Origin of the sequence: Pseudalkalibacillus decolorationis, from assembly GCF_024609785.1 — a bacterium.
Classification (GTDB): Bacteria; Bacillota; Bacilli; order Bacillales; family Fictibacillaceae; genus Pseudalkalibacillus; species Pseudalkalibacillus decolorationis.
The window spans coordinates 115,343-173,013 of sequence record NZ_JANHJQ010000006.1; the positions used below are offsets into that span (position 1 = coordinate 115,343).

The 57,671-nt window shown below is 39.1% G+C and carries 49 protein-coding genes, 1 pseudogene and 1 riboswitch (2 of these 51 running past the window's edge); of the genes and pseudogenes, 40 read left to right on the top strand and 10 right to left on the bottom strand.

The features are described 5' to 3' along the window. The 5 genes from NON16_RS07515 to NON16_RS07535 form a co-directional block, all read left to right on the top strand. Positions 1-831, top strand: partial view of an ABC transporter ATP-binding protein gene (locus tag NON16_RS07515; RefSeq protein ID WP_257348197.1) — the 3' portion only. It extends 141 nt beyond the left edge of the window; 831 of the gene's 972 nt are visible here — the last part of the coding sequence; the start codon falls outside the window, past its left edge; it ends in the stop codon at positions 829-831. A gap of 20 nt (positions 832-851) precedes the next feature. Beyond that, the gene (locus NON16_RS07520; protein ID WP_257348199.1) at positions 852-1,802 is read left to right on the top strand and encodes a DUF1177 domain-containing protein; all 951 of its coding nucleotides are present in this window, start codon (positions 852-854) and stop codon (positions 1,800-1,802) included. Beyond that, a complete protein-coding gene (locus tag NON16_RS07525; protein ID WP_257348200.1) occupies positions 1,799-3,067 on the top strand; it encodes a M20 family metallopeptidase in 1,269 nt (422 codons plus the stop codon). The genes NON16_RS07520 and NON16_RS07525 overlap by 4 nt, the downstream gene beginning before the upstream one ends. Before the next feature lie 376 nt (positions 3,068-3,443). Further along, positions 3,444-4,205, top strand: a complete 762-nt coding sequence (locus tag NON16_RS07530) for an IclR family transcriptional regulator (protein WP_257348201.1) — start codon at positions 3,444-3,446, stop codon at positions 4,203-4,205. A gap of 18 nt (positions 4,206-4,223) precedes the next feature. Then, complete coding sequence (locus tag NON16_RS07535) at positions 4,224-5,153, top strand: aminopeptidase (RefSeq protein ID WP_257348202.1); 930 nt, start codon at positions 4,224-4,226, stop codon at positions 5,151-5,153. Between the two features lie 168 nt (positions 5,154-5,321). Here NON16_RS07535 and NON16_RS07540 read toward each other — a convergent pair whose 3' ends face one another. The 3 genes from NON16_RS07540 to NON16_RS07550 all read right to left on the bottom strand — a co-directional run bounded on the left by NON16_RS07540 (position 5,322) and on the right by NON16_RS07550 (position 8,004). After that, on the bottom strand, positions 5,322-5,753 hold the full coding sequence (locus NON16_RS07540) for a peroxiredoxin-like family protein (protein ID WP_257348301.1): 432 nt from the start codon (positions 5,751-5,753) through the stop codon (positions 5,322-5,324). 293 nt (positions 5,754-6,046) lie between these two features. Continuing rightward, the gene (locus NON16_RS07545; protein WP_257348203.1) at positions 6,047-7,174 is read right to left on the bottom strand and encodes a M20 peptidase aminoacylase family protein; all 1,128 of its coding nucleotides are present in this window, start codon (positions 7,172-7,174) and stop codon (positions 6,047-6,049) included. Beyond that, positions 7,174-8,004, bottom strand: a complete 831-nt coding sequence (locus tag NON16_RS07550) for a MurR/RpiR family transcriptional regulator (RefSeq protein WP_257348205.1) — start codon at positions 8,002-8,004, stop codon at positions 7,174-7,176. Before NON16_RS07550 ends, NON16_RS07545 begins: the two co-directional genes overlap by 1 nt. A gap of 119 nt (positions 8,005-8,123) precedes the next feature. On the opposite strand from NON16_RS07550, the gene menC reads away from it, so the two are divergent. Then, a complete protein-coding gene (gene menC / locus NON16_RS07555) occupies positions 8,124-9,230 on the top strand; it encodes an o-succinylbenzoate synthase (RefSeq protein WP_257348206.1) in 1,107 nt (368 codons plus the stop codon). Positions 9,231-10,052: 822 nt separating this feature from the next. Here menC and NON16_RS07560 read toward each other — a convergent pair. Next, positions 10,053-10,346, bottom strand: a complete 294-nt coding sequence (locus NON16_RS07560; protein WP_372508760.1) for a CD3324 family protein — start codon at positions 10,344-10,346, stop codon at positions 10,053-10,055. Positions 10,347-11,625: 1,279 nt separating this feature from the next. Here NON16_RS07560 and NON16_RS07565 point away from each other — a divergent pair. From NON16_RS07565 to NON16_RS07595, 7 genes are all read left to right on the top strand, one after another. Beyond that, positions 11,626-12,534 (top strand): hypothetical protein, encoded by a 909-nt coding sequence (locus NON16_RS07565; protein ID WP_257348208.1) that lies wholly within the window; start codon positions 11,626-11,628, stop codon positions 12,532-12,534. 487 nt (positions 12,535-13,021) lie between these two features. After that, positions 13,022-13,125, top strand: a riboswitch (purine riboswitch). A gap of 168 nt (positions 13,126-13,293) precedes the next feature. Next, complete coding sequence (locus NON16_RS07570; protein WP_257348211.1) at positions 13,294-14,205, top strand: 5'-methylthioadenosine/S-adenosylhomocysteine nucleosidase; 912 nt, start codon at positions 13,294-13,296, stop codon at positions 14,203-14,205. 369 nt (positions 14,206-14,574) lie between these two features. Continuing rightward, on the top strand, positions 14,575-14,946 hold the full coding sequence (locus tag NON16_RS07575; RefSeq protein WP_257348213.1) for a MarR family winged helix-turn-helix transcriptional regulator: 372 nt from the start codon (positions 14,575-14,577) through the stop codon (positions 14,944-14,946). Positions 14,947-15,017: 71 nt separating this feature from the next. Next, a complete protein-coding gene (locus NON16_RS07580; protein ID WP_257348303.1) occupies positions 15,018-15,407 on the top strand; it encodes a PaaI family thioesterase in 390 nt (129 codons plus the stop codon). Positions 15,408-15,445: 38 nt separating this feature from the next. Beyond that, on the top strand, positions 15,446-16,264 hold the full coding sequence (locus NON16_RS07585; protein WP_257348215.1) for an MBL fold metallo-hydrolase: 819 nt from the start codon (positions 15,446-15,448) through the stop codon (positions 16,262-16,264). Positions 16,265-16,269: 5 nt separating this feature from the next. Further along, positions 16,270-17,526, top strand: a complete 1,257-nt coding sequence (locus NON16_RS07590) for an MFS transporter (protein ID WP_257348216.1) — start codon at positions 16,270-16,272, stop codon at positions 17,524-17,526. Between the two features lie 426 nt (positions 17,527-17,952). Beyond that, on the top strand, positions 17,953-19,143 hold the full coding sequence (locus NON16_RS07595; protein WP_257348217.1) for an aminotransferase-like domain-containing protein: 1,191 nt from the start codon (positions 17,953-17,955) through the stop codon (positions 19,141-19,143). A 338-nt stretch (positions 19,144-19,481) separates the two neighbouring features. On the opposite strand, the gene NON16_RS07600 is transcribed toward NON16_RS07595, so the two are convergent. Further along, positions 19,482-20,396 (bottom strand): iron-hydroxamate ABC transporter substrate-binding protein, encoded by a 915-nt coding sequence (locus NON16_RS07600; protein WP_257348304.1) that lies wholly within the window; start codon positions 20,394-20,396, stop codon positions 19,482-19,484. Positions 20,397-20,780: 384 nt separating this feature from the next. On the opposite strand from NON16_RS07600, the gene NON16_RS07605 reads away from it, so the two are divergent. Both NON16_RS07605 and NON16_RS07610 read left to right on the top strand, forming a co-directional pair. Further along, entirely contained in the window at positions 20,781-21,272 is a 492-nt protein-coding gene (locus tag NON16_RS07605) for a GNAT family N-acetyltransferase, cg3035/Rv0428c family (RefSeq protein ID WP_257348218.1), read from the top strand. Further along, positions 21,212-21,523, top strand: coding sequence for a GNAT family N-acetyltransferase (locus NON16_RS07610; RefSeq protein WP_257348220.1), 312 nt, complete (start codon positions 21,212-21,214; stop codon positions 21,521-21,523). Before NON16_RS07605 ends, NON16_RS07610 begins: the two co-directional genes overlap by 61 nt. Before the next feature lie 314 nt (positions 21,524-21,837). Here the strand turns inward: NON16_RS07610 and NON16_RS07615 are convergent, their stop codons facing one another. Further along, the gene (locus NON16_RS07615) at positions 21,838-22,707 is read right to left on the bottom strand and encodes a LysR family transcriptional regulator (RefSeq protein WP_257348221.1); all 870 of its coding nucleotides are present in this window, start codon (positions 22,705-22,707) and stop codon (positions 21,838-21,840) included. Positions 22,708-22,947: 240 nt separating this feature from the next. On the opposite strand from NON16_RS07615, the gene NON16_RS25835 reads away from it, so the two are divergent. The 5 genes from NON16_RS25835 to NON16_RS07640 all read left to right on the top strand — a co-directional run bounded on the left by NON16_RS25835 (position 22,948) and on the right by NON16_RS07640 (position 27,308). Next, positions 22,948-23,847, top strand: coding sequence for a DMT family transporter (locus tag NON16_RS25835; protein WP_257348223.1), 900 nt, complete (start codon positions 22,948-22,950; stop codon positions 23,845-23,847). A 450-nt stretch (positions 23,848-24,297) separates the two neighbouring features. Continuing rightward, entirely contained in the window at positions 24,298-25,308 is a 1,011-nt protein-coding gene (locus tag NON16_RS07625) for an ABC transporter substrate-binding protein (protein ID WP_257348224.1), read from the top strand. Between the two features lie 18 nt (positions 25,309-25,326). Then, positions 25,327-26,145, top strand: coding sequence for an ABC transporter permease (locus tag NON16_RS07630; protein ID WP_257348225.1), 819 nt, complete (start codon positions 25,327-25,329; stop codon positions 26,143-26,145). Further along, positions 26,145-26,879 carry an ABC transporter ATP-binding protein gene (locus NON16_RS07635; protein ID WP_257348226.1) on the top strand — a complete coding sequence of 245 codons (735 nt, stop codon included), beginning with the start codon at positions 26,145-26,147 and terminating at the stop codon, positions 26,877-26,879. The genes NON16_RS07630 and NON16_RS07635 overlap by 1 nt, the downstream gene beginning before the upstream one ends. Positions 26,880-27,113: 234 nt before the next feature. Next, positions 27,114-27,308: an alpha/beta-type small acid-soluble spore protein gene (locus NON16_RS07640; protein ID WP_257348227.1), complete on the top strand. Its 195-nt coding sequence runs from the start codon at positions 27,114-27,116 to the stop codon at positions 27,306-27,308. A 74-nt stretch (positions 27,309-27,382) separates the two neighbouring features. Here NON16_RS07640 and NON16_RS07645 read toward each other — a convergent pair whose 3' ends face one another. Then, positions 27,383-28,441, bottom strand: a complete 1,059-nt coding sequence (locus tag NON16_RS07645) for a LacI family DNA-binding transcriptional regulator (protein WP_257348229.1) — start codon at positions 28,439-28,441, stop codon at positions 27,383-27,385. A gap of 263 nt (positions 28,442-28,704) precedes the next feature. Between NON16_RS07645 and NON16_RS07650 the strand changes: the two genes are divergently transcribed. The 6 genes from NON16_RS07650 (at position 28,705) to NON16_RS07675 (ending at position 36,767) form a co-directional block, all read left to right on the top strand. After that, positions 28,705-29,715 (top strand): TRAP transporter substrate-binding protein, encoded by a 1,011-nt coding sequence (locus tag NON16_RS07650; protein ID WP_257348231.1) that lies wholly within the window; start codon positions 28,705-28,707, stop codon positions 29,713-29,715. Positions 29,716-29,769: 54 nt separating this feature from the next. After that, entirely contained in the window at positions 29,770-30,273 is a 504-nt protein-coding gene (locus NON16_RS07655) for a TRAP transporter small permease (RefSeq protein WP_257348232.1), read from the top strand. A 29-nt stretch (positions 30,274-30,302) separates the two neighbouring features. After that, positions 30,303-31,598 carry a TRAP transporter large permease gene (locus tag NON16_RS07660; protein WP_257348233.1) on the top strand — a complete coding sequence of 432 codons (1,296 nt, stop codon included), beginning with the start codon at positions 30,303-30,305 and terminating at the stop codon, positions 31,596-31,598. A 22-nt stretch (positions 31,599-31,620) separates the two neighbouring features. Then, the gene (locus NON16_RS07665; RefSeq protein ID WP_257348234.1) at positions 31,621-34,029 is read left to right on the top strand and encodes a glycoside hydrolase family 31 protein; all 2,409 of its coding nucleotides are present in this window, start codon (positions 31,621-31,623) and stop codon (positions 34,027-34,029) included. Between the two features lie 29 nt (positions 34,030-34,058). After that, positions 34,059-35,459: a glucuronate isomerase gene (uxaC, locus tag NON16_RS07670; RefSeq protein WP_257348235.1), complete on the top strand. Its 1,401-nt coding sequence runs from the start codon at positions 34,059-34,061 to the stop codon at positions 35,457-35,459. A 450-nt stretch (positions 35,460-35,909) separates the two neighbouring features. Continuing rightward, entirely contained in the window at positions 35,910-36,767 is an 858-nt protein-coding gene (locus tag NON16_RS07675) for a GNAT family N-acetyltransferase (RefSeq protein ID WP_257348237.1), read from the top strand. Between the two features lie 230 nt (positions 36,768-36,997). Here NON16_RS07675 and NON16_RS07680 read toward each other — a convergent pair whose 3' ends face one another. Beyond that, positions 36,998-37,204: a hypothetical protein gene (locus tag NON16_RS07680; RefSeq protein WP_257348239.1), complete on the bottom strand. Its 207-nt coding sequence runs from the start codon at positions 37,202-37,204 to the stop codon at positions 36,998-37,000. Between the two features lie 360 nt (positions 37,205-37,564). Between NON16_RS07680 and NON16_RS07685 the strand changes: the two genes are divergently transcribed. The 12 genes from NON16_RS07685 to NON16_RS07740 all read left to right on the top strand — a co-directional run bounded on the left by NON16_RS07685 (position 37,565) and on the right by NON16_RS07740 (position 52,774). Further along, positions 37,565-38,941: a sigma-54 interaction domain-containing protein gene (locus NON16_RS07685; protein WP_257348240.1), complete on the top strand. Its 1,377-nt coding sequence runs from the start codon at positions 37,565-37,567 to the stop codon at positions 38,939-38,941. A gap of 84 nt (positions 38,942-39,025) precedes the next feature. Further along, positions 39,026-40,345: an aspartate aminotransferase family protein gene (locus tag NON16_RS07690; protein WP_372508761.1), complete on the top strand. Its 1,320-nt coding sequence runs from the start codon at positions 39,026-39,028 to the stop codon at positions 40,343-40,345. A 173-nt stretch (positions 40,346-40,518) separates the two neighbouring features. Further along, on the top strand, positions 40,519-41,940 hold the full coding sequence (locus tag NON16_RS07695) for a YfcC family protein (RefSeq protein ID WP_257348242.1): 1,422 nt from the start codon (positions 40,519-40,521) through the stop codon (positions 41,938-41,940). Between the two features lie 22 nt (positions 41,941-41,962). Further along, a complete protein-coding gene (locus tag NON16_RS07700; protein WP_257348244.1) occupies positions 41,963-43,120 on the top strand; it encodes a M20 metallopeptidase family protein in 1,158 nt (385 codons plus the stop codon). 39 nt (positions 43,121-43,159) lie between these two features. Continuing rightward, positions 43,160-44,131, top strand: a complete 972-nt coding sequence (locus tag NON16_RS07705; RefSeq protein WP_257348247.1) for a threonine ammonia-lyase — start codon at positions 43,160-43,162, stop codon at positions 44,129-44,131. A gap of 104 nt (positions 44,132-44,235) precedes the next feature. Beyond that, positions 44,236-45,348: a mandelate racemase/muconate lactonizing enzyme family protein gene (locus NON16_RS07710; RefSeq protein WP_257348249.1), complete on the top strand. Its 1,113-nt coding sequence runs from the start codon at positions 44,236-44,238 to the stop codon at positions 45,346-45,348. Between the two features lie 14 nt (positions 45,349-45,362). Then, positions 45,363-46,508: an aminotransferase gene (locus NON16_RS07715; RefSeq protein WP_257348250.1), complete on the top strand. Its 1,146-nt coding sequence runs from the start codon at positions 45,363-45,365 to the stop codon at positions 46,506-46,508. 470 nt (positions 46,509-46,978) lie between these two features. Further along, positions 46,979-47,950, top strand: coding sequence for a LacI family DNA-binding transcriptional regulator (locus NON16_RS07720; protein WP_257348251.1), 972 nt, complete (start codon positions 46,979-46,981; stop codon positions 47,948-47,950). A gap of 229 nt (positions 47,951-48,179) precedes the next feature. Then, entirely contained in the window at positions 48,180-49,463 is a 1,284-nt protein-coding gene (locus NON16_RS07725; protein ID WP_257348252.1) for an ABC transporter substrate-binding protein, read from the top strand. Positions 49,464-49,525: 62 nt separating this feature from the next. Continuing rightward, on the top strand, positions 49,526-50,404 hold the full coding sequence (locus NON16_RS07730) for a carbohydrate ABC transporter permease (protein WP_257348253.1): 879 nt from the start codon (positions 49,526-49,528) through the stop codon (positions 50,402-50,404). Next, positions 50,404-51,246: a carbohydrate ABC transporter permease gene (locus tag NON16_RS07735; RefSeq protein WP_257348255.1), complete on the top strand. Its 843-nt coding sequence runs from the start codon at positions 50,404-50,406 to the stop codon at positions 51,244-51,246. Before NON16_RS07730 ends, NON16_RS07735 begins: the two co-directional genes overlap by 1 nt. Before the next feature lie 73 nt (positions 51,247-51,319). After that, positions 51,320-52,774, top strand: a complete 1,455-nt coding sequence (locus tag NON16_RS07740) for a glycoside hydrolase family 32 protein (RefSeq protein WP_257348256.1) — start codon at positions 51,320-51,322, stop codon at positions 52,772-52,774. 386 nt (positions 52,775-53,160) lie between these two features. Here NON16_RS07740 and NON16_RS07745 read toward each other — a convergent pair whose 3' ends face one another. Further along, positions 53,161-53,475 (bottom strand): hypothetical protein, encoded by a 315-nt coding sequence (locus tag NON16_RS07745; protein WP_257348258.1) that lies wholly within the window; start codon positions 53,473-53,475, stop codon positions 53,161-53,163. 509 nt (positions 53,476-53,984) lie between these two features. Continuing rightward, positions 53,985-55,412 (bottom strand): aldehyde dehydrogenase family protein, encoded by a 1,428-nt coding sequence (locus NON16_RS07750; RefSeq protein WP_257348259.1) that lies wholly within the window; start codon positions 55,410-55,412, stop codon positions 53,985-53,987. A 1,189-nt stretch (positions 55,413-56,601) separates the two neighbouring features. Here NON16_RS07750 and NON16_RS07755 point away from each other — a divergent pair. Both NON16_RS07755 and NON16_RS07760 read left to right on the top strand, forming a co-directional pair. Next, positions 56,602-57,000, top strand: a pseudogene (locus NON16_RS07755) (GNAT family N-acetyltransferase). A 58-nt stretch (positions 57,001-57,058) separates the two neighbouring features. Next, positions 57,059-57,671: the 5' portion of a LysR family transcriptional regulator gene (locus NON16_RS07760; RefSeq protein ID WP_257348260.1), read on the top strand. It continues 269 nt past the right edge of the window; the window shows 613 of its 882 coding nt (coding positions 1-613); the start codon lies at positions 57,059-57,061; its stop codon lies beyond the right edge, outside the window.

Consider the following 57,671-nt stretch of genomic DNA (forward strand, 5'->3'; position numbering starts at 1 on the left):
GTTGTTGGGGAATCCGGCTGCGGCAAATCGACCATGGCAAGATTAATCAATCAATTAATCCTGCCGACAGAAGGAAGGGTTGAATTTAAGGGAAAGGATTTAGCTTCACTCGGAACCAAAGAAATCCGTTCCGCTAGAAAGTCAATCCAAATGGTTTTTCAAAACCCATATGCCTCATTGGATCCGAGAAAAACTATTGAGCAATTAATCATAGAGCCTCTGGTGATTCATAATATCGGTGATAAATCATTGCGCAAAAATCGTGTCCAGGAATTGCTTGATGTGGTCGGCTTAAGCAGTTATCACGGGGAAAGATACCCTCACGAATTTTCTGGAGGACAGCGTCAACGGATCAATATTGCCCGTGCACTGGCGCTTAATCCTGATGTCATCATTTGTGATGAACCCGTTTCCGCGTTGGATGTATCGGTTCAGGCCCAGGTTATTAATTTGTTAAAAGACCTGCAAAAAAAATTTGATTTAACGTACTTGTTTATTTCACACGATTTAAACGTTGTGAGGTATATGTGTGATCGTATTGCTGTTATGTATCTCGGAAAAATTGTTGAAATGGGGACATACAATGAAATCTATCAAAACCCCAGCCATCCTTACACAAAAGCATTGCTTTCCGCTATTCCAAAAGAAGGACCATTTGAAAAGAAAGAACGAATTCTTTTAAAAGGGGATGTGCCAAGTCCGGTCAACCCGCCGTCAGGATGCCATTTTCATCAAAGATGCCCTTATGCAATAGAGATTTGCAAAACTCAGGCTCCTGAATTGAAAAAAACGGCAACAAGGCATCAAGTAGCCTGTCATATTGTTGAATAAAACAGAGGAGGAATTTTACTATGTCTTTAAAATATGTTATGGATGTGTATGAGCTTTTAGATAATATAGATGTATCGGGAAAGGATGTTAAAGGTTACTTAGATTCCATTTCTAGTCTGGGGGATATTACGGTCCAGACTGTTGAAGGAAATGAAGGCTATACAGATTTTATTAAAGTGACTATACCGGGAGAAAAAGGAAAGGCAAACGGCGGAGAGGCCCCTACTTTAGGGATTATCGGACGTTTAGGCGGAATTGGCGCGCGTCCGCAGGTAAAAGGATTTGTTTCAGATGGCGATGGCGCTCTATCATGTATTGCCTCAGCTGCAAAATTGCTTGATATGACTGGAAAGGGAGATTGTCTTCAGGGTGATGTAATTCTGACAACGCATATTTGTCCGACAGCTCCAACACTGCCGCATGATCCTGTTCCTTTTATGAACTCTCCGGTTGATATTTTAACCATGAATATGCATGAAGTGACAGAAGAGATGGATGCGATTTTGTCTATTGATACGACAAAAGGAAACATGATTACAAATCATCGGGGATTTGCTATCACTCCAACGGTAAAAGAAGGGTACATTTTAAAAGTAAGTAATGACTTACTGCATGTTTATACCCAATCTGCCGGAAGGCTCCCTGTAACTCTACCTATTACAACACAGGATATCACACCTTACGGAAACGGAGTGTACCATGTTAACAGTATCCTCCAGCCTGCTGTGGCAACAAAAAGCCCAGTAGTAGGTGTAGCAATTACAACTGAAACAGCGGTTGCCGGCTGCGGAACAGGAGCTACCCATCCAGCGGATGTTGAACAAGTAGTGCGTTATGTCATTGAAGTTGCCAAGCTTTTTGGAGAAAATAAATGTGCTTTCTTCGATCCAAGTGAATTTGACCGCCTTGAAGAACTATATGGAAAAATGACGCATTTCCAAACACAAGGAAATCAGGTGACTGCAGGATGAAAGATTTAACAGCTCTCAAGCAAACATTAATAGATGAAGTTGAATCCCGCAAGGACGAATTAATTGAACTCTGCAGCTCCCTAATCAGGATTCCCAGTGAAAACCCACCGGGAGACTCAACCGAGGTTAGTCAGTTCATTGCAAATTACCTTAACCAATATGGTCTTGAGGCTGATTGGCATGAGCCAGCTGATAAAATGTATAATCTGGTATCGAACATTGGGCAAGAAGATGGAAAGCATTTGATTTATTGCGGGCACACAGATGTAGTACCGGCCGGAGATTTATCAAAATGGGATTTTGATCCCTTCTCCGGGGAAGTAAAGGACGGCTGGATTCTTGGCAGAGGAGCCAGTGATATGAAAGCTGGCCTTGCCGGTATAATGTTTGCCTTTGCTTTACTTAAAGAGTTAAAAGTAGATTTACCGGGAAAATTGACGCTGGCGATTGTTCCTGACGAAGAGACGGGTGGGGAGTACGGTGTCCCATGGCTGTTGGAAAATGGTATTATTACTGGAAACGGATGCTTGATTGCCGAACCTTCCTCACCATTAAATCCAACACTTGGCCAAAAAGGATCATATTGGTTCGAACTTGAGGTATTTGGGGAACCGGGACATGGCAGCCTTTCGCCTATTGCTGGCAATAACGCAATTACGGATGCTCTTGCCGCGATTGAAAAAATAAGAAAGCTATGGGATCTTCAAATTTCCATTCCTGAAGAGGTACAGCCGCTTATTGAAGTTTCAAAGCGTTATATGCGGGAAGTGGAGAAGGACAGAGAGAAATTTCAACCGGTATTGGAACGAGTCACTGTTAATATCGGAACGATTCACGGAGGAACGAAGTCTAATATCATTCCTGAAAGCTGCAAAGTGCAAATCGACTGTCGCCTTCCTTTTGGTATTACCCGGGATGAAATAAGTGCCTATTTACAGAAGGAATTGGATGAATTGGGAATCCGCTATGAAATCCGTCCGTTCGGTTTTAGAAGCCACGCTAATTACACAGCTGCAGAAGATCCTGTCTGTAAGGCGATTGTAGATAATGTTTCCCTTGTCACTGGAAAGGAATCATATGGAGTTATGCAATGGGCAAGCAGCGACGCGCGCCACTTCAGGGATCATCAAATCCCGGTTCTTCAGTACGGACCTGCATACTTACCAAGTATTCATGGATACAATGAAAAGGTTCAGGTTGATGATGTGGTAAGGTGTGCTAAAGTGTACGTAGCAGCAGTGGTTGATTTTCTGAATTCAAAATAATTGAATTATTTTTGGGATTTTCCTTCCTTTGCAGGTCAATAGGAAACATAAACGAAATAGACGCTTTTAAGCAAGTCTGACGCTTACACGTTAAGAAAGTATAAAAATACTTTCTTATAGTATAAAGCAAGGGCCTTTAGGTCATCCCTTTAGGGACTAAGGCAATCGACAACGCTAAGGATTGGCGCTAGCCAAGTTTTCTTTATTGGCCTGTGAAAATGGGGATTTACGAGCAGTCATTCCCTTTAAGGTTTTAACCCCGTATACTTAAAGGGATAACTGCCGATTTTTGCGGAATAGCCCATTATAAGCATTCGATTTTACATAATAGCAGATGATCAATTATAACTATTAGCCATTGGAGAAGGGGTTTATTATGTTAAAAACGTTAGATTCAGCACTAAAGGTTCTTAAAATGTTTACAAGGGAAAAGCCGGTATGGGGTGGAAGGGAACTGGCAAATGAACTTGGGATGAATCATACAAATATATACCGGATTCTTGAAACATTTGAGAAAAATAGATTTATAACAAAAGACGAGGTTACAAAGAAATATTCACTTGGTTATGCTACATGGGAACTGGGGATTATCATGTATGAAAGCCTAAATATTCAAAAATTGATTCGACCGATCCTTGAACAGTTAATGGAAAAAACGGGAGAGTCGATTTTCCTTACCATTTTAGACCGCGACGAAGCGGTAACGCTCGAAGTGCTTGAACCAGAAAATAAAGTGAAATTTTCGGTGTCAGCCGGAAGCAGAGCGCCTCTATATGTCGGTGCTTCCTATCGTTCTATACTCGCCTTCCTGCCCGAAGAATTTGTGGAATCAGTTATTGAAATTGGTTTGGTAAAATACACAAAAACGACGATGACTGATCCAGATATATTAAGAGCAGAATTGGAAAAAATTCGCGAACAAGGGTGGGCGGAAAGCCAAAGTGAATATACGGAAGATGTAATTGCCCTAGCCGTCCCTTTGTTTGATGATAAGGAAATTATTGGGTCCCTTACCGTTTCAGGACCAGTATATCGGATGTCGGATGAAAACATCCAGAAGTATCTGCCGCAATTAAAAGAAGCGAGAGATGAAGTAGCTCAAGTGATCCAACGTTATCAACTGAAATTCAAAGCTTGATATTTAAGGAGGATAAACATGCACCAATTGACTGAAGTTACAAAATCAGTTTTAAGGAATAACTTGCACATTAGAGAAAATGACCATATTTTAATCATCACGGATTCAGAATTAGCTGAAATCGCAAATGTGTTTTTTCAATCTGGAATTGCTGCAGGCAATGAAACCATGCTTATGCAAATGACACCAAGATATAAATCGGGGGAAGAGCCTCCGGTGCCTGTATCCGAAGCAATGAAATATGCCGAGGTCGTCCTTTGTATTACGAAGCACTCGCTTACCCATACAAATGCAAGAAAAGAAGCGTCCGCAGCTGGAGTACGAGTTGCCACCATGCCAGGAATTACCTTGGATATGCTACATGAAGGCGCCATTACAGCAGACTACCTGGAAGTAGAAGAACTTACTAAATACTATTGCGGTTTGCTGGATGCAGGGGAGGAGGTTGATATAAAAAAGGAAGATACTCACTTGTCTTTTTCTATAAAAGGAAGAAAAAGCATCCCAAGTACAGGCGTCTTTCGGGAAAAAGGAGAGTCCGGAAACCTTCCTTCAGGTGAAAGTTATCTTGCTCCGCTGGAGGACACTGCTAATGGTACCATTCTTATCGATGGCGCCATTGCCGGAATCGGTGTACTCAGCGAGCCGATTGAATTAACCATTAAAAATGGGAGATTAACAGATGCGAGCGGCAAGGATGGTAAACACTTGCTCGAACTGCTGGGAGACGGAAAAGGAAGAATCATAGCTGAATTTGGAATCGGCACCAATAAGAAAGCGAGATTAACAGGCAATGTCCTCGAGGACGAAAAAGTTTATGGCACCGTACATATTGCGTTTGGTAGCAATAAATCCTTCGGAGGAGAGAATGAAGCCGGTGTTCATATTGATTGTGTCATCAAGGAACCGGTTGTTTGGATCGATGACAAGGTCATTTCGTTTAAATAAAAGTAGCTTCATGGAACAAGGTGGAATAGAAAAAGAGAGAAGACTGCCCTCCCTCCTTCAAGTAGACAATTTAAAAGAGTATATTAATCTGTGGCCTTTTCTCGATGTTCAATCGAGGAAAGGTTATAAAAACGTATAAATCAAAATCGATTTATACGTTTTCTTCCTCTATAATTTCCCCAACACTGTATCAATTTTTGCATGATCATCCGGAGAAGAATCGACATGCTTCCAAAACAGTTTTCCATCCTCTGAATAGAGATAGGTACCGCCTTGAATGAAGACGTCCGCTTTTTTCATTGATTGGAGAACGACCGCTTTTTGGCGCTCATCACTTGGGATGAAATTTTTCGTTTTACGTAAGACAAATCCCAACGCAGCCTTCGACAACAGCTTCCATTTTGGCATTGTTTTATGTCCCATTTGACGATACCCTTCTTTTTCCGGGTCCCCGAGAATTGGAAAAGGGAAGGGACCGAATGCGTCAAGAAACTGACTAATAAACTTCGCGTTCGATGGGGCTACCGCATAGACAGCCACACCACGATCATTAAATTCATTTATGCGCTCACGCAACTGCGTAAGATATTCACGACAGATCGGTCAGCCAAGATGGCGAACATATACGACCATTGTCTTCTGCCCGCTATTTTTCGTGATTTCTTCAAGTGTAATTGAACGATCATTTTGGGTTTCAAATTCAATATTCATGAAAAGTCCTCCTTGATTCGCTTATCGTAACGTTATTTCAAACAGGAAGATGAGTCTATCTAAGTTATATATCTATTATAACTGTACCAACAAATGCAAGCCAAATAATAGAATTCAGAAGTGTAATAAACCTAGACAGTACTTCTTATTCGTCTGTCTAGGTTCTATATAGAAATCTGCATTTAAATTTTGTAGGTTTGCAGGATGGCGTTATACAAAATTTGAACGCCATTCATTAATGCATCTTTATTAAATGTCATGTGTGGATGATGTAACCCTGGTTTAAGATCACAACCTAATCCGATCATTGTAGCTTTAAGTTGTGGCTTTTTTATCGTATAGAAATGGAAGTCATCTCCACCGGGAGTCACTAATGGCGGGTCTACTTTATCTTCGCCTAACGTATCACTTATTGCTTTTTCCATAATCTTTATTGCTTCCGAATTTGTTTCTGCAGCAGCAATTCCTTCGATATTTTCAACCTCAATAGCCACATCATATAAATCACTTATCGCCGTGAAGATACCATTTACCTTTCTCTCTAACTCATCCATTAATTCATTATTTTGTGCACGCATATCTAGTGAAAAGGTTCCGCTCCCAGGTATGATATTCGTGTTCTTTCCCCCGGCATGAAAGTTTGTCATTTTCACAGAGTAAGGGACTCGTGGATCCAAATAGATTTTATTGATCATATTAACGATCTGAGCACCAATCTCTATAGCATTTTGGTTGAGGTGTGGTCGAGCCCCATGTGCATCGTAACCTTTGATTCTTCCATTAACCTGTAGTGCTGCACCGTGCACGATAACCGGTGTCGCATGTCCGATCTTTGTCTCTTGTTCAGGTCGTAAGTGAATACCATATAAGTAATCCACATCATCGACAACACCTTTATCCACCATCTTCAGTGCACCAGAACCCTTTTCTTCAGCAGGTTGGAAAATGAATTTGATGGCGATTTTGTCCTTGATTGCTTTGTTTTGTTCCAACATCCATAGAACTCCCAAAACCATTGACATGTGTGCATCGTGGCCACATGAATGATTGGCTCTGAATTCCCCGTTGACTTCTTGCCACAATGCATCAATATCTGCTCGAATGGCTATCACGGGTAAATTATTTTCAAAATTACCAAATTCCCCGATAACGCCAGGACAATCATCAAATGTTGTAACCTTACATCCGCTTTCTTTAAGTCGTTTTGCTATATATTTCGTAGTTTCAGTCTCTTCCCAACTAATCTCCGCGTGCTCATGTAAATAGTGAAACGTATCTAACACACGTTCATTAAGGATATTCACGTCCATTATTCTTCCCCGTCCTTTATGAAGTATTTATATGTCGTATGGATCTTGCCCCGTTTTTCAACTCTGTGAATAATCTCATTTAAGATCGAATTTATAATCGATAGGGTTACAGGACCTTTGCTAAATAGCGAACTATGGGCCATATTGATCGGAAGTACGATATCTGCAAATTCGGAAACAGGTGCCACTCGTGAGTCAGTAATTGTAATCACTTTAATTCCTTTACTTTTTGCTTCTTCTGCAAGCCTAATCGTGTCTAGTGCATATCTGTAAAAGGAAAACACGATAATGCAGGAATTTTTAGGTAGTAAGTCAAGTAAACCTGCATCCGTTTCTGGGCGGTAAAGGGAAGCATTACCTAAAGTATACGTCAGATTAAAGTAGAACCAATGTGCGAAAGTGAATGAATGGTAATAACCTACTACGATTACCTTTTCGCTATTGATGATGGATTCAACGATTTTATCCATGTTTTCAAAATCGACCTGACTCGACGCACTACTTAGATTACTTATATCGTTTTTTAAACTCTCAATATAGTTATTAGATGCGGGTTCATTTTCAAGTATGTGTTCATTCGTTGACTCTTGTTTTAGATCTAACAAATGGTTACGAACATCCTTTTGTAATTCGCTGAACCCACTATACCCGATTGATGTGCAAAAACGTATAATCATCGTTTCACTGACCCCAATCGTTTCTCCTACTTTTTTAGCAGGGTGGATCGCGAAAATCATTGGATCGGATAGTAAATAGTCACCAACCTTCTTTAACCCCTTTGTTAAATGCGGAAAATTCTCTTTTGTCATTTCAATAAAATTTCTCGACATAAACTCACCTTTTTGAAGTGTTTACAATATTTTATCTTGAAATAAATTATATACTTTATTATAATCGAGTGCAAGTTGTTAATATTCAGAAAAATCATTCGACGGGGAGTATGGACTAAATGAGAATAAAAGAAGTTGTTCTATATAAAATGAAAATGAAAATGAGACATCCTTTTACAACAAGCTTTGGGACCGAACATGAACGGTTGTTTTTATTAGTCGAGGTAAAAGATGAAGACGGTTTGTCAGGCTGGGGTGAATGTGTAACGTCTGAAAAACCATTGTACAGTGAGGAATTTACACAATCAAGTTGGTATATGCTTAATCATCTTCTTGTTCCCATGGTATTGAATAAAGAAATAGAACATCCAGATCATTTACAGTCACTATTCGATGTATTTAAAAGAAACAATATGGCCAAGTCGGCGCTTGACGGGGCATTTTGGGATTTATATGCAAAAACAAAAGGACTGCCACTGTCAAACGCATTAGGAGGCACTAAGTCTCAAATTGAGGTTGGGATCAGTTTAGGGATCGAGGAAAATATAGAAAACTTGTATGAATCAATTAAGAGAAAAGTAGATGAAGGGTATAAGAGGATTAAAATTAAGATTAAACCTGGGAAAGATTTAGATGTTATAGAGAAAGTGCGGAGTCGTTTTCCGAATATCCCTCTGATGGCCGATGCAAATTCAGCTTATACATTGGATGATGTTGAAACGTTAAAAGCGATGGATCAATATAACTTAATGATGATTGAACAGCCGTTAACATCTGGGGATTTGATCGATCATGCTAAATTACAAAAAGAAATACAAACGCCAATTTGCCTTGATGAAAGTATTCATTCGTATGAAGATGCACGGCAGGCGATCGAATTAGGAAGTGGAAAGATCATTAATATGAAAATAGGGCGAGTTGGCGGTTTGTCACAAGCTAGGAAAATCCACGACTTATGTAAACATGAAAACATTCCACTATGGTGTGGCGGCATGCTGGAATCTGGAGTAGGGCGAGCACATAATATCGCGATTACAACATTATCAAACTTCACTCTCCCAGGTGATACGGCTTCCTCATCGAGATATTGGCATAAAGATATCATAGAGCCAGAAGTTGTAGTAAACAATGGAGTGTTAGACGTCCCTGAGGCACCAGGGATCGGATATGAAGTAAACCGAAAAGAAGTTGAGAAAAATACCGTTGAACGTAGCGTACTTAAGTGAACTACCCACCACTAATAAAAGAAAACCACTTTTTCTTGTACGTTAGGAAAGTATAACTTTTCAACAAGAAGTATAAGCGACGTTGAGTAAAAGTTTACTTACGTCCCAAGTATAAGCGCAACTAAAGCTCAGCCTACGCCAAGGCTTGGCTTTGCCAAGTTTTCTTTAAAGTGGAAGTCGCAATAGTATGATAGGCCACTCACCTTGATAAACAAAAGAGCTTGGATATCATACGGATAAATACAGAAGTGTAAAATTCGGATTTGAACAAAGAAAAAGAAAGCCGAATTCTGTAATTAGCTTTCTTTTTCTAACCGTTCACCTTGGAATCCGTACTTATACCCATTGCATCAATAAGAGACCTGTCAAATTCCAATTTAGCGTTAAAAGTAGTAATGACTCTTCTTCAAGAGTATAAAAAGACCCTATTTAATGAAAAACATGCAGATTTGACAGCTGTTCTCATAAAAATTCATCCGGAAAATCTGGAATTCGTCCGTATTGGGAATAATTCATCCGGAAAACCTGGAATTCGTCCGTATTGAGAATAATTCATCCAGGAAATCTGGAATTCATCCGTATTGAGAATAATTCATCCGGAAAACCTGGAATTCGTCCGTATTGGGAATAATTCATCTGGGAAACCTTGAATTCATCCGTATTGGGAATAATTCATCTGGGAAACCTGGAATTCATCCGTACTGAGAATAATTCATCCGAAAAACCTGGAATTCGTCCGAACTGAGAATAATTCAACTAAAAAGTTCGAGGGCCGGGATAATAAGGAAAAATATAGATTCTTTAGTTGTCATATAATTAAAGTCATCTTTTCGATTCGTCATATATCCTACGTGTTTTATATATGATTTTACGGATGCTTTCCACAGACAAGTTGTACTTCTGCTCTAACGAGTCAAAAGACAAGCCTTCCATGTATGATTGATAGATCTCATCGTTCCGTTGTTTGATTAACTGACGTGATCCGTTGACTTCCCCCCACCGCGCTCGCTGATCCTTTTTCTTGGGGATATAGATGAGCTCACCTTCGATGTATTTCTGCAGCTCATTCAGCAAACTAAGGGGAAACACCTCTTTTCCGTTTTTGTATTGCAACATTTACGTCCTCCTTATTAAGGTCAAGGTGTACGTGTATATACGCTTTCTTATCATTCATCGGTTTAATTCTCCTTTCGCTTTTTATTTTTTAAAAAAGAAAAGTCTTACAACCAGTGTGTAAGAAGTACTCATATATTTTAGTATAAGTGGATTTACTGGATTTGGAAAGAAGGAATATTCAGAAAATTACATGAGGTCGTTCCCGACCTCATGTTTTGAGATTCCCGCTTATGCGGAAACCACCTCATATTGCTTGATCAAAATAATCAGCCTCCTTCCGCAAAATACTATCGGTCCGACACCCTTATTAACTCACAGAATCTGCCAAGCGAACAAGTGAAAAAACAATTATAATTATTCTTTACCAGAAGTTGATCGAAGAAAGCCCATTCGCTTTAGTGATAGGATGAATTCGATCTCTCTAAAAAGAAATTGCGGTCAGAACCTTGTCATTTCTTCTTTCTTGTAGTATTCTTACTACAGAACAAATGTTCGTTTTGGGAGGGGTAGAGGTGGCGAAAGGTCAATCTCCAAGCTTTGTTTTCACACTTGAATTGGAAAAGAACCCACGATTGTTTTCCAACCTTGAAAAGGAACTAGAAGTGTGCCGTGTCATCTACAACACGGTACTCGGAATGTATCTCAAGCGAGAATACCAATACAAACGTGAAAAAGCGTATAAACGATGCATACGTCAATTAAAGGGAATCCGTCAAAAGCTTTGCTTGGATAAGGACAATCCTACTCTAAAAGAAGAACGAAAGAACGTACACATTCAGTTGGACCAACTTCGTGAAAAGTACCAACTCACGGAATATGCCTCTCATCAATGGATCAAACCCATCCGACAACACTTTGCCAATCAAGTCAATGCCGCAGTTGCCCAAAAAATGGCTTCCCGTGCGTGGCTCGCTTTTCGTCAGAAACTATTCGGGAAAGCCGCCAAGGTCAGGTTTATTCGAAAAGGAGAGATGGTGAGTCTAGAAGGGAAAACGAATACGACAGGCTGGCGATATGTGGATCGTCACCTCGTCTACAAAGATCGATCAACGCCTTTACGTATCAAACCCAACGACGAGTATGCCTTGACCATTCTGTCTCTACTTGAAAACCAAACCTCCTTCTCCTACACGAAAACGGAAAAAGGCAAATCAATCAAGGTTCTCGAAAGATATCGTGTGAAATACGTACGGTTAGTTAAAAAAGTAATCCGTGGAAACATCCGTTGTTTTGCCGATCTCGTCATTGGGGGGNAATCAAGGTTCTCGAAAGATATCGTGTGAAATACGTACGGTTAGTTAAAAAAGTAATCCGTGGAAACATCCGTTGTTTTGCCGATCTCGTCATTGGGGGGTATCCACCGACAAAAACAAAAACACTCGGAAAGGGACCAGTGGGGTTAGATATTGGAACCTCAACCCTTGCCGTTTCCTCCATCACCCAGGCTGGCTTATGGAATTTAGCGGATCAGGTTCAACCCCTCTCTCGTGAGATTCGTCTTCTTCAACGCAGGATGGACCGATCCAAACGGTCCTCCAACCCAGAAAACTATCATGAAAATGGTACGATCAAGAAAGGACAGAAAACCTGGAGCTATTCCAAAAGCTATCAAACTCTTCGGTCACGGTTACAAGAATGTTATCGAAAACAAAGGGTAGTCCGAAAACAGTCTCATAACCAGTTGTCCAATCTCTTAGTAAGCCTTGGCCATTGTTTCTACATCGAGACGATGCATTTCAAAGCACTCCAAAAACGGAAAAAAGACACGGAAGTTTCAGAGAAGACCGGCAAGATGAAACGGAAGAAGCGATTTGGAAAAAGTATCGGCCACCGCGCACCTGCCATGTTGGTCCAGATCGTAGAGCAAAAAGTAAAACGACTTGGGGGGATGTTCGTCCATGTCCAAACCCAAACCTTCAAAGCCAGTCAATACTGCCATCAGCGTCGTACTTACATAAAAAAGCCATTATCTCAACGTTGGCATCCGTTCGAAGATGGTTCCCGCGTTCAACGGGATTTGTATTCTGCTTTTCTCTTGATGAATTCCAATAAGGCTGGAACCAAACCGATTCAAAAACGATGCCAAGAAACGTATCCCCTATTTAAAAGAAACCATGATGAAGCTGTGGGTCACATTCTGATACAAAACAAGATGATTTTGAATTCAGGGATTCTGGTCAATCAATAGCCAAGGATAAAAGGAGCGGTGTGGCCCCACCGAGCTTGTGAGAGCAGAAAGAAGCAGTCGTTAATGGCAACAGAGGTTGCTTGGACTGCGAACGTTCGGATAGAAGTGAGATTCAGTGTCTAAGTCCCTAAATGCCGAGCATTCTGAAAGGGGTGGACTGTGGCTGCCGGTTTAGAAGAAGGTCTTACGTATTCGAACCCCACGGCTTTAGTCGTGGGAGGATTCAGCAGTAGAAAAGGTCTGTTTTTGTAAAAAGCATCATTTATTAATAAAATTTCGGAAAGCAACGGTGGAGATTTGATTTCAGTATTAGTTAAAGATACTTATTATGTGCTCCTAAAATAAAACAGCCTGTTTCCCCAATAAAACGATTTAATTCTCGATTAACTTTATTAAATCCGCCAAAAACACGAACATTAAATGATTTTTTTGAATTAAAGTTCACCTTTTCATTGATTATCTATTATAAATTTGCTATATTGGCAAAGTAATCTTATATATCATTTCTCGTATATCCTCGGTAATATGGTCTGAGTGTTTCTACCCGGTTCCCATTGAAAGAACTGGACTACGAGTTGAAGTATACTGGTGGTTCGGCTTTTTTGCTGTTGCCATTCAATGATTTAGCATTCTCTCTATTTTTGCTAAATTATTATACTTTGACTTCGTAGGTCTAGAAGGTAGATATCATTCTACATTTTCTGGACCTTTTTCTTATGACCAAAACTACGAGTATCAAACAACAGGGAGGAAAACAGAATGGAAGCAGCATTTTTCAAAGCAAAGAAACAAGGATTAAAACTATTAAAAAACTACGTATCATTAGCATTCATTGCTGTACTGTTAGTATCGGTGATTGCTGGATGTAGTTCTTCTGCACAATCTGAAGCTGAACAAGAAAACGCTCAACGGCCTATCATCGTCCAAGGTCCAATGCCGATAGAAGCTGAAAAATTCGCAGATAAGTTAGAAAATGTGAAAAAAGAAAAATCAGGAACTTTTGAATTTTATATAGGTACTGTAGACAATTATCCTGTAATAGTTGCAAAAACAGGTAAGGGAATGGAAAATACAGCTGCTGCTACAGCAGTGGCTATTGAAAGATACAACCCTATAGCAATAATCAATCAAGGAACATCAGGCGGGCATGATCCTAATTTACACGTATTTGATATTGTTTTAGGAAAAAGAACGGTAAACATAGGCTCATTAAAAACAGGAAATAGGGCTGAAAACGAAGGAATTGCTCCAACGGAATGGAAGCCGATGGACTTAATGGCTTCTGAAGGAAGTGCAGGTGAAGATCCTAATGCCGAAAATATCCGTTATTACGAAGGAGATAAAGACTTACTCGCAGCTGCAAATGCGGTAAAAGATAAGTACACTAAAGGTAAGGTTGTCGAGGGTACTATCGGTTCTGCAGACGTTTGGAACAATGAAGTTGATAGAATCAAATGGTTCCATAAAAAGTATGGTACCTCTGTAGAAGAAATGGAAGGTGCTGCAGGAGCGCAAATCGCCAAAGCGTATGATGTACCATTCCTAGGTATCCGGATACTTTCGAATAATAAAACGAATGGTGGCGAATACAACCCAGATACGGCAGCAGCAAATCAAGAATATGTTTATGAAGTAGTTAGAAAATATATATCTACGTTGCCAAGCGAATAATAAAGTAAAATCATTTCAATTTCAACTAAAGCAACAATTCAATACCATTTAAGAATTGTCGAACATGTTGAAGACAAAACAGAAGTATAAACAAAAGAGTCTATATAGTAAAATCAGAAATTGAGACAGTAATGGAAATGGACATTCCTTACTGTCTTTTTTGATGAACGATCAAAATACACAATTAATGCAGTTAAACAACATGACGAGGTGTTCACTTGTGTACAAATCACTTGTATACAAATCACCTATGCGTATGTTATATTCGGATTAATCAGAAAATTGAACGAGTGAGGGTGTTAGTTAATGGAGAAATCCGATATATGTATACATTTTCTTCTAGGAAAAGCTTTGCAAAGAGTAAATCAAGTGAGTAAATCCAAACTATCCTCGTATGGTGTGACACCTGTTCAATATGCGCTACTCCGCCTTCTTTGGAAAAAGGATGGACAATTCGGTTATGTATTAGGTGAAAGACTTCTACTAGACAGTGCTACCATAACAGGTATAATCGACCGACTGGAACAAAATGAATTTATTGAACGACGAGTTGATCCCAATGATCGCCGCAACAAGCTAGTTTTTCTGACTGGAAAAGGGAGATCTATGGAGGGTCCTTTATGTCAGAAGATGGATGAAATGAATGAAGAAGTGATGTCTGATTTTGATGATGAGGAGATTCAGCGATTTAAGAAAATACTTTTCGACATTGGAATAAGGAACAAGAATAGAGGAGGCTGAATGGAATGATCGTTTCGCAAGAAGTGTTAGACCTATACAATGTTGAGGATAAGGATGAATTTGCTGAACAGATGCGGTCCCGGAGCAAACATACTCTTATTGAAGCACTTGAAATTGAATATGTCGAACTCACGCCAGACCGTGTGGTAATGACGATGCCAGTAGGTCCTAAAACGAGGCAGCCAGCAGGCATTTTACATGGGGGTGCCTCTGTTGCATTGGCGGAAACGGTTGCTTCCATTGCAACTGTTATCAATATAGACCCCGAAAAATTCAACCCAGTTGGGATGGAAATCAATGCAAACCATATTCGAAGTAAAACAGATGGCGTTGTCAATGCAACCGCTACCCCTTTTCATAAAGGACGCACAACAATGGTCTGGGATATTAAAATTACTGATGAAGATGGACAGTTAATTTGTATATCCCGTTGTACGATGGCAGTTATTGCTAAAAGGTAAACCGTGAAAAAAGGTGTAAGGAGAGTGAACGAAAGACCATGATACAAGTGTATGGAAGAGAGGACGTTACTTGTGTAGAGGGGAAAGTTGTAAGGTCTGGTCGCAAAGAAGGTACGGTTTATGCATTTTTGGTAGACGGCATGTTAATTGATACCGGACCCAAATGCCTTGAAGCTGATCTAATTCCTTTCTACGAAGATAATTTGATTGACCTAGTCACATTAACCCATAGCCATGAGGATCATACGGGAACAGCTTCATGGATTCAAGAAAACCGAAATGTTCCAATTTATATGCATGATAAAGGAATTAGCATATGTGCTCAACCATGTTCGTATCCAAAGTATCGCCAGATTTCCTGGGGGGTACGAAATGCGTTCAAAGCTTTACCGCTTGGAGATACGATCCAATCTCGAAGTCAAGAGTGGAAAGTGATTTATACACCAGGTCATGCAGATGACCATATCTCACTTATTCATGAAGAAACAGGCAGATTATTTACAGGTGATTTATTTTTAGCTCCGAAGACAAAGGTCATTATGAATAGTGAATCGATCCCATTAATTATGAACTCAATTCGAATGCTGCTCTCCTATGATTTCGGATCGATATTTTGCAGCCATGCCGGGTACATACAGGATGGAAAAGGGATGATGAAGCAAAAGTTGAATTATCTTGAGAATCTTTGCGGTGAAGTGAAAAATCTACATCAGGAAGGACTCTCAATTGCTGAAATCAATAAAAAGCTATTCCAGAAAAAGTACCCAATTATAGCAGTTTCCGAAGGAGAATGGGACTCTTTGCATATCGTCACTTCAATTATTTCTGATGAAAAGCTTACCATTGCTAAGAGGTGAACATCATGACAAAAAGTAGCAGGTGTACATATTATGGGTGGTACATCGTTGCTTCGGCATCCGTGATCGTCCTACTCACCATGGGGTTGCGGATGGGGATCGGTCCTTTTGTTAAGCCGATTATGTTAGATTTAGAGTTGTCTCGAACGGAGTTTTCAGTCATCGTCGCAATTGGGATGATTGTTTATGGATTAGGAATGCCTCTAGCTGGATATCTTTTAAAACGCTACAGCACCCGTTCCGTCTTGTTAACCGGCTTAATTACTGTTTGTGCATCGATATTATGGACGATAAGCTCAAAAGAGTTGGTTTCGTTTCTTCTTTCTTTCGGTATTTTTCTATCACTAGGTCTTGCCTTTTTAAGCAATATTACTTTGGCACCGATCGTTAGTAAGTGGTTTGTTCGACAAAGGGGAAAGGCGCTCTTTTATTTGTCCACAGGTGGGATGGCAGGAATGGCTGTTATGACACCGGTTGAAACCCTGTTAATTCAGTTGGTCGGATGGCAGTGGACACTTCTAATTTTTGGAGGGGTGTTCATTTGCATCGTACTTCCCTCAGCTATCTTTGTCATGCGGGAAGTCGTACCGGAGGGGGCAGATGCTGCTGCAGTTTACGAAGGTAAAATTAAACAGGACAACCAACCGGAAATCACATGGAAAGACGCTGTTAAGACACGGCCTTACTGGCAAATCGTCACAGGAATGTTTGCCTGCGGTTTTAGCATGAATCTCATGGGATCCCACGCGGTCCCTATGTTGATGGATCATCATTTTAAGCCTATGAATGCTTCATTTGGCGTTGGGATAATTGGAGTTGTAGCAATTTTTAGCACTTTATTCTTGGGATCGATTGCAGATCGGTATCCCCGAAAAAACATTCTCTTTTGGGTCTATTTCGTTAGAGGTATGGGGATTCTCGGCTTAGTTTACGTGGTAACCCCATTGCAACTCTATTTCGTAGCAGCTACCGGAGGATTGGTATGGGCAGGATCAATTGCCATGTCCTCTGCGATTATGAGCGATTTATATGGGGTTCGTTTACTTGGGATTTTGAATGGGTGGGCTTTTTTCGGGCATCAGATCGGAGGAGCAATAGGCTCATTCATAGGTGGGTGGGGATATGAGACGTTTGGAACTCATGTATTAGCATTTGGAACAGCAGCTTTTATTTCTCTTATTGCTAGTGGGGCGTCCTATTATTTGCCTGAAAGTATTACATTTCCCAAGTATATTAAAATAGGTCATGGGCGTTCCCTTTAAAAGTAAAGGGATCGTTTTTACAATAAGAAGCTGACATGAAGAAGGCCGGAATTCCTTTTAACGCAATACCAAAATATAGCAATTGGGCAAATGACCTATTCTTTTGTCCCTAATAATTTCTTCTTAGATTGACAATAAAGTCGTTTAAATACAATAAAGTTGTTACATTTACAATAAAGTTATTTAAAAATCCTAGCATGTTTATTAAAGAATTATTGGCCCACCCTGTAAAATATTTAAACATCCGTTCAATAATTATCTTTTAATTATGGTGTATCAACAATTAGTGTCAATTAATCTTTGAGAAAATTCGAGTATTCTGAAGAATTTCAAAACCTTATGGAGGGATTGGTGGAGCATCTCAGGTAAGAAGTTTATAATCAATAGTAAAAACTAATACAATGTAATAGAAAGGTGTAGATAGAAGTGAGTGTTGCATCTTTTTTTCCTGAAAATATCAAAGTAGCCCTTAAGAATATTCCACCTGGGGAGTGGATTCCGGAGCTTCCGGAAGATTGTATTCGTCTGCATTCCGGCTATCCAGCACCTGCCCTTGTTCCGGATGAGGAGCTAAAGGTAGCTGTTACCAGTCTATTAGAAGAGGAACAGGATTTACCACTCCATTATCTTGGAAGTCCAAAAATTTTAAAACTAAAGGAACAGATTAAAGTAAGATTGGAAGAGAGAGGTATTTCTGTTTCGGGAGAAGAGCTTTTGATAACCTCTGGCGCTTGTCAGGCGATCGATTTGATTGCTCGCATTCTCCTAGATGAGGAGACAATCGTGGCAATAGAGTCTCCCACCTATATGGAGGCTTTAGAAATTTTTCAAAATTATACGAAGCGTATTATCAGTATTCCTGTAGATAAGCATGGACTTCAAACCGATGTTTTGGAAGAAATTTTAGCCGAAAGGAAGCGAAATGGGCTAGCCAATCCACGTTTTCTATATACTATTCCAACTTTTCAAAATCCAACAGGGACGACTATGACAGCAGAGCGCAGGCAGCATGTATTGGAGCTAGCCGACAGCTATAATTTCTTTATAGTAGAGGATGATGCGTACGGGGAATTATCATTTTATAAGAATCTACCAACACTGAAAGCAATGGATAAAAAGTCCAGAGTTTTGCATGTCGGTTCATTATCCAAGATAGTGGCACCAGGAATGCGTATTGGATGGATAACTGGAGCAAGTGAAATCATTCATGCATCCGCATGGTTTAAAAAAGATCTGAACCATCCGTTTGCTCAAGCGACCATGGCTGTATTCTTAGCAAACACCGATTTTGAGGTAAAACTCCTAACCTTGAGAGACACATACTGGGCTAAATGTGCCGTTCTACTCTCGGCACTAGAACAGTATCTTCCTGAATCAGCTTCCTGGTATGTGCCAGAAGGCGGTTACTTCGTGTGGATGAAAATTCCTGATGTCGAAACATCGGAAATGTTGACACAGGCGCTATCGGAGGGGGTATCTTTTATTCCTGGTAAATACTTTTTCATGGATCAAACAGATGGAACGGAATTTCTTCGCCTTTCCTTCAGTTATGAGGATGAAAAAGAAATAGTAGAGGGAATTCGGAGACTGGGAAGAGTCGTAGAAGCTAATCTTTGAATTCGGGTACAGCCAACATTTTATAAAAATCCTACGCTAAGGGAATACATAGCGTCATAACAACAAATTTTGCTGCGTTAATCATCTTTCATGAAGTGAATTTTAAATAAAAATCGGGTGTTTTCGGATTGCCTCTAAGGCTAAATACCTTCATACACTTCACGGAAGGTCTGTTCTGTGAAGTGTATTGATAGTAAATTCAGTATTTATTCTTTGTTTCACTAACGATGTGCAATTAATTAACTAACGCTGCAAGCCAAGAAAAATACGTTATCCTCTTTTTATAAAAAAAGAGGATAAAGAAGGAATTCATATTAGAAGAATTCCTTCTTTTCATACTAATTGTTAAGAAAAGACTTTTCAAAATATTCCAGAAGATACTCTAAAGTGATTGGATCACTGTAGGTGGATGCTTTACTATTTATTTCAAATACACGCCCGTTTTTAACCGCAGGTATGTTTTTCCATAATTCGGTCTCCAAAAATGAATTATCACCATCTGGGTTTTTACTAAAGATAATATAATCTCCAGCAAACTCAGGAAGTAATTCCGATGAAAGTGTATAAATACCTGATTCAAGTGCCAGTTCTTTTACATTTTCAGGCATTTTCAATTCCATTGCTTGATACAATATTTCTGTTCCACGTGCATAATTATTTCCAAATACATAAATCTCCTTAGGACCACTTTCAATCACAGAAACGGTTGCATCTTCACCAATTTTTGCTCGAATCGCTTCTCCTGCGGATTCGGCACGCTCTTTGAAATCATTAACCCATTCTTCTGCTTCCTTTTCTTTGTTTAAGAGTTTTCCGATTTCTATTTGCTGTGTTAAATAATCCAATTTTCCCCAACTGTATACTACAGTAGGTGCAATTTTATTTAGTTTATCAATATTTTTCATGTGAGATCCTGCTATGATTAGGTCTGGTTCTAGTTCAATGATTTTCTCCAAGTTTTCCTCTGATACGACTTCCACTCCCTCTAGACTTTCTTGAAAAAGTGGATTCATATTAGTCCATTGATCAATTCCAACGATATTACCATCTAAAGCCATTACATTTGGTCCATTAGTAAGAGCAATTATTCTTTGAGGGTCTGTAGGAACCTCAATAGGTCCAGTTTCTGATTGGTAAGTAAATGTTTCTGTTTCAGTCTCGGGTCCATTATTTGTGTTAGCTGTCTCTTTGTTCCCGCAAGCACTAAGAATAAGTACAAACAAGAATAGGAATGGTATTAATAGCTTTTTTATATTGATCTTCTCCTTTGCTAATTAGTGTAGGTTAAAAAATATAACAAATATGAAAATGCATACAATCAATAATGATAATCATTTTCAGTAGTCTACATCAAAAATATTAATAGTAATGATAATCATTGTCAATAAACTTATTTCAGATTGTTAAACTGTATTAATTAAGGACTGTTAGTGGATTCTTATCTTTAATAAGGATAAAAGGTGATCTTCAGTAATCTGCTATTTCTATTGCTAACGATTCCAGAATAAGAATTGCGCTCTTTCTTTTTGTGAAGGTCCAGATTATTGAACAACATAATCCCAAAAAGAACATTTTGAGTTATTGAATATTAATACAATTTAATGTATTATAATTCAATAACTATCTGGAGGGATAAAATGAATTTTAAAATTATTGAAGAACTATCTTTGAACAATTGGCAGCCCTTATCTACGTTACTTTATGATGGGTGGGTACTACGATTTTCACATGGTTATACGAAACGTGCTAATTCAATTAATCCTATCCATTATTCAACTTATGATTTGAATCAAAAAATTGAAGAATGCGAGAAAATCTACTCTAATAATGATTTAAGTACCACATTTAAAATCACGCCTTTTGTTAAACCAGAAAATTTAGATGATATTTTAGAGGAGAAGGCTTATTCTTTGATTGATTATACAAGTGTCCAAACCATGGAGCTAGATAGCATCATAGAACCAACCTTCCATTCCGTAAAACTAGATGGAGATATTAATGTAGAGTGGTTAGATAATTTTTGTAGACTGAATAATGTTGATGAAAAAACAAGGATACGATGGTACAAATGTTGTCCAATATTGCAACTCAAAGGTGCTTTATATCACTATATTATAAGGAAGATGTGATTGCCTGTGGTCTTGGGGTTATAGAAAGGGAGTACATAGGACTTTATGATATTGTCACTGATATTAAATTTAGGAATCAGGGATTCAGCGAACAGTTGATATTAAATTTACTAAAATGGGGGAAAGAAAATGGAGCTAAATACAGTTACCTAGCTGTTCCTTTGAATAATAAACCTGCATTAATACTTTATTCCAAAATTGGTTATTCGGAAATTTATAAGTATTGGTACAGGGTTAAAGAAAATGTTTGACCCACTTCTAATTCAACTAAACCAGCTAATAGTAGATACTCAACTATTCCATTATAGGAACTATTGTGAAATAAAAATATTAAATGTAAATGATTTGGATAGTAACGTATGAACGTCTCTTATATGTATAAAATTTCGAGTTATAAAATTATAACAAATGATTAAGTAAGCACTTTATTTACTCAGTGCTTATTTTTTATATAAAATAATGGGACGGACTGTCATGAGTGTTTAAGTAAGTGGAAACAGAAATCAGGATTAAAATAATGTGATGTTTTAACAATGTGATTAAATGATTTCTCCATCACACTTTTTCACTCCCTGTTTCTATATGATAAATATTCTAAAAATCTCTTGGACGCAAGGGAAAGTGATTTTTGCTCTCTCGTAGCAATACCAATATTTCTAAAAGCAGGAACTTCAAGCTCTTTCGCTATAATTTTGTGAGGAATACGCTGTAAAATCAATTCTGGTAATATACTGATTCCTAGCCCGTTTTCCACCATAGACATAATTGCATAGTCATCCCATGTTGTAAAATGAACTTGCGGTGAAATATGGTGCATCTCAAAAATTTCAGAGATTTCTGCTTTTGCTCCCTTTTCCAATAGCATAAACGGACTGTTCAATAAGTCGTTGATTGGAAACTTTTCGTAATTAGCAAGCGGATGATTTTGCGGAATCACTACCAGCAAACGGTCTTGCTCCATAAAGATTGTTTCAAATTCTGCTTTTGACGGTAGCCGCACAAATCCTAAGTCAACACGTCCGTTTGAAATCCAGCTTTCAATTTCTGTATAATCACCAAGCAGAAGTTCAAAATCTATCTTCGGGTAATCCTTCTTAAAAATTCTAATAATGTTAGGGAGCCAATGGGTTGCTACGCTGGAAAATGTCCCAATACGAATCATCCCAGACTGTATTTCGTGTAAGTCTTCGATATGAGTCATTAAGATTTCATGCTCATTACAGATTCGCTTTAATTGGGGCAGTAACTTTAAGCCATCCGAGGTTAAACTGATACCGGCACGTCCTCTTTCAAAAAGGGAAACTCCCCATTCCGTTTCTAAATCGTTAATCATACGGCTAATCCCAGACTGTGTATAGTCCAATGCTTCGGCAGCTCTTGTGAAGTTACCAAGTTCTACCACTTTGACAAATGCCATATATTTTTGGATATTCATACTCTTTTCCTTCCCCATCTGTTTTTGTCATACATATCATGATAAACATTCGTTTTTGTAATACATGTGAACATGATATGTTATTACTATCAAAAATTCAAGTTAGGAAAGGGATGTAGCGATGGGACTACAACCGGATATATGAAGGTCAAAACAAAGGAGATCGTCAATACTTCCTAACCTAAAGCACATTCCGACTGTGATTGAATTGGAAAATTCAGAAAAATAATGGTGATTAAAGTGAAAAGTGCATATTTCAAATATATAGCCGCATTGCTCCTGTTTGGCTCCAACGGAATTGTTGCAAGTTATATTTTATTGAACAGCTATGAAATCGTTTTTTTGCGGACTTTGATAGGTATCATTTTTCTGATTTTAGTATTTGCACTCTCTAAGCAGAAAGTACAGTTTTGGAAAAACAAATCACACTTTTTGTATTTAGTGATTTCCGGCATGGCGATGGGTACAAGCTGGATGTTTTTATTTGAAGCTTACGCACAAATAGGTGTAAGCATTGCCAGCCTTGCTTATTATTGCGGTCCTGTTATTGTCATGGTTCTTTCTCCCGTTATATTTAGGGAAAAGATGACAAGTGCCAAACTACTTGGATTTCTTGCTGTAATAATTGGAATGCTTTGTGTAAACGGGCAAGCTTTGTCGCAGGATGGAACTTCTTGGGGATTGATTTGTGGAATTTTATCAGCAATCACATATGCCATTATGGTGGTTTTCAATAAAAAGGCAAAAAGCATAACAGGACTTGAAAATGCCATGTGCCAGTTATTTACTAGCCTTTATAACGGTTGCAATTTTTATAGGTTTAAAGCAAGGATTTTCAGTCAACATTATGCAAGGAAATCTGATACCCATACTGCTATTAGGCGTTGTATGTACTGGAATCGGTTGCTATTTTTATTTTTCTTCCATTGGTGGTTTGCCCGTTCAGACAGTGTCAATCCTCGGATATTTGGAGCCGCTATCGGCATTGATTTTTTCAGCTGCCATTTTAGGAGAAAAGTTAAGTCTTGTGCAAATAGCCGGGGCTTTGTTGATTTTAGGAGGTGCAGCATTTGGAGAATTGTTTCGGTCGAAGAAAAACGAGCTAAGGGAAGAAAAAGGCAAAGTGTCATGATTGAATGAAATTTTTAAAGAGTATTGCTAATGAGAGCTGAAAAATTATAAAAAGTAGTCCTTATCTAAAAGTAGGGTATCAAGTATTTTATCGTATGGATATTGGCCAACTACATGAGCTTTGAAGCCCAGTATGAGTCAGCAGAAAGAAATCTTCTTATAAATACTGGTGAAGTAATAGATCATCTACGTGTCTTAAATTAAAGTAAAAAATGCTAATTTTCCCCTTTGAGGCTCTGTCCTCTTTTTTTTATTGGTTAAGAAACTATAAAATCCCTTCTTTATCTCTGTTATCCCGGTGATAGTGATCTTGCCTTTCTGGAAGAGCGACTCTGCATAATGTAATGAGGTTCCAAAGATTAGAAACTTTTTATTTTTAGAGTTTTCTTGACGTTTGGCTATTCCAAAATATATAATATTCCTATCAATTTAGTCGGAATTGAGAGGGGAGAGATGGATTTGAAAATAAGAAAGATATTAATGGGTGTAACATTATTTGTCCTTTTATTCGGTGCAACTGCATGCGGAAAGAACGAAGAGAGCAATGGTGATGGAAAGTCTGGGAAATTGACAATTGGTTACGTCAACGTTATGGATGACGCACCTGCTATGTTGGCAGAGGATGCTGGTTTATATGAAAAGCACGGATTGGATGTTGAACTGAAGCTCTTCGGAAGTGGCACGGACCTTATTAAAGGGATTGTCAACGGTGAACTGGACGCCGGTGTTTTAGGAGCCACAAATGCTGTATCCTGGGCGGCAAAGGGAGCGGACCTTAAAATTGTTGGTGGAGCGCAAATGGGATATCACAGCATCTTAGCACGTAAAGACAGCGGAATAAATTCTGTCAGTGACTTGAAAGGTAAAAATTTCGCCTCACAAAAGCAAGGGAGCACAGCTGATATTGTCTTGAACGGTGTAACCTTTAAAGAAGCAGGTTTAAAGCGAAGTGATGTGAACATGAATTATGTTACTCCAACAGTAGCGATTCAATCGTTGCAATCGGGTAAAGTGGATGCCGCGTTTCTTTTTGAGCCTTATGATCGAATAGCAAGGTTACAGGGCAACTTGGATGAAATTTATGAAATTGGAGAAGTGTGGCCGTTTCCATGTATGGTGGTTATTACTTCGGGTGACAAAGTGAAGAATCATCAAGACACTATATACAAAGTGCTTGACGCTCAGAAAGAAGCGATTGAAATGCTTGAGAACGATCCAGGTAAGGCAGCTGAATACATCTACCCTCGATTTGCTGAAGGGGAAACGTTCGAATCGTCTGATGGGGAAGTTGCTTCAGTTGATGTTATTCAAGAAGCGATAGAAGCACAAACATTTAACTGGAAGCTCACGCCTGAAAACGTGGATCAAATTCAGAAAGTTACAGACCTGATGGTGGAACAAAACATTCTCGATAGTAAATTCAACGTTAAAGATATTATTGACTTGTCATGGCAAAAGGAAAAAAAGTAACAGGCAGGGGAATTCACTGTGAAAATTGATGAAAACGTAAAAAGCAAAGAGGGGTTATCCGCCCCTTTTCAACCATTTGGAAAGACTATACCTTATATTGCAGCTGTTGGAAGTCTGTTATTTATCTGGCAGATTGTCGCTTGGATTTTACCTGAGTTTTTAATGCCTGATGTGAGCCAAGGATTAAAAAGATTCATTGATAACTTTTCGGATCCTGATTTTCTAAACGGTTTACAGAGCAGTTTGTACAGGCTTGCATGGGGCTACCCGATTGCCTGTCTTTTAGGGGCGGTACTTGGATTATTAGGAGGAGTTTCAAAGACATTCTCTGTTTACTTGAAAAGTGTCGTTTCCATTTTACAATCCATTCCTCCGATCACCTGGGTTCCTTTTTTCGTCGTTCTGATCGGGTTTGGAAATTTACCGATTATTTTTGTCATTACAATCGCTAGTTTCTTTCCGATGGCCCTTTCCGTATTAAATGCAACGGAAGGAGTGAACCGGACACATCTTGAACTTGCTCGCGTGATGGGAGCGAATACCAGACAACTGATAACAAAAGTATACGGACCGGAAACCTTGCCTGCTTTTGTTACTGGCGCACAAGTCGCGTTTGGTAATGCTTGGCGGTCACTGATCGCTGCTGAAATGGTCGGTGGAGCGTCAGCAGGGCTCGGTTGGTCGATCAGTTATGCAGGCGAGATTGCGGATATGGAAGGTGTACTTGCAAGTATTGTAACGATTGGTACCATAGCCATTATCCTTGATCATGTTGTCCTTAACGGAATTAAACGGAAACTACTGAAATGGCGCTATACAGGCGGTGATGAAAAATAATGCAAACATTACAGTTGAAAAACGTCAATAAAACATTTGGAAACCTTAAAGTACTTGAGGATATCAGCTTAAACGTTAAAAAGGGAGAGTTTGCGGCGATCGTTGGTCCTTCAGGATGTGGTAAAAGTACGGCCCTTCGCATGTTTGCTGGTTTGGAAACTCCATCTGAAGGTGAAGTATTAGCGAATGGAAAATTGGTTACGGAACCTGATTCGAATCGAGTCATGATATTTCAGGAGCACGCCCTGTATCCGTGGAGGACAATTGAAGATAATGTCAGGCTTGGACTAGAATTGACCAATTCTCCGAAAAATGAACGACGGGAACGCGTCAATAGAGTGCTTGAAAAGGTCGGATTAGATGGTTTTCAAACGTATTATCCACATCAACTCTCAGGAGGAATGAAACAGCGCGCTTCAATTGCCAGAGCACTTGTCATGGATCCTGAAGTTTTATTATTAGATGAACCATACGGGGCGTTAGATGCCATTACTCGACTGACGATGCAGAATGAGTTGATCAAATTATGGCACGGCTCCAACCAAACGATGTTATTGATTACACATGACATTGATGAAGCCTTATATTTAGCGGACCGGGTCTTTGTGATGAGCTCACGACCTGGGAAGGTTGTATCCGAGGTCCAAAATGAAATTCCACGTCCCCGTGACCGCAACAGTGTGGATTTTGTGAAATTACGACAAGAGATAATGAAAAGTTTAGATATCAATTGAATCAGTACAAATGAACTAAAGCCATCCGTTTATTGTGAAAACAACGGATGGCTTTAATTTCGTTTTAATAGTTATAAAGCAAGAGTAACTCTATACCAAGGAGTTTTTGAGCTCAACGGCTACCCTTACAATTTCTCTTTATCGTTTGTATAACATAGAAAAATATACCCAAAAAAGTGTACATATTTTTATGTTTTTTTATACAACCTATGATTGTATAAGGAGGTGTTAATTATGCCGAACAACAATCAACTTGTAGTTCCTGGTGCTCAACAAGCTCTTAATCAAATGAAACAGGAAATTGCGAACGAATTTGGGGTACAACTTGGTCCTGATACAGCTTCTCGTGCGAACGGTTCTGTTGGTGGAGAAATTACGAAGCGCCTTGTTGCAACTGCTCAACAACAATTTGGTGGACAACAGCAATAATAGTGATGGATTAAAAAACCGGGGATTGGTCCCTGGTTTTTTTAATGATTTTAAAAAGAAAAAATTTTTAAACATTATCCTTTTCCTGATTGGACCACAGGCAAAGACAATTCGGGTTGAATCAACTGTACCCGAGGAACTGTTTGTTTGTTTTCTACTAAGTTCATAACGGAGGTGACCATTTTGTCTGCCAATTTATCAATGGGAACCCCGACACTTGTTAAAGGTGTTTCAAGTAATTTCATTTGAGGGATGTTATCGTAACCGATTAGTAAAATGTCTTCCGGGATTTTTAGTTGGGCTTCTTTCAAAGCTCTTAAAACCCCTTGACTAATGTCATAGCTTCCGCTTATCAAGCCTGTAGGTAATGAATTTGATTCAATTAATCTCTTCGCTGCTTTGTAGCCATCAAACCAATCTAAACCTCGGGTGTCAATCATACCAAAGTTCGGGTCTATATTTAATTGGAGTTGATTCATCGACTCCCTAAAGCCCAATGCTTTTTTTTGTTGGCGAAGGTCAATTTGAGACAGATCACCGATATATGAAATATGTTTGTGGCCTAATTCAAATAAATAGTGAACAGCGATAAAAATTGCCTTTTTATGATTCACATCGATAATAGGATATGAATTTTGGTTAGGCACCCCATAAGACACTAAAGGAATACTTTCAGGAATAAAACTTTCTATTAAATCTTTCTCACTTTCTTCGAAAACTAAAATCCCGTCAACTTGCATTCGCTTAAATAACTCTATAGCGGATTTAATAGGATTGATCGATAAAATCATGGAATAGCCTTGTTCCTCGATCTTTTTGTTAATTTCTGTGACAAGGGCAGACAGCGCAATACGCTCAATTGTCGGCCAGGCCAAACCGATCGCTTGGCTTTTTTTCTTAACCAGATTTCTTGCGGCAAAATTGGGTTGATATCCGAGTGCTTTGGCACTTTTCAGTACTTTTTCTTTTGTCGGTTTTTTGACAAGCGGGCTGTTATTTAACGCTTTTGATACGGTTGAGTAACTAAGCCCGGTTTCTTTTGCAATATCCTTGATGGTTACGCCCATTTGCAGTTCACTCCCAAAGTTAAGAAATAAATAAGGGTTGCAATATTTTGATTTTTCATTTAACATTTTTACAACGTTGTTATTCCCTATTATAATTTTTTTGACGTCAAATAACAACGTTGTTAATAATAATTTGTTCGATGGTGACAGGTACTGGCCCGAAAAAAATATGAATTGAAAAATTTAAGATGGTTACAGGGCCGGCTAAAAATAACAACGTTGTTATGGGTTTTTTTGCTTTTGTGTAAGCGTATTCAGTATGTATCAAATGTTCCGGTTTCAAATCGACAAATTCGGGTGGTACAGGCACCGTATTGGAGGATTGTGTTATGAGAAAATTTTATTCCGTCGTACTTCTGTCGGTCATGTTATTAGGAATGCTAACAGCGTGTAGTGGCGGCATGGATGCGGAAAATACAGATGAAGGCGTCACATTAAGACTGGCCCATAATCAAAATGAAAAGCACCCTGTACACAAGTCTTTAGTGGAATTTTCTGAATTGGTAAAAGAAAAAACCAACGGACAGGTAAAAATCAAACTTTATCCAAATGGACAACTTGGTTCTGAACGGGAAGTTATTGAATTGACGCAAACAGGAGCCGTTGATATTGCAAAAGTAAGTGCAAGTGCATTAGAGAGTTTTGAAGAGGTTTATTCGATATTCAGTGTGCCTTATTTATTTGATAACAAAGAACACTACTACAAAGTAATGGACAGCGGGATCGCTAAGGAAATTTATCAATCAACGAAAGATATCGGCTTTATCGGGCTCACATGGTACGACGCAGGCTCCCGGAATTTTTACACAAAAAACACACCTATAATGAAGCCTGAAGATTTAAATGGGCTGAAAATTCGCGTGCAGCCAAGCCAGACTGTCATTCGCATGGTTGAACTGATGGGCGGGGCACCCACTCCAATGGCGTACGGTGAAGTCTACACGGCCATTCAGCAAGGGGTTATTGACGGTGCGGAAAACAATGTAACCGCTTTGACCAACAGCAAACACGGGGAAGTGGCCAAACATTTTTCCTTTGACGAGCACTCTTTTGTTCCCGATACATTGATTATGAATTTATCTAAGTGGGACAAATTATCTGACGAACAAAAGAAAGCGGTTACTGAAGCCGCTAAAGAATCTACAGAATATCATAAGAAAGTTTGGGCAAAAGCGGTTAAACATTCGATTGAAAAAGCTAAAAAGATGGGCGTACATTTTTATTATCCGGAGAAAGAGCCATTCCAAATAGCGGTCAAGCCTTTGCACGAAAAATTCGCAAAACAGCCATCCACAGCGGAATATTACAAAAGAATTCGAGGTATGGCTAAAGATAAATAATCAGCCGACCATTTAAGATTTTTCCTTTATTAAAAACAAGGTGGGGAAATGTTTATGCAAACGCTTAAAAAATTGTTGGACAGAACAGTTGAGTTCTTTACGTGTACATTGTTGGTGGTAATGGTACTTGGAGCTATCTGGCAAGTTTTTTCAAGATATGTTTTAAATTCACCCAGTACCTTTACCTCGGAATTTCTACGATACGCTTTAATATGGGTGTCCATGCTTGGTGGCGCCTATGCCTTTGGGAAGAAGAAGCATCTCGCAATTGTTTTTATCAAGAGAAAATTTTCGGGAAAAATGCGGCTTGCAGTTAATGTGTTTATTGAACTGCTCCTAATCACTTTTGCAACCGTGGTCATGATTTATGGTGGGTTAGCAGCCGTCAAGCTTGCATTGGGTGAGATCTCCCCGACTCTGGGTATTCCGGTTGGTTATGTTTACCTTGCCGTCCCGCTTTCGGGAATATTCATTATCGGCTATAGTGTGATTGAATTGGCTCATTTGTTAATGCATAAATCCGAAGGGGAACGCAAAGAAGTAAAAACTGTCGTTTAAGGAAGCTCTTTACTATAAGGAGGTACATGATGGCTTTAGAAGCAGGATTATTATTACTCGTGATATTCTTTATAACAATATTCATTGGTATCCCTATTGCTGTATGCATAGCGATTTCATCCATTGTAACGATGTTATTGCTATTTCCGTTTGATGTCACGTTGTTTACGGCAGCACAAAGATTAGCTACGGGGATTAACAGTTTTTCATTATTGGCGATACCGTTCTTTGTTCTGGCCGGAATTATCATGAATAACGGCGGTATTGCACTGAAACTGATTAATTTTGCCAAACTTCTCAGCGGCAGGCTGCCAGGGTCATTAGCTCACACCAATGTGGTGGGGAATATGTTATTTGGTTCAATTTCAGGTTCATCTGTTGCAGCAGCTGCTGCAATAGGCGGCGTGATGTCGCCGCTGCAGAAGAAAGAGGGATATGACCGCACTTATTCGGCAGCGGTAAATATCGCATCGGCTCCTACAGGTCTGTTGATCCCGCCGAGCGGACTTTTAATCGTTTATTCACTTGTCAGCGGAGGGACTTCGATCGCAGCCTTATTTATTGGTGGTTATCTTCCGGGAATCTTATGGGGATTGGCCACAATGGCTGTCGCTTCCTTTATTGCAAAAAGAAAGAAATATCCAATTGCCGAGAGGGTGTCCGTCAGGCAAGGATTTAAGGTTTTTTTTGAAGCTATTCCGAGTCTGTTGTTAATTGTGATCGTGATCGGCGGAATTATAGCCGGCATCTTTACAGCGACCGAGGGTGCTGCCATCGCGGTAGCCTATACGGTGATTCTGTCAATGATTTATGGCACATTCAAACTGAAACTCATTCCAAAAATGCTGTTGGAAACGATAGAAACCACGGCTATTATTATGTTGCTCATTGGTGCATCGTCCATGCTTTCACTTGTAATGGCGTTCACAGGAATCCCCGATGCCATCAGCCATACGATTTTAAGTATTACGGACAGCCCTATTATAATTCTGTTAATAATCAACGTTATTCTGTTGATTATCGGCATGTTTATGGATATAACACCGGCCGTTTTGATTTTTACACCGATTTTCTTGCCGATTGTACAAGATTTCGGAATGGACCCAGTTCATTTTGGCATTATGCTTGTGTTTAACTTGTGTATAGGAAATATTACACCTCCTGTCGGAAGTGCTTTATTTGTTGGGTGCAGTGTAGCCAAAGTGGATATTGAAGAGGTCGTGAAACCAATTTTGCCGTTCTACGGGGCGATTCTTATCGTGTTGTTACTTGTGACGTATTTTCCGCAAATTAGTCTTATCTTACCGAAACTATTTGGGCTTTAAACTGTGTAGGGGGAATGAAAAGGTGACCATTAACGAGAACAGTAACTTTATGTTTCAAAAAGAAGAGAATCATGTGTTGCATTTCAAGTCGGCCTCAGGGAACACAAGGGTAAAAGTCCTCCCTCTTGAGGATGATATTATCCGTGTTTTATTTACCGAGGGGGAATTATTGAAGGTCGATCATACGTGGAGTGTAGCCCCGGGGGAGGCAGATGTTCCTTGGGAAGGGCGGGATCGTTTAGATTTAAGTCCTTTCACATTACCCGATTTTGATTATGGTCAATCCGGTAACGTTTTTACAGTGGAAATGAAAGAATTGAAACTGCGTATTGAGCTGAACGGGTTTCACATCAGTTGGTTTTACCGAAGCGGTTCTGAGTGGCTGAACTTTGCCAACGACCGTCAAACTCAGGCCTATAATTTAGAACATTTTCTGGGAAGAGGCGTTTCCCATTATTTGCAGCGGCATTCAGAAGAACAGTATTTTGGACTAGGTGAAAAAACTGGGCCTGTCAATAAACATGGTAAGCGATACCGTATGTTAAATATGGATGCCATGGGGTATGACGCAGAATATACCGATCCGCTTTACAAACATATGCCGTTTTATATCACTCGAAATGCCAAAACAGGCTTTTCTTACGGGATCTTTTACGATAATATGTCGGCATCTGTTTTTGATCTCGGGTCAGAGCTTGATAATTATCACGGTCTTTACCGATATTATCAATCCGATTATGGTGATTTGGACTATTATGTAGTGGCTGGGCCGAAAATAAAGGATGTTGTCGAAAGGTTCTCATGGTTAACCGGCAAAACCATTTTCCCGCCAAAATGGAGTTTGGGATATTCCGGTTCGACGATGAGTTATACGGATGCTCCCGATGCCCAGGAACAATTAAAAAACTTTGTCCGCCTTTGTGAGGAACATGATATTTTGTGTGATTCTTTCCAACTATCATCGGGCTATACCTCCATCGGGAAAAAACGGTATGTTTTTAACTGGGATGATGCAAAGTTCCCGACGCCGGAAGAAGTGGTACAACACTTTCATGATAAGGGATTGCATTTATGTGCAAATATCAAACCGTGTTTGTTGAACGACCATCCTCATTTTGAAGAATTAAAAGAAAAAAAGATGTTTATCACCAATAATAATGAGAAAACAGAACCGGAAATCGCACAATTTTGGGATGAATTAGGGGCCTATCTGGATTTCACCAATCGGGAAACAGTGGACTGGTGGAAAGGCCAGGTCAAAGAAAAATTGTTGCAGTACGGAATAGATTCGACCTGGAACGATAATAATGAGTTTGAAATTTGGAGCGAAAACGCCTCATGCCATGGATTCGGCCAGAAGATCGATTTTGAACTTGTTCGGGCGCTTCAGCCATTATTGATGATGAAAGCGTCGTGGGAAGCTCAAATTGAGCACAGTCCGGAATTAAGGCCGTATCTCATCTCGAGATCCGGCTGCCCCGGTATGCATCGTTACGTCCAAACCTGGACCGGCGATAATCGGACGAGTTGGAAGACGTTAAAATATAACATAAAAACAGGCATTGGTTTGAGTTTGTCGGGCATTTATAATTTTGGGCATGATGTGGGTGGCTTTGCTGGGGATGCACCTGAATCTGAATTGTTCGTTAGATGGGTGCAGAATGGGATTTTTCATCCGAGATTTACGATTCATTCATGGAACGACGATGGGACGGTAAACGAACCATGGATGTATCCAGAAGTTAACGGGTACATTCGAAAATTGATCAAGTTCAGAAACCAAATCATCCCTTATCTTTATACGGCGTTGTTTGAGGCGCACCAAAGCCATAAACCGATCATTCGCCCGACTTTTTATGAATTTGAACGAGATGAAAAGACATTTGAAGAAAATAATGATTTCATGCTGGGAGACTCTTTGTTAGTTGCTTCCGTCGTAGAAAAAGGCAAACGTGAACGCGAAGTCTATTTACCTGCGCATGAGGAAGGATGGTATGATTTTCACACCGGAACGTGGTACCAAGGGGGACAGGCTATCGTGATCCCTGCACCGTTGGATCATACGCCGCTATTAGTTAAAGCTGGCGGAATCATCCCGATTAACGAAGCGGAGGTAACATTCCGGACGAAAAATCGGGATGAAAGAGGGTTTTTGTTGTTTCCATGCCGAGATGAGGGCAGCGAGTCTTACTACTGCTTATTTGAAGACGACGGGTTAACGAATCATTATGATCATCATTATGCAAAATTGCATCTAGAAATGAAAACGGAAAAAGACGCGATCAACGTCTCGGTTCGTAAAGAAGGAACGTTCGAATTACCGTATGGAGCTGTATCCTTCTATTTACCGGATGAGGACCTACGAAAACTGATCGTAAATGGGACCGAACGAAAAAAACAGGGACATAAATTTGTTTGCACCATAGAGTAAGTAATCTTCGGGAGTGGAGGGAATAAGTTATGAAAAAGTTTATGGATGAGGATTTTTTGTTAAGCAATGAAAGTTCAAAAGTCCTTTATTATGATTATGCGAAGGATATGCCGATTTTTGACTTTCATTGTCACTTGAACCCCCAAGAAATTGCGGAAAATAAACAATTTAAAAACATGACAGAGATTTGGTTAAACGGTGATCACTACAAATGGAGAGCGCTTCGAAGCCATGGTATAGATGAGCAATGTATTACCGGGGACGCTGGGGATAAAGATAAGTTTCGTGCCTGGGCGAAAACCGTCCCCTATTGTATCGGAAATCCGCTGTATCATTGGACCCACCTGGAGTTAAAACGGTATTTCAATGTTGAAAAGTTATTAAATGAGGAAACGTGCGATGACATTTGGGAGCATTGCAATGAAAAGCTTCAACAGGGTGATATGACGGCACAAAGTATCATTAAGAAGTCAAACGTCAAAGCCATATTCACAACCGATGACCCAACGGATCATCTGGAATATCATAAGGCTATTCAACAAAATGAAAACGTTGAAGCGAAGGTTTTACCCACTTTTCGCCCCGACAAAGCACTAGAAATCAATAAGCCTTCGTTTACTGGTTTTATAGATGATTTATCTGAGGCCGGCGGCCGTCAAATTGACACTTATCAATACTTTTTACAATTGATGGAGAAACGGATTCATTACTTTCATCAAGTAGGGTGCCGTATATCGGATCACAGCATCGAATATTTACCTTTCGAGGAATGTACTTTCGAAGAGGCTGCAGCGATATTCTTAAAAAGAAAAGATGGACAGGCCGTTTCCTGCATCGAGGAAAACAAGTATAAAACGTTCACCCTGTTATTTTTAGGGAGAACGTACAGCTCTTTAGGATGGGCAATGCAGTTGCATCTCGGCGCACTCCGAAATAACAACACAAGAATGTTCAATTTAATAGGGGGCGATTCTGGGTTTGACTCGATGAGAGACTTTGAATTGGCTAAGCCGTTGAATCAGTTATTAAATTCACTGGATCGGGAGAACCAGTTGCCGAAAACAATCATTTATAATTTAAACCCTGTCCACAATGATGTTGTTGCCTCTATGATTGGAAATTTCCAGACAGGCGGTATCAAAGGAAAAGTGCAATTCGGTTCAGGCTGGTGGTTTAACGATCAAAAAGACGGCATGATAAAACAAATGTCCGCCCTTGCCAATATTGGTCTTATAAGTAATTTTGTCGGGATGTTAACGGATTCGAGAAGTTTTTTATCTTATACAAGGCATGAATATTTTAGAAGAATTCTATGTGATTTATTCGGCCGTTGGATCGATCAAGGTGAAGCCCCAAAGGACTACAGTTTTATAGGAAATCTAGTTCAAGATATTTCTTACAATAATGCAAATCATTACTTCGATATATAGATGAAGAAACTCATTAAAAATCAAGTACAACAATGGATTGCAGGTTTACCTAACTACATCAAGGGATACCTGCCTATTTCAGTCTGCAAAAGTTGAGTTAATGATTTTAAAAACAAAATTTTTAAAATCCATTATTACTTATGCTGATTAGTTCCAGGGATGATATAACCTTCAGGGCCACACATATCTTCGGCTTCCTTCTAACATGGAATCAATCCTTCATTTCTAGTTGAAGAATTAAATCATCCTAGTTCATATTCTGAAGATATAAATGTTATAGTCATTGAACCACATGTCGCATCGGCTTATCAACATATGCGATTTATAGTCTAATAGTATGTTGACCGGTCTTTTGTAGGGGTCTATAATCTGACAAAAGAAGTTTGGGATTCGTAATTTAAATGGTTATCGTAAATGCTGAAATTAAGGTGATCCGACGGGAGAATAGCTATGGAAACAAAGTTCACGTATGAGATAGTAACAAAATTAGAAGAGTTATCTGAGACAATTACGCTGCAAAAATTGACATGGGGTGATGAAGCAGTCACCCCGATTCCCCAACTGATTGCATCTAGTCATAACGGAGGAGTTGTGATCGCAGCGAGAGAGAACGAAACGAATAGAATCGTAGGGTTTTGTTATGGGTTTCCCGGAGTAGATGACATTTCACGGAAACCATTTCTTTGTTCTCATATGATGGCGATCCACCCGGATTACAGAAACCAAGGGTTGGGCAGAAAACTAAAGTTTAAGCAACGGCAGTGGGCAATGGACTTCGGTTACGAGAAAATCACTTGGACATTCGACCCATTGGAAGTACGGAATGGTTATCTTAACTTATGTAAGTTAGGAGGCTATGTAAGGACTTATATTCCTTCATATTACGGGTTAATGGAAGATAAATTAAATAAGGGAATACCATCTGATCGATTTCTACTTGAATGGGATTTGAATTCTACAACGGTAGAAAACACAAGCAGAGGGAAACCGAAAAGTCGTAACGATTGGAAATCATACCTTCAACTACTTGAGTGGAGTATAGAAGAGGAATACCCTGTTCCAGGAAAGGAATACGATCTAGAAAACCAACAAGGTTATTTACTAGCAGTTCCAAGAGAAATCCAAAAAATAAAACAGGCGAAACTGAACCTCGTCAACGAATGGAGAATGAAAACTCGAAAAGTTGTTCAAAACGCCTTTTCGAATGGGTATCGAATTGTAGGAGTAGTACGTAGTGAAGATCCGGTCAATTATTACGTCTTTGAAAAGGAAAAGGAGAAGGATCGGATTCAGAACATCTCCCACTAATGGGGGAGGTACTATTATGTCATGTTGAACATGTACAACTGGTTAACCTTAACAAAGCTGAACCATCATGAACACTAAAAGAAATGTCCGTTCATTATAAATGAAGCCAAAATAGAAAACCATCGATTTTGAGAAGGGATCAGATGGATTTACCGATTCCCTTTACAAGCTAAGAGAGAGCTTGGAGAAAAGCTGATATAACTAATTTCATAATTATAAGGAAAGGTCCCTCATGTTGCTTTTGAGCGGCTTTTTTTCCTGCGTTCCTCGGCGTTTCTTCCTATCTTCCCAACTTGTTCGGTATCTTCTTCCCAACCCTCTTCCAATGATGATTGTTGATCAATTGTATCAAAGACACCTCCGAACCAAATCACAAGCAATCCCACGTTCACCCACATCCAAAGTGTTATATCTTCCCAAGGCTTGGTTACTACCATACGGTCTACCAATGTAATAGTTTCGATAGATAACTTTGAATCAAGTAGTCGAAAACTGTAAGCAGACTATAGTCTATTTACGCCCGATAAATGTCGTAAAGCGGTTGTAAAATCTTGTAGGAATACCATATGAATTTACGATCCGTAGAGGTTGTTGCCAGTTTTTATGATCAATGTTGTGTAAATATAACCCATAGCCTATAATTATTTAAAATCGAATTAATTATTTGAAAGTAAATAATTTTTAAAAAACTTAAGTGTTGCACGTTCTTAGAGCATTTTTTCAAAACAAATCTATTTATATATGAATAGTTTTCTAAAGTAAACAAACCTAATACTGACGATTGGAGGCGTTTTTTTATGAAAGACCGTGATAAGCATTGGGATGAATATGAAGCAATCCTCCATTCTTTAAAGGATGACATATTAGTTACGAATGTCAAAGGAATCATTGTAAAAGTTAGTGAAGCGACCTGTGAAATATATGGGGTGAATCCAGAGGAGCTAATAGGAGAATCGGTTTATAAGCTCGAGAAGGAAGGTTTATTTACACCTCTTGCAACACCAAAGGTCATTCAACAAAGGAAGAAAGTCACTTTCATTCAAACAACAAACGACGAAAAAAGGTTACTCGTAACAGGCATTCCCGTTTTTGATAAACATGGTGAGCTTGTTCGGATTGTCAGCTACTCGCATGATGTCACTGAACTTATTGAAATGAAAAAGTACTTGGCTGAGATGGAAAATGAAATGGAACTTGTAAAAAGAGAGCTCGAAATGTTCCGGAACCGCAATGTATCCAGCGAAGGATTAATTGCCAAAAGTAAAGAAATGAAAAATGTCATCAGTATGGTACTGCAAATTGCCTCCGTAGACGTGAATGTCCTTTTGCAAGGCGAAACAGGGGTGGGAAAATCGCATATTGCAAAAACAATCCACCGAAATAGTCCCCGAAATGACGGACCTTTTATTGAGGTTAACTGCGGTGCGATTCCGGAGACGATTTTTGAAGCGGAGATTTTTGGGTATGAAGCTGGGGCGTTTACAGGAGCAAGCCGAGGCGGAAAACCAGGATTGGCCGAACTTGCAAATGGAGGTACATTATTTTTAGATGAAATTGGTGAACTTTCCCTTTCAAATCAAGTTAAGGTATTGAAATTTATTCAAGAAAAGCAGTTTTACCGCGTTGGCGGCACAAAAATGAGGAAAGTGGACTTTCGCCTCATTACAGCGACGAATCAAAATTTAGAGGAAGCTGTCGCAGAAAGAAGGTTTCGGCAGGACCTCTACTTCCGTTTAAATGTCGTCCCGATTACGATCCCATCCCTACGACAAAGACAAGATGATATTATTCCCTTAACTGAACACTTTGTCGATGAATTTTCGAAAAAATATAATCTTCAAAGGGTTTTAGATGAGGGCGTTGTTCAACAATTGTTAATTCAAGAATGGAGAGGGAACGTAAGAGAGTTGATTAATCTGATCGAACGACTCATTGTTACATCACAATCACCTATTATTATGTTGAATCATCTACCGGAATCCTACCGTCAAGTTTCAAATGATCCGTTTATAGATCCGTTCCCTCAATCTCTTCCTAAAACGATCGAACATGTTGAGAAACATGTACTTCAAAAGGCGAAACAGCAATATAAAACAACGGTACAAATCGCTAAATATTTAGGAATCAGTCAACCTTCTGTCGTTCGAAAATTAAAAAAATACGAAATTGAGTGATATTGGCATGATACTTGCAAATATATACCAATAAAGAATATAAGCACATAAATGTACATGGATTTTGAAAGGGGAACGACACTATTGACAAATTGGAGCCATCTTACAAATGATATATCAAGTCTGCTCGCACCAAGTATGGCCAAAGATCATCCCAATCTACCAGTAGTAAAAGCAGAAGGCTGTTATTATTACGGATTAGACGGAAGAAAGTATCTTGATTTTACATCCGGTATAGCTACTGAAAATGTTGGTCATCGTCATCCTAAGGTTGTCAAAGCCGTTAAGGATAGTGTGGATTATTTAATGCACGGTCCTTCAGGTGTTATTATCTATGAATCTATTTTACGTCTAAGCAAGGAATTGGGGGAAGTTTTACCGGGGGACCTTGATTGCTTTTTCTTTGCAAACAGCGGTACTGAAGCCGTTGAGGGAGCGATCAAACTGGCAAAGCACGTGACACAAAAACCATATGTCATCTCCTTTACAGGTTGTTTTCATGGCAGGTCGATTGGTTCATTGAGTGTTTCAACTTCCAAAAGCAAATACCGAAAACACTTACAACCCTCAGGATTAACGTATCAAATTCCCTATGCTAATTTGACGGATTGTCCACAGGGTGTAAGTCCGGAACACTACTGTGTTGAGAAACTTGAAAAGGATTTTGAATCCCTATTTCGCCATCAGGTAGATCCCGATGAAGTCGCGTGCGTTATTTTGGAACCGGTATTAGGAGAAGGGGGGTACGTTATTCCGCCGGTATTATGGTTGAAAAAAGTACGAGAAATATGTGACCGTCATGGGTTCTTGCTTATTTTTGATGAGGTCCAAACGGGTTTTGGGCGTACCGGTCATTGGTTTGCGGCTCAGACTTTTGGTGTTGTACCAGATATTATGGCGATCGCGAAGGCCATTGCATCCGGAATTCCTTTAAGTGCCACTGTCGCGTCAAAAGAGTTAATGGAGAAATGGCCGCTCGGTTCACATGGGACAACCTTTGGTGGAAATCCCCTTGCTTGCTCTGCAGCTTTAGCTACCTTGGAAGTCATGAAAGAGGAAAATCTCATGGAGAACTGTAGAGACATGGGAGAGTATGCATTACGTAAACTTGAAGATTTAAAAAGGAATCATTCGATAATTGGAGATGTGAGAGGAATCGGCCTAATGATCGGTATTGAAATCAAACATCCTGTGACGAACGAGCCAGATGGAAAAGGTGTGTTGAAAATTTTAGATTTTGCACTTGAAGAGGGTGTTTTGTTTTACCTTTGCGGGAATGCCGGTGAAGTCATTCGGATGATTCCACCGTTGATTGTAACTCAAGAGCAAATTGATCAAAGTCTTCATGTCTTAGACCAAGCGTTAACGAAATATGAACAAGAATTTTTGGTCAACCAGCAGTAAGAAAAGCGGAAGCGCCCTGTTTAGGTGCGAAGAGCGCTGGAGATTCTGGAACACAACACGCTTTTAGTGTTTGTGGAAGAATCGAAGCGACGTTCTGCACACTTGGGCACTGGAGCTAGACATTACATCGATACAACAATCTTTTATAAAAAAAGGTTGAAAGGGGAAATGGAATGGATGCTTTAAGAGAACCAATAGCGGAAAAACAGAAGGACATGAAGGAACCAAAAGGAATCAATGCCTTTGTTTTGTTATTTGGTGTCATCGTAATTGCAGCTATCATGACGTACTTTGTTCCTGCCGGACAGTATGAGAGGGTTGAACAAGATGGTCGGGAAGTTATTAATCCGGATTCGTTTCAATTTGTAGATTCAAACCCAGTCAATCTTCTAGGGATTTTCAAAAGTGTACATCTTGGAATGATAGAAGGATCCAGTATTATCTTCTTTGTTTTCATTGTCGGTGGAGCTTTTGGAATACTGAGTGCTACCGGAGCATTGGATGCATTTATCATAACCCTGACAAAAAAGTTAGCCAATCGGGAAAAATTAATCATTCCGATTTTAATGCTCTTTTTTGCCGCTGGTGGATCTTTGATGGGAATGGCAGAGGAAACGTTGGTCTATATTGGGATCTTAGTTCCGCTGGCTATTGCACTCGGATTTGATGCGATTACAGGTCTTGCCATTGTTTCGCTAGGTGCTTCAGTTGGTTTCACTTCCGCAGTTATGAATCCATTTACAGTAGGAGTTGCCCAAGGCATTGCGGGCCTGCCGACATTTTCTGGGATCGCCTTTCGTTTAGTTTTATTTGTTGTTCTTTATGCAGGCGCTGTTTTCTTCGTATATCGCCATGCATCTAAAGTTAAGAAAGATCCCTCATTAAAGTTCTATGGAAATTTCAAACCGGAACAAAAGGATAGAAGACTCGATTCCAAAACGAAAATGGAAACGAGACATAAATGGGTCTTAATCACGTTCTTAGTAAACTTTATCGTACTTATATTCGGGGTTATGAAGTTTGGTTGGTATATTACAGAAATAGCCGGATTATTTTTGTTGTTTGGGATTTTGATAGGGATTGTCGGTAAGCTGAAAGCCAGCACAATTGCAGATAGCTTTATAAAAGGAGCAGCAAGCATGACAGGGGGAGCCTTGATCATCGGGGTTGCTCAAGCGATTCTCGTCATCTTTACGACGGGTGGTCTAATGGATACGATTCTTTATTATGCCTCCAACGCAATTGACCAAGTTCCGGGTGCACTAACAGCTATCGGGATGTTTTTTCTACAGTTATGTCTGAACTTTCTTGTCCCCTCTGGGAGCGGACAAGCTGCTTTAACGATGCCGATTATGGCGCCTTTGTCCGATCTCGTCGGTGTAACAAGACAAACTTCGGTTTTGGCTTATCAATTGGGGGATGGAATTTCCAATATGATTTTCCCCACATCTGGATTCTTCATGGCAGGACTGGCATTAGCCGGAATTCCTTGGGGGAAGTGGATCAAATGGGTCTTTCCATTCATTTTATTCCAAATAGGGGTTGCGATCGTTGCGTTAATTATTGCACAAGTTATCCAGTACGGACCATTTTAAACAAGTATTTTGGAGGAGGGTTATGATGAGTACGATTACTGCTATGCCTTCAAGGTTATTAGAACAGGCCGTTCAAGATAGAAGATATTTGCACGAGAACCCTGAATTGTCGGGAGTAGAATATGAGACGTGTAACTATATTCGTTCTCGTCTAGAATCATTAGATATTGAAATTTTGGATTATAATGCCCCAAGTGTAGTTGGTTTTATCAAAGGAACAATGGGAGGACGAACGATCGCTTTAAGGGCGGATATCGATGCCCTTCCAATCAACGAAGAAGGGAACAAGAGCTACATTTCAAAAAAAGCGGGTGTGGCGCATGTATGTGGTCATGATGGTCATACGGCGATCTTATTGGCCGTTGCGGAGTGGTTATCTAAAAATCGGGGTGAAGTTGGACCGAATGTCATGCTTATTTTCCAGTCAGCAGAAGAAATTACCCCTAGTGGTGCTGATAGTCTAGTCAAACAAGGAGTCTTACAAAATGTTGATGCAATCTTTGGGATCCATTTATGGCAAGGGCTTGCAAAAGGTAAAATCGGTTTGTCCCATGGACCTATGATGGCTTCGACCGATGATGTTGAAATAATGATTAAAGGGAGCGGAGGACACGGCTCAATGCCGCATGAAACGGTCGATCCTGTCTATATTGCCACACATGTGATACAGGCATTGCAGTCGATTATTAGTCGAAAGCTGAATCCATTGACTCCTGGTGTTATTTCAATCGGGAAAGTTGAAGCAGGAACGACATACAACATCATTCCTAGTTCTGTAAAATTAAGTGGAACCGTTCGAGGTCTAACATACGAGTCTGTCGAAATGCTACGCGATAACATTAAACAACTGACCGAAGGAATTTGTACCAGCTTTGGGGCGAAAGGGGAGGTGGGCTATATTATCGGAACACCTCCTCTTGTCAACGACACTGAGCAGAGCCAATTTGTTGAAGAGGTCATTTGCAAGTACTTTGGAAATGAAATATTTGAGTTAGTTGAACCGGTAATGGGCGGGGAGGATTTCGCTTATTATCTATTAAACAAGCCTGGTGCATTTATTTTTGTAGGTATGGGTGGTGAAAAGAGTGCCTATCCGCACCACCATCCCCAATTCGATATTGACGAGGAAGTAATGCCGAACGCGATAGAGCTTTTTATCCAACTCGTAAAAAACTTCTAGCAGATGTTGTTCCTAGTAAAAAGTAAAGGAGAGATCCACATGCAGCTAAACGTAACCTTTCAGGATGTTTTAAAAGCGAAAAGAAGATTAAAAGGAAGAATCAATGAAACCCCTCTTATTCACTCAACCATCTTATCAGGAGAAGTCGATTCTGAAGTTTGGTTTAAATTGGAGAGCTTACAAAAGACCGGATCTTTCAAAGTCAGGGGTGCATTAAACAAACTTGACTCCTTAACTGAAGATCAACTACAAAAGGGTGTTATTACTGCATCCGCTGGAAACCATGCTCAAGGACTTGCCTATGCTTCCTCTTTGAAAGATGTTTCAGCAAAGATTGTTGTCCCTGAGACCACTCCGGAAACGAAAAAGCAAGGTATTGTAAGAAACGGTGCCGAGCTTATTGTTTATGGAGCAAATTATGATGAAGCAGAAGAATACGCATACCAATTGGCAGAAGAAACCGGACGTGTCTTCGTAAACGCGTTTGAAGATGATGACATTATCGCAGGCCAAGGTACATCAGCTTTGGAAGCCTTTTTGGAAGAACCTGATTTTGATGCGGTGGTTGTACCGGCAGGAGGTGGAGGATTATTATGTGGTGTCGCCCTTGTTGCAAAGGCTATCAATCCGGATATAAAGGTTATAGGTGTCCAAACTCATGCATCACCTCCATGGTATTACTCTTTTAAAGCTGGGGAACTTGTCCCTGTTGAATACAAGGATTCACTTGCCGAGGGACTACATGGTGGGATTACACAAGGCAATTTAGACCTTGCAATGCAAATTGTCGATGATTTCGTATTGGTGGAAGAAGAAAGCGTGGCCCAGGCGATGCATTGGATGGCAAAAGAACATCATTATATGATTGAAGGATCAGGGATGGTTGGTGTTGCTGCCCTTCGTGGTGGATTGATACCTGAACTGAAAGGGAAGAAGGTTTTGACTCTAATTACCGGCAGTAATGTGGATATTACGAAACTAACGGAGATCGCGAGTGCATGTGAGGCATGAAAACAGCGATTATTACGAAGGATCAGATAGAAAAACGATTGAAAATGGAAGACGTTAAAGTTAGCCTTATTTAAACGAAAGTGATTTATAAGGAGAATTGGCTGATGAAAATTATCAAGGTGGAAGTATTTGCAATTCGGTTACCGTTAAATGAACCTTTTGTCATCGCCTATGATCATTATGAGGACATGCCAACAATAGTAACGAAAGTAGTAACGGACAATGGTTTAGTCGGTTGGGGTGAAGCAGTTCCTGACCAACATGTTACAGGGGAAACATGGGAATCTACATTTCAAGTGATTCAACATGAATTATCTCCTTTAATCATTAACGAAAGTCCTTTTTCGATTGATCTCATTCATAAAAAAATGAATGAAAAAATCTTTGGTGCTCCATCCGCTAAAGCAGCCATTGACATTGCTTTGTACGACCTGATGGGGAAGGAATCACGTCAGCCTATTTATCAATTAATCGGCGGCAAATCCCATTCCAGACTAAATGTACCGCGTGTCATCAGTATGAAAACACCAGGAGAAATGGCGGATGATGCCAACGTGGCTGTTGAAGCAGGTTGCGAGAATATTAAAATAAAGGTCGGAAGCGATCCATTCGAAGATATCAAACGGATTAAAGCAGTCCGGGAGGCTATTTCAGATAGTGTAAGACTGAGGGTGGATGCGAATCAAGGTTGGAGTCGAACCGATGCACTAATCGTGATCGAAAACACGAAAGATTGTTTGGTAGAATGGTATGAACAACCGGTTGAAGCGGGTGATTTGCTCTCTTTACAAGAAATCAGGGCCGCTTCCAAAGTGAAAATCATGGTCGATGAAGGAGTGCATAACAGCCATGATTTGTTAAAAGTCATACAAATACGTGCAGCAGACCTACTTAATATCAAGATTATGAAAAGTGGAGGCATATACCCAGCCTTAGCATTGGCGAACATAGCAGAAGCAGCTGGGATGCCATGTCAGGTCGGGTCAATGGTAGAGTCTGCGATTGCTACGATGGCTGGCGCTCATCTTTCCATATCAAGATCGATCATTCAGTCGAATGAGATGGTCGGGCCTCTTATGTTTTCAAAAGATATAGGATCCACTCGTTACGCTAATTACGTTTTAGAGGTTGAAGAGACAGCAGGTTTAGGTGTAGAGGTAGATGAATCACTTATTAAAGAATTTACGAACAATTATTGTTTAATAGAAAATGTATAGGAAGGGGAATTTATATGGAAATCAAACACTTTGCGATTGAAGAATGGATGAACGCCTATGAGCACGATGCAATTTATAACATGGCGGAAACGTGTGTAGATTCGTTAACGGTAAATGAGTTAGTCTCGATCAACGGGGATGATCCTGAGCAATTTTTAAGATCACTCCTTAACAAAAAACTAACTTATGGACATATTGAAGGTTCACCTGACTTTAAAGAACAAGTTGCGAAGCTTTATAAGAACATGTCACCGGAAAATGTGTTGGAAATGAATGGAGCAATAGGGGCAAATTTTCTAGTATTGTATTCCCTTATCAAACCCGGTGATGAAGTAATCTGTGTTCAACCGACATACCAACAGCTATATTCAGTTCCAGAGTCGTTTGGCGCTGAAGTTAAACTTCTAAAGTTAAAGCCGGAAAACGGTTACCTGCCTGATTTAGAGGAGTTGACATCTCTCGTCACCGACAAAACGAAATTAATTATCATTAATAATCCGAATAATCCTTCAGGAGCATTAATGGGGGAGGACTTTTTGCGAAAAATCGCCGATATCGCAAACTCCGCCGATGCTTATGTTTTATGTGATGAGGTATATAGAGGGCTTGTTCAAGACCCGGATCAGTTTGTCCCTTCAATGGCTGACCTTTACGAAAAAGGGATCAGCACTGGCAGTATGTCAAAGGCACTTTCTCTAGCCGGATTGAGATTAGGATGGATCGTCGGACCGAAAGAAGTAATTGCGGAATGCATAAAGCATCGTGATTATACAACAATTAGCTGCGGAATGATCGATGATATTTTGGCTGTGCACGCATTAAAGAACTACGACAAAATCATGGAGCGGAACCTTGAAATCATTAGAAAAAACGCTAAAATTCTTGATGACTGGGTCGAACAAGAACAAGCTATCAGTTATGTAAAACCCCAAGCCGGAACGACCGCGATTTTAAACTATGATTTTGATATAACATCAGAGGAATTTTGTTTAGGATTATTTAAAAAGAATGGCGCCTTTTTAGCTCCTGGCATTTGCTTCGATCTAGAGGGAACAGTAAGAATTGGCTATGCATGTGATTCTCAAGTGTTAATAGAAGGTCTAGCGAAAGTATCTGAATATATTGAGGAATTAGTATCTGAACGGCTGAAACTCGTTTAAATAAGGGATCATACTATCAAGCCAACTGTAAATGGAAATGGAAAAACCTTTTATTGGTTAGTGAATTTGTATCCTATTGAGCAATGAACGCTCCAAATACAGGAAAAGATGTTATAAGAACGCTTGGTGAATTCAAATAAGGTGCCTTAGTCAATGGATACTTTGAATAAGGCACTTTTTTTGCACGTTAAGAAAGTATAAAAATACTTTCTATAGTATAAGCGCAACTAAGGCTCAGCCGGTGCCAAAGGCTTGACTTTGCCAAGTTTTCTTTATTCTTTATGTGGCCACGTCGCGTCTTACTTTTTTAATACGCTATTTATCGACCCATTATTTTTTAAAGATCTTGTAGGGATAATGCTTTCCACTTCAATTATAAAATATGGTAAGATTATTATCGATGAATTTTTGGAATATTGATTTTTGGTGTATATACATTGTAGTTAATGAACTGTAGGAGGAGCTTTATTGTGAAACCGAAAATTGAGGACGTTGCCAAAGTTGCTGGTGTTTCACCAACAACTGTTTCAAGGGTTTTAAACAACCGTGGGTATATAGGTGAAAAGACGAGAAAAAAAGTTCATAAAGCCATGGAGCAATTAAATTACTTTCCAAATGAAGTTGCTCGATCACTGTTCATAAAAAAAACGTTTTTAATTGGTCTTATTTTTCCAACGACAAGTAATCCATTTTATGGGCAGCTTATTTTTCATTTAGAAAATATTGCTGCGTCTCAAGGGTACAAGGTGTTGTTATGTAATAGTCAAGGGCGAGAGGATAAAGAGAAAAATTATTTAAAAATGCTTCAAAGAAATCAGGTAGATGGAATAATAGCAGGTGCTCATAATAAAGGCATTGAAGAATATGAGATACCCAATTTACCAGTTGTAGGGGTTGATCGCTATTTATCTAATAAAATTCCTGTGGTTTCTAGCGACAATTACCTTGGAGGAAAACAAGCTACACAATTGCTAATTGATAAAGGCTGTAAAAATATCATTCACATTAATGGACCGATCTCTTTAGAGACTCCAGCAAATTTGAGAAGAAAAGCTTATGAGGATGTAATGAGGGCGAATCAATTAACTCCTCTTACATATGAAATAGATGATCACTTTACAATAATAAAACAACTATTCGAAGAAAACCCACAAGTGGAAGGTATTTTTGCAAGTGATGATTTAATTGCTTCACGTGTAATGAGAGAAGCTAAAGATAGGAATATCAACATTCCGACAGATCTAAAAGTAGTAGGGTATGATGGTACAGAGACCACTCGGTTATTATTACCTGAGTTAAGTACTGTGCAGCAACCCATAAAAGAAATTGCAGAAAAAGCGATTGAACTCCTAGTGAAACAAATGGATGATAAAGATGATGATATTCAACTAGAAACCATACTACCTGGAAAATTAATTGAAGGTGAGACCACTGGGGATTAGGTAATAATTCACAGCAATTTTACACAAATATAAAAAATCAAAATTTTTTGAAATTATATGTCAACCGGTTGACATATAAAACCGGTTGATATATGATTTTTCGTAAGCAGTTACATAACCAATAAGAAGTATACCTGCAAGTGGGAAGCGGGATTCATTACTGGTTGTATTGTTATCTTTTCAGGGGAATTTTGAGAACTATTCACTTATAAAGGAGGAGAAAGGTAAAATGAAAAAGTTTATGATTTTAATTGTTTGTTCTTTCTTGGTCATGATAACTACAGCTTGTAGCGGGGAGAAAGCATCCAGTGATAATAAAAATGAAGTGTCGCTATGGGTTCATACTTCTAAAGAAACTGCAGAAGGTAAAGCTATGCAAAAAATTATAGACCGATTTAATCAAGAATATGAAGGAAAGTACTCAGCAAACATTGAGTTTATTCCAAGAAGTGGTAGTGGCGGCGGATATGAGGATAAGATTAACGCTGCATTGACAACCGATACGTTACCAGATGTCTTTACTTTGGATGGACCTAACACTGCGGCGTACGCGGAATCAGGAATGATAGCACCAATCGATGATTATATAAGCAATAAAGATGATTTATTGCCTAGTATTATCCAACAAGGGACATATGATGGGAAATTGTATGCAGTTGGATATTCAGAATCTGGTGTAGGTGTCTTTTATAACAAACAAATGTTAAAAGATGCAGGTATTGACTTGTCTACTTTACCAACAGTTGATGACCCATGGGATTGGAACCAATTTATGGAGTTATGTGAGACATTAGTTAATACCTATGATGTACCTGCGATAGACATGGGCTTGAATGATAAAAGTGAATGGTTAATGTATGCGTTCTCACCTTTTTTATGGTCTCAGGGAGGTAACATAGTCAATGAAGATGGGACCAAAGCAACAGGGGTTTTCAATGATGAGGACAGCGTAAAAACAATGAATTTCATTCAAGATATGGTCGAAAAAGGGTATACCACGAAGACCCCCGTTGAAAAGGCATTTCAAACTGGTAAATACCCAATGAAATTTACTGGTTCATGGACCATTGCAGAAATGGAGAGCAGCTATCCAGATGTGGAATATGGAATTATGCCGTACCCAACCTCCCCTGATACAAATAAGCTAGTTTCACCGTCAGGATCATGGCAATATGCAATGTCGGCTACAACGGACAAGAAGGAAGCAGCTGGTGCATTGATTGATTTTATGACATCCACAGAATCTCTTACGGAAATCACTTTAGCAAACTCTGTACTTCCTGCAGCTTATTCAGTAGTAGAAGAAGTAAAAGATAAGGTTTCCCCTCAAATGAATGTTCTAATTAAGCAAAACACTAAAACAGGGCATGCCAGACCAGTTTTACCTGAATACCCTCAAGTTAGCAGGACTTTTCAACAAACGATCAGCAATGTAACATATTACGAAAAAAATAATGATATACAAAAATTACTAGATCAAAAGGCTGCACAAATGGATAAAGCTTTAAAATAAAAGACGGGTAATCCGGCTTGGAGCATTTCCAAGTCGGATTCTTTTAAAAGGAGTTTTCACGGATGAAGAATATAAATGTAAGGGAGAGCATAGCAGCGTACTCATTTTTATCACCGGCCTTGATACTTTTAGGACTTTTTTTGCTTTTACCTGTCTTGATGGCCATTTATTATGCATTCACAGACTATTATTTATTAACGCCGGATAATAGACAATTTGTTGGCTTGGAAAATTTTATTGCCATTATTAAAGATCCAATCTTTTTACAAAGTTTAAAGAATGTTGCCCTATTTGTTGTATGTGTGATCCCTGTACAAATAGGCTCAGCTCTTGGGTTGGCTTTATTGATTAATAAACAAAGAAGAGGAAATTTGTTTTTCAAAGTAGCCTTTTTCGCTCCAGTAGTTCTATCTTTAGTCGTTATTTCTGTTCTTTGGTTATACCTGCTGAATCCATCAGAAGGATTAATCAACGTCATCTTAGAGCGAGTTGGAATAAATCCACAGCCGTTCTTGACAAGTCCCGATCAAGCGATTTATACCATTGTTTTTGTGTCCGCTTGGCAAGGTGCAGGGTATCAGATGTTAATATTTCTGGCTGGACTTCAAAACATACCTTCCAGTGTGTATGAGGCTAGTAAAATGGATGGCGCAAACAAATGGCAAAATTTTATTCATATTACATTGCCATTATTAAAACCTACATCCATTTTAATTATGATTACAACACTGATTGCTGCTTTTAAATTGATTATACAGCCAATGGTCATGACGCAAGGTGGACCAATGAATTCTACAATGACTCCTGTTTACTATATCTACCAAACTGGATTTTCAGATCGGCTGATTGGTTACGCAAGTGCTATGACAGTTGTTTTTGGAATACTGATTGGGATTGTGACATTCATACAAAGCAAAGTATCAAGGGAGGATGATTCATAATGAGTAGAAAATTTAAAAAAGTAGTAGAATATACATTTTTGATTTTATTAGCATGTATTTTTATCTTCCCTTTGATATGGATGGTAGCCTCCTCGATGAAACCTGAAGCAAATATCCCTGTTGATATGGGCAGTATCCAATCCCTGCTTCCATCCATCGTTCCTTCTGAATGGTTTCAAACCTATCAAGAGTTATTTTCCAGGTTTGATGTTTTTCAATATATATTCAATAGTGTTACCTATGCAATAGTGGTCACATTAGGGTCTATTGTTGTTAATGCCATGGCGGGATATGCCTTTTCTAAATTTGATTTTATTGGAAAAAAGGTGCTGTTTGGACTATTAATAGCGTTGTTGATTGTGCCGGCAGAAACATTAATTATTACTCAATTTACGGTTGCGCATGATTTAGGAATATTGAACACAAGGTTAGCAGTAATATTACCGATGATTGCAAATATGTTCTTCATTTATCTATTTAGAAACTTTTTTAAAGCCATACCAGATGAAATCATTGAGTCTGTTAAACTAGATGGCGCCAATTACTGGACTATATTTTGGAAAATCATATTACCAATGTCCAAACCTGCTATTGCGACGGTTGGGACATTATCATTTATCTTAAGTTGGAATGACTACTTGTGGCCTTTAATGGTGTTGACAGATTCAGAAAAGTTTCCTCTTCAAGTAGCTATTACGAACATAAATACAACCCCTCCTGTTTATACGAATCAGGTAATGGCGATTCTTACGATATCCACGATACCATTAATCATCGTCTATATCGTGGCGCAAAAGTATTTACTCCAGGGACTTGGCGGGTCTGGAACAGGGATTAAATAAAGATACTTTGAAATTAGAAGTAACAAAAAAGTCATACAGGATATGATTGATATACAAATGGAGGATCACTAAAATGACAATCAATTTTTTACAAAAATACAAACCACATTTACACTTTGCACCTAAAAAAAATTGGATGAACGATCCGAATGGCTTAGTATATTTTGAAGGTGAATATCACCTTTTTTACCAATATAATCCCTACGACAGTATATGGGGACCTATGCATTGGGGACATGCTGTCAGTAAAGACATGATCAAATGGTCGGAACTGGATATCGCGTTATACCCAGATGAACATGGCACCATTTTTTCCGGAAGTGCAGTTGTCGACTGGCATAATTCTACTGGTCTTTTCCCAGATAAGCCAGGTATAGTGTCAATCTTTACCCAACAGTTAGAAGGCAGTGAGAAAATACCACCGAAACAATCACAGAGTTTAGCTTATAGTCACGACAATGGCAGGACTTGGAGTAAGTATCAAGGAAATCCTGTACTTGAACATGAAAGCAAAATCGACTTTAGAGATCCTAAAGTGTTCTGGCACAAGGGAACCAATAAATGGGTTATGGTATTAGCTACAGGTCAAACCATTTCGATTTATTCTTCACAGAATCTAATAGATTGGGAGTTTGAAAGCGAGTTCGGAGATCATATTGGTGTTCATGATGGCGTGTGGGAATGCCCAGATTTATTTCAATTAAAGGTAGAAAACAGTGAAGAAACAAAATGGGTTTTATTTGTAAGCATTGGAGATAACCCTCAATTTGACGCAGGTTCCCGGACGCAGTACTTTATTGGGAGCTTTGATGGTTCTCAATTTACGGCAGGTGATGAATCAAATGACTGGTTGGACTTTGGAAAAGATAATTATGCTGGAGTCAGCTTTTCTGATATTCCTGAAAAAGATGGGAGACGCATTTACTTGGGGTGGATGAGTAACTGGCGATATGCAAATCAAGTTCCAACAGAAGGATGGCGAGGTCAAATGACACTGCCAAGGGAACTATCCCTGCGGAAAAATGGAGAGGTATATAAAGTCATTCAAAAACCAGTAAAGGAACTAGATTCCTATTTTTCTAATAAGGAAGACATTAACGATGTAATCGGGAGTGGAGATGGATTAAAAGAAGTTAAGATTAATAAATCTTATTTGGATTGGGTCTTAAATGTTGAAAGGATTGATGCAACAAAATTTGGCATCATCCTCCACCATACTGAAGAACATTTTACGAGAATAACGTTTGATTCAACTGAGAATGTGGTGATCTTAGATCGTAAAAGCTCTGGGATAATTGATTTTTCGGAAAACTTTTCAAATATACAAGCAGTGAAAATGGACAATGTCAACAACATACAACTACATATGGTTATTGATTCTTCTTCCATAGAACTATTTGTAAATGAAGGGGAATATGCAATAACAAGTTTAATCTACCCAGATAAAGCATGTGAAAACATTTCAATATTTGCAGTAAATGGAAAAGTTAAAGTTAGCAATAGCCACATGTCGACTCCTGTTAAATAGAATAAGCAGGGCCCACAGTAAGAATTAAACTAATGGTTGTTTTAAACAATGAGATAAAAGGGTGGGGAGGGTGATATGTTACTTTTATTTGAAAAAAGTGACTGCATTTCCCTCCCTTTTTTTAAAGGAAAGAAATTAACTTCCTGTTGGCCGTGAGGAGTCAAAAACATGTTCAACATCAAAAAATTGTTCTAATACATCATTTTTTTCCGGTTAACGCTCCCCGCATACGTAAGCCATCCACATTAATACGGGCTTGTCGGAAGTAATCTGGCCCTAATTGGGACCAGGAAGTTTTTGATGCGTCCACATTGGCATAATAATCAAAGCCCTGACTTTTCAAAAAGGCATACTTATCACTTGAATACTACTTCCAGTCTTCAATATCACTGCCAAAAGCGAAAAATAATTGTGTCTGTAGGCCCGACAATGGGTTCCACCTCTTGTTTCCATTTAAATGTATCTTTCTTTAATTGATCCAAAGATACTTCGTTTGCATTAACCTCAGCTTGTGCTAACAGTTGTTCTTTTTGATTTTTCTCTTCTTGTGTCATGTTCGGTTTTGATTTTTTGTCAGAGTCTTTCTTTTGGCTAGAATGAGAGTGTGTTTTCGCTATATCTGTTGCTGTTGTATGATTCTGGCAGCCTGCCATAAGAGCTATGATGAGCAAAATCGGTATCAAGGCAAAACATTTTTTCATTGAAGCTACTCCTCGTATTTATTAAATGGTTTAGTATAGAGTTATAAAGAACCCCATCCTATAATAAGACGAAATTCACACTTTTTTTGTTTCACTCTCATAAAAAAGATTTATATACTAATTGATCCACTTAAACAACCTTCAATAAATTCTTTCAAAGATGTTGCAACTCTATTTCTACTATCATCTTCGTGGTTCAAAACGTATACTGGAGGAAATTTTGTTTATCATCTCCATCCACACTTTTCTCACTTCCTTAAATTTTTTATTCATCCTATTTCCAACTTCGATATTCTTCCTAAAATCCCCTTCTGTTATTTCTGGTACAAAAGTAAAAAAGACACGCTCTTAGAGAAACGTGCCCATTTGAATAATAAATATCTTCAGTTTTACAAAAAGGGGTAGAGGGTAGCCGTCAGGAAAATACGGATTTACAACGTCAAGAAAATTTTCCTGACACTATCCCCCATTATCCTAATTGGTTGAAGAGGGGACCTATCGTGATAACATTATGAAGGCATACCGACAACGGCTTTAATTTCTAAATACTCTTCGATTCCGTAGTCACCCCATTCTCGTCCGAAACCAGATTGCTTGTAGCCGCCAAATGGCGCAGAGAAATCAGCCGGTGCCTGATTTACGGTTATACGTCCTGCACGAATTGAAGAAGCAACCCTATCTACAGTGACTTCATCTTCCCCGATGACGTAACCTGCTAATCCATAAATGGTATCGTTCGCAATCTCAATGGCTTCATCAAGGTTTTCATACGTGAGAATGGACATGACTGGACCGAAGATTTCTTCTTGAGCAATGATCATGTCATTTTTTACGTCTGCGAAGACGGTTGGTTTCACGTAATATCCTTTCTCTAATCCTTCAGGTTTACCGGTCCCGCCCGCAACGAGTGTTGCTCCTTCTGACTGACCTTTCTTTATATATTCCTGAACACGATCATATTGTTTTTCAGACACGAGAGGTCCATAATATGTTTTTTCATCCCTAGGGTCTCCGACAGGAAATTGTGGAAGAACTTCTTTAACGGCTTTAACAAACTCATCTTTCTTAGACTTAGGAATTAACGTACGTGTCGCAGCCGTACAAACTTGCCCTGAGTTGGTTAAGACATTGGCAACGGCCATTTTCGCCGCTTTCTTTACATCATAATCATCGAGAACGATGAGCGGAGATTTCCCACCGAGTTCTAATGCAACTCTTTTTACGGTTTTGGCAGCATTTTCACTAATCTTCTGACCGACCGCTCCAGAGCCTGTAAAGGAAACAAAGTCGATGTCAGGGTGAGAGCTAATCCCATTTCCGACAATTTCCCCAGAACCGTTTACGAGATTGAATACACCTTTCGGTAGTCCAGCAGCTTCGAATACTTCTGCTAAAATGATTGCGGCATACGGTGTAAGTTCAGATGGTTTCAGAATGACTGTGCTGCCAGCTGCGAATGCACTTGCAAGCTTCGTTGATGTCTGATTTGTGGGGAAGTTCCACGGTGTGATCAATCCGCTCACGCCGATTGCTTCTTTACGAATTAATGTTGATCCTCTTCTTTCGGAGAATTCGAAGGTTTCCAATTCCTTAGCCGCTTGGCGAAAGTGTGAGAGGCCCATATTGTAGTGCATTTTATAACTCATTTTTAGAGGTGCGCCCAATTCTTGTGTAATCATTTCTACGATATCGTCTTTACGTTTCTCGTATTCATCAGCAATACGGTTTAATAAATCAATACGTTCTTGCTTTGAGGTTTGTGAAAAAGAAGGAAAAGCTGCTCGTGCTGCAGCAACAGCTTTATCTAAATCTTCTTCCGTACCGTTACTGATTTGGCCAATAACTTCTTCTGTAGCAGGGTTAATGACATTAATTGTTTCGCTGCCTGTTGATGCAACCCATTCACCATTAATAAAATGCTTTAAATGAGATCTCATGTGTTAATCGCTCCTTTGTCAGATTGATTGGGTACTTAAGAAAAAGTATAGTTGTATTTATCTATTGAATCTACATTAATGCTTAATTCCCGCCAGAAAATTCTATAGACATTTTCCGTTATATGTAAAAGTTAACCTACTAGTAGGGGAAACACGGATTTAGTTTTTCATTTAGCGAATAACTGATGAATTTTTTGATGTCCCTTCAATCATCCTCTTGCAAACCAGGAACTGGTGAAAATGTAAGAAGGGGTACCTCCAAGATACGTGTAAAAAAGGACAAAGGCTGGAAACCATCCCCCTTGAAAATTTCGGACATTTCCTACTGCTCATTTCAGAAAAGGGCCAGATTATGGTGCGAAACGTTTCTAACCTAACTTGGGGATGGTCACATTACCCAGATAAAAGTTAGACAATTCTTTCAGGAATTGAAGGATTATATTGAAGAGTCAAATGATAGAGTAACGACTTGAAGGGCTCTCTCTGCGTCGAGTAGCACTTGATTTAGTAAGAATGATCGTGTTATAAGCTCGGCAAAAAGGCGTAAAAATTTACCATATCAGTTCGGCTGACGAAAGCCTACCAGAGGGGGTGGTGTAAATCATGATGCTTGAGTTGAATGAATATGGTGAGAATGCTTAAAGAACCTAAAGTAAAAGGTTAAGCTGACGAACTTCTGGATGTACGGGTCTAGACTGGCAATACATAGAAATGTGTATATCACCTAATGTGAGGTTAGCAGTGGATGAGTAAGACTCACAATTATGAAAATCCATAATGTGTTACAGGCATATGAACGGCTAACAAGAAGTACCTAAGTTCATTCTATAATAGATATAATTCAACGTTGTAAACTGATAACGTGGAGGACTTACTTCCTTTGAATCGGTGCTAAGGAAAGCAGTAGTGAGAATAACTACTGTATAACTTATCTTTGTATTGGTGAAAGTGGTGGCACAGTACCAATGAAAGTTGCACATACGGTGCAAACAGGGGAAAAGGGAGAGATAACGTCAAACCCTTACCTATCTGTATGAATAAGACTTAGAGGGAGGTTAGTGAAAGAAGGATTGCTGAAAAACATAAGATAGAATATGATAACCAAAGAAAGATAATAGCCCGTGATAAACAAGGTTAAAAAACATGGGAAAAGGCTTGAAGAAAAATGCAAATACTTGAAACTAAAAGAATGTTTTTACGGTTAATGATGGAATCAGACATTGACAATTTATTGAAAATTTTCTCAGACTCAGAAGCTATGAGATATTACCCATCGACAAAAAATCGGGAACAAAATCTTAGTTGTATTCAATGGACTAATGAAAACTATAAGAAGTGTGGCATCGGCTTATGAATTGCAGAATTAAAGGAAAATAATCAGTTTGTAGGTCAATGTGGTTTGGCTTCGGAAGCAGCTAACGCATGTAAAGAATATGGCTTCAATCAACTAGGTTACAATCGATTAATTTCTCTATTTGATAAAAACAATGTAGCTTCTAAACGAGTAGCCGAAAAGGTCGGAATGCAATTTGAAAAGGAAATATTTAAATGGGACAAACCTGTTGAAATATATAGCATAAAAAGCTAAATAAATGTTGTGTTCTTGTTGAATTCCCATGAAAATTTAAGTAACTAGGAGGGGTTTTGTGGACGAAAAGGACTGCATGATGCTGCAATACATATCGGAAGAACAAAATATAACCAAAGCAGCAGAACGCCTTTACATTACACAGCCAGCTTTAACCTATCGACTTCGACAAATCGAGAAAAAATTCGGAGTGCCCATTATTACGAAAAATGGAAAAGGTATAAAGCTTACTCAAGAAGGTGAGTACTTGGTTACTTACTCGCAAAAAGTACTCGTAGATTTGAGAAAAGCAAAAGATTATGTCGTTAACATGAGAAATGAAGTAGAAGGTAACCTAAGAATAGGAGTTTCCAGTTATTACGGACTTTATAAACTCCCTCCTATTATAAAAAATTTTATTGGTACGTACCCTAAAGTGCAGATTAACGTTGACTCTGGGTGGAGTGCTGAAATCTTTGAATTACTGCTCCAGGAGGATATACATGTCGGGATTGTCAAAGGAGATTATCATTGGTACGACCAGAGATATCTGATTAATGAAGAGAACATATGCATCATCTCTAAAGAGGAAATCAATTTGGACAGTTTGCCCAAGCAACCGAGAATCAACTTCAAAATTTCAAAAAGAACAGGAAGTTATAGTTACTCATCGTTGAGTCAAACCATTGATG

Bases quoted from the DNA above. Each gene is read 5' to 3' on its own strand.
- NON16_RS07715 (WP_257348250.1), top strand. From the start codon at position 45,363: ATGGAAATCAAACACTTTGCGATTGAAGAATGGATGAACGCCTATGAG.
- NON16_RS07635 (WP_257348226.1), top strand. From the start codon at position 26,145: ATGCAAACATTACAGTTGAAAAACGTCAATAAAACATTTGGAAACCTT.
- NON16_RS07645 (WP_257348229.1), bottom strand. From the start codon at position 28,441: ATGTTAAATGAAAAATCAAAATATTGCAACCCTTATTTATTTCTTAAC.
- NON16_RS07705 (WP_257348247.1), top strand. From the start codon at position 43,160: ATGCAGCTAAACGTAACCTTTCAGGATGTTTTAAAAGCGAAAAGAAGA.
- NON16_RS07685 (WP_257348240.1), top strand. From the start codon at position 37,565: ATGAAAGACCGTGATAAGCATTGGGATGAATATGAAGCAATCCTCCAT.
- NON16_RS07590 (WP_257348216.1), top strand. From the start codon at position 16,270: ATGACAAAAAGTAGCAGGTGTACATATTATGGGTGGTACATCGTTGCT.
- NON16_RS07530 (WP_257348201.1), top strand. From the start codon at position 3,444: ATGTTAAAAACGTTAGATTCAGCACTAAAGGTTCTTAAAATGTTTACA.
- NON16_RS07580 (WP_257348303.1), top strand. From the start codon at position 15,018: ATGCGGTCCCGGAGCAAACATACTCTTATTGAAGCACTTGAAATTGAA.
- NON16_RS07640 (WP_257348227.1), top strand. From the start codon at position 27,114: ATGCCGAACAACAATCAACTTGTAGTTCCTGGTGCTCAACAAGCTCTT.
- NON16_RS07550 (WP_257348205.1), bottom strand. From the start codon at position 8,004: ATGTCGAGAAATTTTATTGAAATGACAAAAGAGAATTTTCCGCATTTA.
- NON16_RS07675 (WP_257348237.1), top strand. From the start codon at position 35,910: ATGGAAACAAAGTTCACGTATGAGATAGTAACAAAATTAGAAGAGTTA.
- NON16_RS07615 (WP_257348221.1), bottom strand. From the start codon at position 22,707: ATGAATATCCAAAAATATATGGCATTTGTCAAAGTGGTAGAACTTGGT.
- menC (WP_257348206.1), top strand. From the start codon at position 8,124: ATGAGAATAAAAGAAGTTGTTCTATATAAAATGAAAATGAAAATGAGA.
- NON16_RS07680 (WP_257348239.1), bottom strand. From the start codon at position 37,204: ATGGTAGTAACCAAGCCTTGGGAAGATATAACACTTTGGATGTGGGTG.
- NON16_RS07570 (WP_257348211.1), top strand. From the start codon at position 13,294: ATGGAAGCAGCATTTTTCAAAGCAAAGAAACAAGGATTAAAACTATTA.
- NON16_RS07660 (WP_257348233.1), top strand. From the start codon at position 30,303: ATGGCTTTAGAAGCAGGATTATTATTACTCGTGATATTCTTTATAACA.
- NON16_RS07725 (WP_257348252.1), top strand. From the start codon at position 48,180: ATGAAAAAGTTTATGATTTTAATTGTTTGTTCTTTCTTGGTCATGATA.
- NON16_RS07520 (WP_257348199.1), top strand. From the start codon at position 852: ATGTCTTTAAAATATGTTATGGATGTGTATGAGCTTTTAGATAATATA.
- NON16_RS07735 (WP_257348255.1), top strand. From the start codon at position 50,404: ATGAGTAGAAAATTTAAAAAAGTAGTAGAATATACATTTTTGATTTTA.
- NON16_RS07695 (WP_257348242.1), top strand. From the start codon at position 40,519: ATGGATGCTTTAAGAGAACCAATAGCGGAAAAACAGAAGGACATGAAG.
- NON16_RS07535 (WP_257348202.1), top strand. From the start codon at position 4,224: ATGCACCAATTGACTGAAGTTACAAAATCAGTTTTAAGGAATAACTTG.
- NON16_RS07525 (WP_257348200.1), top strand. From the start codon at position 1,799: ATGAAAGATTTAACAGCTCTCAAGCAAACATTAATAGATGAAGTTGAA.
- NON16_RS07710 (WP_257348249.1), top strand. From the start codon at position 44,236: ATGAAAATTATCAAGGTGGAAGTATTTGCAATTCGGTTACCGTTAAAT.
- NON16_RS07560 (WP_372508760.1), bottom strand. From the start codon at position 10,346: ATGTTGCAATACAAAAACGGAAAAGAGGTGTTTCCCCTTAGTTTGCTG.
- NON16_RS07750 (WP_257348259.1), bottom strand. From the start codon at position 55,412: ATGAGATCTCATTTAAAGCATTTTATTAATGGTGAATGGGTTGCATCA.
- NON16_RS07605 (WP_257348218.1), top strand. From the start codon at position 20,781: ATGAATTTTAAAATTATTGAAGAACTATCTTTGAACAATTGGCAGCCC.
- NON16_RS07730 (WP_257348253.1), top strand. From the start codon at position 49,526: ATGAAGAATATAAATGTAAGGGAGAGCATAGCAGCGTACTCATTTTTA.
- NON16_RS07745 (WP_257348258.1), bottom strand. From the start codon at position 53,475: ATGAAAAAATGTTTTGCCTTGATACCGATTTTGCTCATCATAGCTCTT.
- NON16_RS07655 (WP_257348232.1), top strand. From the start codon at position 29,770: ATGCAAACGCTTAAAAAATTGTTGGACAGAACAGTTGAGTTCTTTACG.
- NON16_RS07740 (WP_257348256.1), top strand. From the start codon at position 51,320: ATGACAATCAATTTTTTACAAAAATACAAACCACATTTACACTTTGCA.
- NON16_RS07585 (WP_257348215.1), top strand. From the start codon at position 15,446: ATGATACAAGTGTATGGAAGAGAGGACGTTACTTGTGTAGAGGGGAAA.
- NON16_RS07610 (WP_257348220.1), top strand. From the start codon at position 21,212: ATGTTGTCCAATATTGCAACTCAAAGGTGCTTTATATCACTATATTAT.
- NON16_RS07650 (WP_257348231.1), top strand. From the start codon at position 28,705: ATGAGAAAATTTTATTCCGTCGTACTTCTGTCGGTCATGTTATTAGGA.
- NON16_RS07545 (WP_257348203.1), bottom strand. From the start codon at position 7,174: ATGGACGTGAATATCCTTAATGAACGTGTGTTAGATACGTTTCACTAT.
- NON16_RS07700 (WP_257348244.1), top strand. From the start codon at position 41,963: ATGATGAGTACGATTACTGCTATGCCTTCAAGGTTATTAGAACAGGCC.
- uxaC (WP_257348235.1), top strand. From the start codon at position 34,059: ATGAAAAAGTTTATGGATGAGGATTTTTTGTTAAGCAATGAAAGTTCA.